This is a genomic window from Janthinobacterium sp. (assembly GCF_009923995.1).
Taxonomy (GTDB): domain Bacteria; phylum Pseudomonadota; class Gammaproteobacteria; order Burkholderiales; family Burkholderiaceae_D; genus Janthinobacterium.
The window spans coordinates 1-57,259 of the sequence record NZ_RFSK01000004.1 but is presented as its reverse complement, the minus strand read 5'-3'; the positions used below and the strand labels follow the sequence as shown (position 1 = coordinate 57,259).

Sequence of the window (57,259 nt, the reverse complement as noted above, 5' to 3'; positions counted from 1 at the left end):
CGCGCGAAAACATGATCAGCACCTACACCCCGGCCCGGCCCGGCGGCGACGCCTTTGCCATTGTCAGTCCGCCCATCTACATCAACCTGCACCTGATGTTCATGGCAAATTTTTCCGAGAGAAACTATGCGGAAGGCCTGGCCGCCATCTCGGTCCTGATCTCGTTTTTCCAGCAGCGTCCCTGTTTCACGCCGTCCGACACGCCGGAGCTCAAGCCGGGCATCGACAAGCTGACGCTGGAGATGGAGAACCTGACGCCCGTCGACGTCAACTACGTCATGGGCATCCTGGGCACCAAGTACCTGCCCAGCGCCTTTTACAAGCTGCGGCTCTTGCCATTCGACTCCAACGCCATGCGGGCCAGGACATATGGCGCCATGGGCCTGGGCACGGCGCAAGCCCCGCAAGCCTGAGCCGCCATGGGACTCCAGCGCAACTACCTGTCGATGGGCATGACGTTCTCGCCCGACGGCGGCGATACGCTGCTGGTGAAACTGTTCAGCGTGACGGTGCGGCATACCTATTACAGCCTGTCGCGGGGCTTTTGCCCGGACCTGCGCATCGCCCCCACGCCTGCGAGTGAGGAGCTGATGGGCAATTTCGGCATGGCACTCAGGCAGGAGCGCTTCGGCTTCAGCATCTTCATCCAGCGGGGCCGGCTCAAGGACCTGCAGGCCTACCTGTTCGCCAAGGCCCTGCCCGGCCCCGGCGGCACGCTGGAATTCTGGGAACGCCTGACTTTTTCCATGCAGCTGCAAAATCCCGCCTTCATCGACATCACCCAGCTGCCGCTGACCACCAAGATCAATGAGCGCAATTTATATGCCAGCAATTGCCAGGCGCACCTGGAAGACGGCCTGGCGCTGCTGTCTCCCGGCCCCTTCCTGGACGGGGCCGCCTTTTACGACGTCGTCGGCCGCGACGTCACACTGCGCCTGCCCGCCGGCGCGCAGCGCGTCGTCGTCACCGACATCGCCGGGCGCGTGGTGCTGCCGCCGCCGGGCACGGAGCCGATCCCGATCTTTCCCGCCGGCAGCGGTGCCGGCGCCCCGCAATGGAGCTGGGCGCAGATCGACATGAGCGCGCTGCCGTTCGACCTGTACACCATGCGCGTACAGGATGCGCACGGGGACGATATTACTACGGGGAAATATCCGTGGAGCGTGCTGTACAGCCAGCCCCAGGCCGATGCCCTGCTGCTGCTGGACATGCTGCTGACGCAGCCCACCCCGGACAGTGCCGGCGTGTATCCGCTGCCGCCCCTGTTCGGCATGCCGCCCGCGCCACCGGCCGCCAGCGGCACGCCGTACGTGCTGCCCTTCGATGCACGGCATACCTATTGGCAATATTACATCGTCTCGCAAGGCCCCAGGGGCGTCTTGCGGGACCTGCGGATCAGCGGCCAGGGCGCCGACTTCGTTTGCCAGCCGGACCCGGTGCTGCTGCCGAACGGGGACCTGGCCACGGTGTTCATGGCGCAGCAGCCATTGCCCTTGAGCCAGCACGCCACGCAAGTCTTCCAGCTGACGGGCCGGCGCAGCGATGCCAAGGGCCACGAAAACGCGATCAGGATTTCCCGGCTACCGGTGGCGGCCGCCACGCCGGTGTGGCCGAGTCTCACTCAGCGGTTCCAGTCCGGGATTTCTGAGATTTATGTGTATGTTTGATCCGGCAATTCTGCCATGTTGCAGGTCTTTAACTACAAGGAAAAAAGTCCATGTCGACGAGTACAACCCTAGCGAAGAATCGGAAAACGCCCGGCGTTTATATCACCGAGTTCCCCTCGTTTCCGCCGTCCATCGTCGGCATGCCGACGGCGGTGCCCATTTTCATCGGTTATACGGAGACGGCCGTCGATCCGTCGAGCGGCCAGCAGATGTACCTGACGGCCGTGCAACTGAGTTCCCTGTCCGACTACAACAATTACTTCGGCGGCGACTTCGACGCCAAGGGGGTGGTCGAGTTCGTCGATAACAGCACCTTCGACGCCAAGTACGATTTCCAGGCGATCGTCAAGGTCCTGTCGGGCACGGACCCGAAGGCGCTGGCCGACCAAACGGACTATTTTTCCATCGGCACCTCGCTTGCACCGGATGCGGCGCTGCAACAGGCGACGGAAATGGCGGAAGAAGGCAAGAGCAAGATCAAGACCATCGCCCAGTTCAACCTGTATTCGGCGATGCAGATGTTCTTCAAGAATGGCGGCGGCAATTGCTACGTTGTTTCCGTGAGTAACTACTGGGGCAAGCAGAGCGTGCTGCCGACGCCGGAAGCCGATCCCGTCAAGATCAGCGCCACCGAACTGCAGAAGGGCCTGGACGTGTCGGCCGTGACGCGCGGGCCGACGATGCTGCTGGTGCCGGACGCCTGCCTGTTTCCCAAGGAGGAAGGCAAGGATGGCCAACCGGACAGCTATCCCGGCTATTCAGACATCGCCGTGGAGATGCTCAGGCAGTCGAAGAAGCTGCAGGACCGGGTCGCCATCCTCGACTTGCCCGGCGCCCTCGACGCGGAGAACTGGAGCGCCACGGGCATGGCCAAGCAGGCGAAGATCTTCTATACGGCGATCAGCGCCGCCGCCGAAGCGTTCAGCTATGGCGCCGCGTATGGCCCGGCGCTGCAATCGTCCCTGATGACGTCCGCCGACATTCTCTACAACAACCTGTCGGGCAGCGCGGAAAGCACCGTGTGGATGAACAGCCTGCTCACCTCGCAGGCGTACACGCTCTACCCGCCCGGCAAGGATGGCAAGCTGTCGGAAAAGTTCCAGGACGTGGCGGAACATATCGCCGCCGCCTTTCCCGTGGCCAAGACGGAGACGACGGACTTTGGCGACCCGGGGTCCATCATCGCCACCATGACCGCGGCGCCCAAGCAGCTGGTCTCGCTGGCGCCGGCCAAGCCGAATCCCGCCCTGAACGACACGCCGGCGGCCAGGGTGGCGCTGGACCAGTACCTGGAAAATGCCACTCCCCTGCTGAGCAAAATCGAACAGATCCTCGCCACCCAGCTCAATGTCGTGCCGCCAAGCGGCGCGCTGGCGGGCATCTGGACGCTGAACGACAACAACCGCGGCGTGTGGAACGCGCCGGCGAACATGACGCTGAACAACGTCATCTACCCGATGGTCGACCTGACCGACGCGGAACAGGGCGATTTCAACGTGCCCCTGAGCGGCAATGCCATCGACATCCTGCGCTCCATGGTCAACCGCGGCACCGTCGTCTGGGGCGCACGCACCCTCGATGGCAACAGCCTCGACTACCGCTATATCCAGGTGCGCCGCACCCTGAACTATATCGAGCAATCGATCAAGCAGGCGCTGCAGCAATACGTCTTCGCCGCCAACGACGGTGGCACCTGGACCACCGTGACGGCCGCCATCTCCAACTTCCTGACCCAGCTGTGGCAGTCCGGCGGCCTGATGGGCGACAAGGCCAGCGACGCGTTTACCGTCAATTGCGGCGTGCCCACCACCATGAGCGGACTCGACGTGCTCAATGGCTACATGATCGTCAACGTCACGGTGCAGCTGATTCATCCGGCTGAATTCATCGAGCTGACCTTCATGCAGACCATGCAGGGCGTGTAATTGATCTTCGATAATTCAATAACAATCCGATCACTTTTTAGCAGGAGTTCATGATGGCTGGTGAAATTCAATCCCCCAATGTTTGGCCGTTGCCAAAGTTCTATTTTTCCGTCACAGGTTTGCCGACCGGCACCGTCAGTTTCCAGGAAGTGACGGGCCTGTCCACCGAGGTGACACCGATCGAGTACCGCCACGGCGACAGCCCCAGTTTTTACCCGATCAAGATGCCGGGCCTGGGCAAGGTGGGCAATGTCTCCATGCGCAAGGGCATTTTCGTCAACGATACGACCTTGTGGACGTGGTTCGACCAGATCAGGCTCAATACCATCGCGCGCCTGACCGTGGTGGTCAGCCTGCTCGACGAGACGGCCACGCCGAAGATGGTGTGGACCCTCAACAATGCCTTCCCGATCAAGGTCACGGGCACCGAGCTGAAATCGGAAGGCAATGAAGTGGCCGTGGAAAGCGTCGATATCGCCTTCGAGACGATGGTCATCTCGGCGCCGTGACGATGTTTGCACCCTATTGCCCGCCGCCAGCGTTCTACTTTACCGTCATGGTGGCGGGCACGGGCACGGCCCTGCAGCTGAGCAGCATGGCCGACGCCGGCTTCCAGGAGGCGTCGGGCCTGGAAGCGAAGATCGAAACGGAGGCGCTGAAGGAAGGCGGCGAGAACCGCTATGTCCACCAGCTGCCTGGCGCCACCTCGTCGCCCAACCTGGTGCTGCGGCGCGGCTACGTGACGCGGCCATCCTTCCTGTCCGAATGGGCGGCGCAGACGGTCGGCTCCACGCTGGCCCAGCCGATCCTGACGCAGACGCTGGTGGTCATGCTGCTGGGCGCCGACCATATTCCCCTGGTGGCGTGGAACATCGCGCGGGCGTGGCCCGTGCGCTGGATGACGGGCCCGTTCGATTCGCAGAAAAACGAAGTATTGACGGAAGTCATGGAATTTGCCTACGCCACGGTGACGCGCATGCCGCTCACCGAAGCGGCCGCCATGGTGCCGGCGGTCTCGGCCCTGATACGCCCCTAGAGGAGAACGGACATGCCCCTGCATATAGGTGAAATCGGCGTGCGCGTGGCAGTGCGCGACCCCAGTGAGAAACCGGCCGCGCCCGCGGCAGGCGGCTGCGGCGGCGGTGGCCAGGCGCTGGCCGCCACGCAGCAGGACCAGATCGTCGCCGAATGCGTGCGCCTGGTGCTGCAGACCCTGCGCATGAACGAGGCGCGCTGACATGACGGGCAGCCTCGAACACATGATCATCCAGGCCTACGCCGATGAGGAATTCAACCAGCAGGTGGGCCAGTTCACCGTGTGGATCAACCCCGCCACCTATACGCACGAGTACGGCATCTCGCACAGCGACCGCCAGGCGCCGGGCAGCAATGGCGCGTCGCCCGAATTTAACAAGGTGTGCCAGGAAACGGTGGCCTTCGAGCTGGTATTCGACGCCACCGGCGTGGTGCCGCCGCCCATCCCCGGCACGCCCATCCCGAAAAAGGGCGTGACGGCGCCGATCGACGAATTCCGCCAGCTGGCCGTGACGGTCAACAGCGACACGCACCGGCCCAATTTCCTGCGCCTGATCTGGGCGCAGCTGCAGTTCGATTGCGTGTTGAGCAAGCTGAGCATCAGCTACACCCTGTTCCGCCCGGACGGCACGCCCCTGCGCGCCAGGCTGGCCGTGTCCTTCACTTCGTTCAGCAGCGAAGTGGAGCTGGCGCAGGAAGCGAACCTGCACTCGCCCGACATGACGCACCTGGTGACGGTGCTGGCCGGCGACACCCTGCCCGCCCTGTGCTTCCGCATCTATGGCAGCAGCCAGTACTACCTGGGCGTGGCCGCCTTCAACCGGCTGCCGGACTTCCGCCGCCTGCGCCCGGGCGCGCAGCTGGTGTTTCCGCCCCTGTCGGGAGCGGCGGCATGAGCGCGCCTTCCCCCGCCCTGCTGGCCGGCTCGATCGTCAACGTCGCCATCACGGCCGACGGCAAGCCCCTGAACTCCACCTACCAGGTGCTGGCCGTGGATATCTGGACCGGCGTCAACAAGCTGCCGCGCGCGCGGCTGGTCATCGCCGACGGCAGCCCGAACACGGCCACCTTTCCCATCAGCGAAACGACGGCCCTGATTCCCGGCGCCAGCCTGGAGATCGCGCTGGGCTACGACGGCGGACAACACACGGTATTTTCCGGCCTGGTGTGCCAGCAGGGCATCAGCATCAGCGGCAACGGGCCGTCGCAGCTGATCGTCGAGGCGACCGACAAGGCCGCGGTGATGACGCTGGCGCGCAAGAACGCCATCTTCGAGAAGACCAGCGACAGCAAGGTGATCGAAAAACTCATCAGCCAGGCCGGCCTGGGCGCGGACGTCAAGGCCACGACGGAAGTGCTGCCCGCCGTGGTGCAGTTCTACTGCTCCGACTGGGACCTGATGCTGGTGCGCGCGCAGCTCAACGGCATGGTGGTGGTGACGTCGGCAGGCAAGGTCAAGGTGGCGCCGCCCGACACGGCCGCCCCGCCCGTGCTGACGCTGACGTACGGCCAGTCCATCCTCGATTTCCGCGCCGGCATGGATGCCACCGAGCAGTACAAGGCCAGCGCCATCCAGAGCCAGGCCTGGGATCCGGCCACGCAGAAGGTGGCCGTCTCGGGCCAGGCCAGCACCAGCGTGAAGGCGCCCGGCAACCTGTCCTCGGAACAGCTGGCCGGCGTCTTCGACGTCAAGCAGTACCTGCAGCAGACGGCAGGCACCCTGGCGCCGGCCGAACTGACCGCCTGGTCCTCGGCCGAACTGCTCAAGACGCGCCTGGCGAAGATCCGCGGCGAAGTTCAGTTCCAGGGCAGCGCCCTGGCCGAGGTGGGCGCCATGGTGACCCTGGCGGGCCTGGGCGACCGCTTCAACGGCGCGGCCTACGTCTCCGGCGTGCACCACCGCGTGGCGCAGGGGCTGTGGCTCACGAGCGCCACGATCGGCCTGTCGCCGGACTGGTTCGCGGCCACGGCGCCGCAGATGGTGGCGCCGGGCGCCTCGGGCCAGCTGCCGGCCGCGGCCAGCCTGCAGACGGGCGTGGTGCTCAAGACGGACCAGGACCCGGACGGCGAATACCGCGTGCAGGTGTCGCTGCCGCTGCTGCAGGCGGGCACCCTGGGGCTGTGGGCCAGGCTGGGCGGTTTTTACGCCTCGAACGGCTTCGGCGCCGAGTTCTACCCCGAAGCGGGCGACGAAGTGGTGGTGGCCTTCATGAATGGCGATCCCCGCTTCCCCGTCATCCTCGGTGCGCTGTACAGCAAGAAAAACCCGCCGCCCGTGCCGCCCGACGGGGAAAACAGCCAGAAGACCATCGTCACGCGCGCCGGCATGCGCATCGATTTCTTCGACAAGGAGACGGCGCTCGAGATCTCGACGAAGAAAAAGCACAGCATCCGCCTCGACGACAAGGATGGCAAGCTGACGATCAAGGACAGCAACGGCAACACCGTCGTCCTGGCCGACAGCGGCATCAGCGTCGACAGCGCGGCGAAGATCACGCTGACGGCGAAGGGCGACATCAGCCTGGCCGCGCAGGGCAAGCTGGTGCTCAAGGGCCAGGCCGGGGTGGACATCGCGGGTGCCACCATCAGCGCCAAGGCCGACACCAGCTTCGCGGCGCAGGGCTCGGCCGAAGCCAAGCTGACCTCGGGCGGCATCGTCACCGTCCAGGGCGGCATCGTCAAGATCAACTGATCCCCACCATCGACCACAGGAGCCAGCCCATGCCCCCAGCCGCCCGACAGACCGACCTGCACCTGTGCCCCATGGTCACGCCCGGCGTGCCGCCCATCCCCCACGTGGGCGGCCCCATCACGGGGCCGGGCGTGCCCGTGGTGCTGATCGGCGGCCTGCCGGCCGCCTGCGTGGGCGACATGTGCGTCTGCGTGGGGCCGCCCGACTCCATCGTCAAGGGCTCGGCCACCGTCACCATCGGCGGCCGCCCCGCTGCCAGGATGGGCGACTCCACGGCCCATGGCGGCAGCATCGTCCTCGGCATGCCCACCGTGCTGATCGGAGGCTGAGGCATGGCCGACGACCTTGCGTCCCGCTTCCTGGGCACGGGCTGGACCTTCCCTCCCACCTTCAGCCGCGTCCTGGCGTCGGTGGAGATGTCCAGCGACGACGCGAACATCCAGCAGTGCCTGCGGGTGCTGTTCGGCACGGCCATCGCGGAACGCCTCATGCTCGCCTCGTATGGCACGAATCTGCGCCTGCGCGTGTTCGACGCCCTGACCGCCACGCTGGAAAATGAAATCCGCACGGCCGTGCAGAAGGCGATACTCAACTGGGAGCCGCGCATCGACGTCATCAGCATCGACATCACGCAACAATCGCCGCTGGACGGGCGGCTCGACATCAGCATCGATTACCTGGTGCGCAAGACGAATGCGCGCAGCAACCTCGTGTACCCCTACTATCTGTCCGAAGCGACCACGGCCCTGCCGCCGACATGAGAAAGCCTGCGCAATGAGCCTGTCCCCCGCTTCCGGCGCCCTGAACCAGGCGATGAGCCAGCTCGACCGGCTGGCCCATGCCCCGGACCCCGGGCACGCGCCCGTGGATGGCCGCAGCCTGGCCAGCCTGCTCGCCTTTGCGGCCGAATACGGCAAGCTGATCCAGTTCTACGACCTGGCCGACGCGCCCGATGGCGACTGGTCCGCCTTTTTCCGCGGCGACCAGAGCGTCGCCCTGGCCTTGCTGGCCGCGCTCGACCTGGCCGACATCGAGCGGCAGATCGACCTGCTGCTCGACGCCCTGCGCCACGTGATCGGCGTGGAACAGCGGCTGCGGCTGTGGCAGGACCTGAGCGGCAGCACGACGCGCCTGCTGGCCATCGCGCGCCGCGCCGGCGTGCCCCATGGGGGACTGCTGCCGGCGCTGGCCGAGGTCCCCGCGTGGCGCTCGCCCGGGCCGCTGCTGGAACCGGCCGCGCGCCTGGCCCGGCATTTCGGCGGCGAGACGGCCGAGGCGCGGCTGCAGCGCGAACCCCACGGCGGCGGCTGGCTGCAGGAATTGCTGGCACTGCTGGAAGAATTCCTCGCCAGCCTGCTGCTGGCCCTGCAGCAGGAGCGCGATGCCGCCGTCGCGGCCCTGCCGGCCTCCCTGCTCGACAAGCGGCACGCGCCCCAGTCGGGGCTGTGGGATGCCTTTGCCCAGCTGTTCCGCCACGCCCAGCACAGCGTCAACCGCTTTCCCCGCCGCCTGCTCGACTTTTACCAGGAACAGGTGCTGCGCCAGCGGACGCGGGCGGAAACGCCCGACCAGCTGGTCCTCGCCTTCACCCCCGCCGACGGCGTCAGCCAGACCAGCCTGGCCAAGGGCACGCCCTTTCTTGCCGGCACTGACAACGATGGCCTGCCCATCCTGTACGGACTCGATGCGGCCCTGACGGTGAGTGCCGCCAGCGTGACGGCGCTGCGCACCGTGACCCTGGCGCCGTGCGGCGACCCGGCCGCGCCGGCCGGCCGGCTGGTGCTGGGCGGCGAGGTGGCCCTGTCGGACACGCCGCCGGCCATCCCTGCGGCCTTTCCCCTGTTCGGCGCGGACCAGCCGGGGCTGCATGGCGCCCTGCTCAGCCAGGAAGCCAGCCTCGGCTTTGCCATCGCCAGCGACTGCCTGCTGCTGGCGGGCGGCTTGCGCGAGATCAAGCTTGAACTGTACCTGCAGCCGACGGCGGCGCAAGCTCCCGCCAGCCTGCCGCCCGCCGACCTGGCGCGGCTGCTGGGCATCGCCTTCGCGCTGCGCTATACGACGCCGGATGGCTGGGCCGATATCCACGGCTACCGCGTGGCGCCGCCGACGCAGCCGGACGGGCCCTACCTGCTGTCGTTCCAGCTCGACGCGGATGCCGCGCCCTGGGCGGCGGACCCGGCTCAGGCGGCGCTGCCGTGGGGCGGCCTGCCCACGCTGTCGGCGCGGCTGCTGCAGTCGCCGCCGCCGGCCCCGGGCGAGGCACGCGCGTATCCGTACGCGGCGCTGTCCGCGCTGAGCCTGTCGGCGCTGGCGCTGCGGGTGGCCGTCAGCGGCCTGGAACAGCTGCAGATCAGCGGCCCGGGCGGCCCGCTGGACGCGGGCGCGCCGTTCGCCCTGTTCGGCTCGCCGCCCGTGCAGCATGCGGCCCTGAGCATCAGCGCGCCCGAACTGTTCGTCAAGCGGCTGGACTGTTTCAGCGTCACCATCACCTGGTTCGGCCTGCCCGTCGCCAGCTCCGGCTTCAAGGGCTATTACGAAGGCTACGTGATTGACGCCGATGGCAACACCTGCGCGCCCGGCCTGCTGTTCAACAACCGCATCTTTACGGCGGGCCTCGAGGTGGTCAATCCGGGCAGCTGGACCTTGCGCAGCGGCCCGCCGTTCCAGCGCCTGTTCCAGCTGGGCGTGGCACAGATCGAGCCGGCGCCGCTGCTGCCGCGCACGGCCCTGCGCGAGCCGGTCATCGCCAGGTCCGCCGAGCGCTACTACGACCCGCAGCTGAGCGCCGTGCGCCTGCGCCTGGAAGACCCCAGCTATGCATTCGGCGACGTGCTGTACGCGCCCAACGTGATGGCCGCGTCGCTGCAGCTGACGGCCATCGCCGCGTCCTGCGCGGGCCTATGCACGCCGCCGCCCGTCGGCGATGGCGACGCGCCGCTGGAGCCGGTGCTGCGCGCCTGCCAGGAAGGCGACGACGCCAGCTTCCCCGCACGGGTCAGTGTTGCCGTTCAGCAATCCCTGGGCAGCCTGGACGGACAGGCGCTGGCCGCGCTCGACGCCGCCATCGGCCAGGCCGTCGCCATCGCGGAACAGCCGGCATGGCGCGACGGCCTGCGCGCGGCGCTGCGCCACCAGGCGGCGGGCGCATCGCTGCTGCAGCGCCTGCGCCGGCTGCGCGCGCCGGCGCAGGACGGCCCCGCCGTGCACGCCGGCCTGCGGCAGTGGCTGGCCGCACATGGCGCGGCCCTGCAGGCGGGCGGCGCCACGGCACGGGTGGCGCAGGCGCACGCCGCGCTGGCGGCCGGCGATGCCCTGCTGTCCGCCTGGCAAGCCAGCATCGGCACCCCGACGCCCGTGGCGCGGCCGGAACTGGCCGGCAGCATGCGCCAGCTGCAGGACAGCCTGCGCGCCGTGCCCGCCGACACGGACCCGGACTGCATCCGGAAATGCATGCACGATGCCGTCAAGCCCGCCTTTCCCAACCAGCCATGGCTGCCGATGGCGCAAGGCATCCAGGTCAGCTACGGCGCAGCCGCCGCGCAGCCGCCCGTCGCCGGCCAGGCGGGCGCCACCGCCCTGCATTTTTTCCATCTGTGCCCGTTTGACCGGATCGAGGCGGCCGGCTGGCAGGACGGCCAGGCGGTGCCCCTGCTGGCGCCCCTGGCCGGCGCCGGCACGCTGGACCTCACCCTGTCGGCCCCCGCCACGGAGCTCAGCCTGCTGTTCCAGATGGCGCCGCCGCCTGGCGGCTGGCCCATGGACACGGCGATGCCGTACTGGCAGCAGGGCGACGGCACGGCCTGGCAAGCCCTGACGCCGCAAAGCGACACGACCAACGGCCTGCGCCAGTCCGGCATCGTGCGCTTCGCGCTGGCGCCCTGGCCCGTCGGCGCGCCCCTGCGCCTGCGCGCCGCGTACGCCGCGGGCGATGCCGCCCGCTATCCCCTGCTGGCTGGCCTGCTGGGCAATGCCGCCAGCGCCACCTGGCTGGGCCCGGGCGGCGCCGGCACGCTGGGCACGCCGCTGCCGGCCGGCAGCATCAGCGCGCCCGCGGCACCGCTGCCGGAGATCGGCAGCATCGTGCAGCCGGAAGCGTCGTTCGGCGGACGCGCCCGGGCCAGCGGTGCCGCCTTCGACCTGTGGCTGGCCGAACGCCTGCGCCACAAGGACTACGGCATCCAGGCCTGGGACTACGCCAGCCTGGTGCTGGCGGCCTTTCCCTCGCTGTGGCAGGCGGGCGTGGTGGCGGCCAGCAATGGCGCCCCCGGCTGCGCGCCGGGCCAGGTGTGGCTCGTGGCCGTGCCCGGTCCCGCCACCCCGGCCATCGACGACCCCACCGTGCCGGGCTGCACGGCGCAGGCGCTGAGCCAGATCGCCGCCTACCTGGCGCCGCGCATCAGCCCCTTCATCGAGTTGCACGTGAGCAACCCGCCATACGTGCGCCTGTGCGTGCACGCCAACCTGCGCTTTGCCGACGACGACAAGACGGCCTGCCTGCGCCGCCTGAACGAGGAACTGGTCGCCTACCTGTCGCCATGGCCCACGCCCGCGCTGGGAGCGCGCGCCGCCAACTACTACACCTGGCAGGAAGTGGCCCGCTTCATCCGCCAGCGCCCCTACGTCAAGGCCATCCTCGCGCTGCAGCTGTCACCGGACCCCGGACGCGCGGGCGCGCCGCCCGCCTACTACACCTCGGCCCTGTCCCACGCGCTGGTGGCCGACGCCCCGCACGGCTGCGAACTGCTGCGCCAGCCGGCCATCGCGCCGCCGCAGGAGGCCGCATGAGCGCAGGGGACGACTTGCCGGCGGACAACGCCACCATCGCCCGCGCGCCGCCCGCGCACGCGGGCCTGAACTACCAGGTCCTGGTGGAGGAAGGCACGCGCCTGGTGCAGCAGCTGTCGGGCGAGCTGTGGACCAATTTTAACTATTCCGATCCCGGCGTCACCATCCTCGAGCAGCTGTGCTATGCCCTCACCGAGCTGTCCTACCGCGCCGGTTTCCCCGTGCCCGACCTGCTGGGCGCGCCGGGCAGCGGCGCCATCGCCCTGCCGCACCAGGGCCTGCGCGCGGCATGGGACATCCTGCCCGTCAGCGCCGTCACCGCCGACGACCTGCGCCGCCTGCTGCTCGACCGCGTGCCGGAGGCAGCGAATGTCTGGCTGACGCCGCTGGCGGCGCGCGACGCGGGCGGCGTGGACGGCCTGTACCGGCTCGACGTGCTGCCGCGCCGCGCCGACTGCAGCTGCGATGCGCCGGCCGAGGCTGTCTTGCCCGCGCGCCTGCTCGATCACTACGCCAGCCAGCGGGCCCTGTGCGAAGACGTGGCGGCCTGCGTCGTGCTGGCCCCGCTCGCCACCCGCCTGCAGGCCACGGTGCTGCTGAACCAGTTCAGCGATCCCGACGCCGTGCTGGCCCAGCTGCTGTTCGCCGTCGGCATGGTGCTGGCGCCGGAGCCGCGCCGCACTTCGCTGGCCGAGCAGCGCCAGGCCGGCCGCACGAGCGCGGAAATCTTCCACGGTCCCTCGCTGCTGCAGGGCTTTGTCCGCGCCGACCAGCTCACGCCGCTGCCCCGCTGCGTGCGCGTGGGCGCCGTGCTGGAAGCCATGGCCAGCGTGCCAGGCGTGCTGGCCGTCGATGCGCTGACGGTGTACGTCCAGGGCCATGCGCGCGGCTATGGCGTGGAGGACTGCATCGACGCGGGCGATGGCAACATCCTGCAGCTGGACACGGCCTGGCGCGACGATGGGCTGATATTGCTGTGTGATAACGCCGTCTGCACGCCCAGCCCGGCCAAGGTGCGCCGCCTGCTGGACCGGGCCTGGGCCCTGCAGCGCCGCCGCTATCCGCTGTGGGACGAATATGACGCGCTGTATCCGCCGCCGGCCGGCACGGGCCAGCCGCTGTCAGGCTACACGTCGGTGCAGGAACAGTTTCCCGCCGTCTACGGCATCGGCGCCTATGGCCTGCCGTCCGGCGCGGGCGCGGCGCGCCAGGCCCAGGCCAGGCAGCTGAAGGGCTACCTGATGGCCTTCGACCAGCTGATGGCCGATTACTTCAGCCAGCTGGCCTTCGTGCGCGAGCTGTTTTCCGTGACGGCCGGCGGCGAGCGCACCTATGCCTGGCAATCGCTGCGCGCCTGCGTGCCGGGCGCCGACGCGCTGCTGATGGCGGGCTATGAGCGCGGCATGCACGAACTGACTGCGCGCAACGACCCCGTGCTCGCGCGCCAGGGCGCCGTGCTGGGCTTCCTGCTGTCGCTGTACGCCTCGCCCCTGAACGCGGCGGCGCCCGTCTCCGGCTTGCCCGGTGCGGCTGCCGCCCGGCAGGCGGCGCTGGTGCGGGCCCGGCAGGAGTTGCTCAGGCGCATAGTGGAAGCGACGCGCGACCGGGGCCGCGGCATCGACTACCGGCAGGCCGACCGCCAGCACCCCATGGCGGGCCTGGAAGTGCGCTGCCGCATCGAGCTGGGACTGCTCGATCCCGCGCGCGGCGGCGCCGGCGATGGCGCGCCGGCGCCTTTCGGCCGCAAGCTGGCGCCGGAGGAAGGCGCGCGGGTCGAGACCGCGTTCCTGCCCGTTGACCATGGCGGCGACGACGACCTGGCGGGCGACGCCATGGCGGATGCGCCCCTGGCGGGCCGCGCCGTGGAGCCGGCGCTGCTGGCGGCCCTGGCCGACCCCTTGCGCTACCGCCTCGGCGCGCTGCAGGCGGGCGGGCCCCTGATCCTCGCCTGCCAGGACATGGACGGACACTGGTGGCAGCTGGCGCCCTGCCGCGACGCCGTGCATGCCGTGATGCTGACGGCCGCCCTGCTGCGCGCCGCGGGCGGCCACGAACGGCTGTACATCGTCGAATGGGTGCTGCTGCGCGACGCCCTGGCGGGGTCGTCCGGCGCCGACGGGCAGGCGGCGGCCCCATTCAACTTCCGCATCAGCGCCGTCATGCCGGCGCCGCGCGGCAACGACGGCGAGGAGACGGACGACGACGGCTGGCGCAGCCAGGCGCGCGCCATCCTGCGCGACAACACGCCCGCGCACATCGTCGTCGACGACCTGGTCCTGGGCCACCGGCGCATGCGGCGCTTCCTGCGGCTGTACGGCGAATGGCGCCACGTGCTGCGGCACGGTTCGCCGGCGCGGCGCAGCGAAGTGTGCCGGCGCATGGCCCATTTCCTGCACGAGGCGCGCCGGCCGGACGCAGCGCCGCTGCAGGCGCAGCCGGCGCGCGCGCATGACGGCACCGGCACCGGCGCCCCGCCTGTCGCGCCGCCACCACCGGGTCCCGTGCCTGCCGCCAGGCCGTGGCGCCGCCTGCTGCGCGGCGCGGCCCTCCCCGCGCCGGCCGGGTCCGCCGCGCCCGTGGCGGAGCACCTGGCCGGACTGGCGGCGGGCGCGCGCCCGGGCGCCTGCGGCGCCTACGCCGATAGCAAGCTCGACCGCACCTCGGCGGCGGCCCTTGCCCGCCAGGGCTACGCCTTCGTGCTGCGCGACCTGAGCTGGAGCGATCCCGCGCCCGCCGACGCCTTCAGTATTGCCGAGGCGAACGATATCCTGGCGGCGGGCCTGGCCCTGATGCCGGTGCAGCGCACGCCGCCCGAAGCGTGGCTGCCGCCCGGCGAGGCGGGCGCGGAACTGGGCGCGCGCGACGGCAAGCGTGCCGCGGCACTGGCGCGCTGGATCGGTTTTCCGTCCGGCGTCAGCGTCTGGCTGCACCTGGAGCAGCGCGGCACGCCGGCCACGCCGCAGGGCGTGCTGGCCTACTGCAACGCCTGGCATGATGCGGTGGCCAGGGCCGGCTACCTGCCCGGGCTGGGGCTGGACGATGGCGGCTTGCCCGGCAGCGAGGTCGAGTATGCGCCCTTGCGCTTCCAGCAATACTGGGGTGGCGGCAGCTGCCTGCGGGGCGGACCGCGCTCGGGCGCCTGCCTCGTGCCGGCCACGGACGGCGCCGGCGCACAGGACGGCGTCGCCTACCGCTGGCAATTCATCGAAGCCGACCGCAACGGCGATACGCCCGTCTGGCTGGCGCCGTCCGCATGAGCACGCTGCCACAGGGCGACCACAACGTCGGGCGCATCCGCCTCGACATCGATACGGCCTCGTTCGACGCGGCCCTGCAGCTGCGCACGCGGGCCGAGGAACTGGCCTGGCAGCGCCTGCCCGGCCTGCTCGCCCCCCTGTTCGATGCCCTGTGCCCGGACGGCGTGCAGCTGCGCATCGAGCGCATCGAGCTGGACCTGGGCGACATCGCGGCCCATGCACTGGAACAAGATTTTGCGCCGCGCCTGGAGCGCGCGCTGCGCGCCGCCCTCGCGCAAGCCATCGGCGCGGCCATGCACGCTCCCGGTCCGCAGGCGCGGGCGCTCGCCCTGCCGGCCGCCCGGCTGGACGAGTTCGAGACGTACCTGGCCGGCGGCACGCTGCCCGCGCGCGGCGCCAGCCACGCCTATGATCCGGCGCGCATCCTGCTGCAGCTGTGCCGCGAACAGCCGGCGGCCCTGCTCGCCATGCTGCGCCGGCGCGGTCACGAACGCAGCCTCGTGGAAAGGCTGGTGCTGCAGGCCGGCGCGCAAGGCTGGTCCGCCCTGCTGCGGGCGCTGGCGCCGGCCGACGCGGCGCTGATCCTCGATTACCTGGCCGGGCTGCGCCTGCTGCAGCCGCGGGTGCCCGCGCTGCGCCTGGCGCAGCCGGCACTGGAGCGGGCCCTGTCCGTGCTGACGCTGACCTACCTGCTGCACGATCCCGGCAGCCAGTTCAACCGCCGCACCTACCTCGCCTTCCTGCTCGACGGCGTGGCGCGGGCCGAAGGGATCGCCTACGCTACCCTGCTAGGCCTGCTGCACGCGGCGGCCGAGCGCACGCGGGCCAGCCAGCCCCTGGCCGGCTCCCTGCTGGGCACGCTCGACGAATTGCTGGCCGCGCTCGCCGTGGCGCCGCCCGCGGCAGGGACGCCCGCGCCCGGCCCCGCCGGCGATGCCCTGTCGCGCGCGCAGCAGGGCGAACTGGCGCCCCTGCTGCAGCTGCTGCACGCGGCCGACCCCGCCGCCCTGGCGCAGCTCGTCGGTGCCATGCCGGCGCCCGTCTTCGCCGCCGTGGTGCGGCAGCTGCAGCCCCTGCACGCGGCGCTGATCCTCGCCCACGTCGAACACCTGGCGCTGCTGCACCGGCAGCGCCCCCGCCTGAACCTCAGCCAGGAGGGCTTCGAACTCCAGGTGCGCCTGATGGCGCTGCGCTACCTGCTGCTGGAAGCGGGCTCGCAATTCAACCGCATCAGCTGGCTGCGCCGCACCATGCTTGGCCTGGCCGAGGCGGCCGGCGTCAGCTACCGCTTCCTGCTCGACAGCTTTGCCGCCGCCCTGGACGAGTTGCGCGCCCGCGTCCCCCTGTCCAGCTCCCTGCCCGAGGGCCTGGCCCAGCTGGTCGACGAGCTGGGGCCGCCAGGCGCGGAGGCGTCCGGGCACGCCGGGCCGGCGCACGCCTTGCTGGCGCGCCTGCGCGCCCACGGCGCCGACAGCGCCCGGGCCATCGCCCTCATCGGCTGCTGCACCCCGGCCCAGCTTGCCGACCTGGCCGCCGCCATCGACGCGCGGCACGCGGCAGCGGTGCTGGACGACATCGCCGCCCTGGTACAGCTGGCACGGGGCTGGCAGACGGACGCGGCAGGAGGAGGCGCGGCGCTGGCCGGGCGCATCCCCGCCCTGGCCCTGCACGCCCTGCTGGCCCTGGATGCGGCCGGGCAGGCCTACGACCGCCGCCTGTGGCTGCGGCACGTCCTGCAGGCGCTGGCCGGGGCAACAAGACTGTCCCTGGCCGGGCTGGGCGAGCTGCTGCGCCCTGGCGCGGCCGTCACGCCGCCGGCGCCCCATGCCGCCCTGCGCGAGGTGCTGGCCACGCTGGCCGGCGAGGCCGCGCCGTCCCCGCTGCCGGCCGGCGCGGCCGCCGTCACGCCGGAAGCGGCACTGGCGCTGGCCGAGCGCTACCTGCGCAGCGGCCAGCCGCAGCAGGGGGGCGCCGGCCTGTGCGCGCTGGCCGCCGCCCACCCGCAGGGCTTTGCGGCGCTGCTGCGGCGGCTGCTGGTGGCCGAATCGGGCGATACCGATGCCCTGACCCAGCGCCTGCTCGACTGGATGCTGCCGGAAGAAGTGGTGCACAGCCTGCTGCCGGGCCAGGCCCCGCACGCGGCGCGCTGGGCCGAGGCCCTGTCCGAATTGCCCGGTGCCAGCATGGCCTCGGCCTGGCGCCAGGTGCTGGCCGCCGCCTGGCGCGGCGAGGCGCTGGACGCCGGCGGGGCCGCCGCCTGGCCCGCGCAGCGCCTGGACCAGCCCGCCCTGCTGCGGCACTGGCTGGACCACGGCGTGCTGCCCTGGTGGGCCGCCGACGGCACGCGGGCCGACACCCTGCTGGCCGGCTTGCGCAGCTGGCCCCTGGCGGAATTGCACGCTCTGCTGGAACATGGCGATGGGCCGGCGGAGCTGGGCGCGTGGCGCCTGCGCCGCCTGTACCACCAGCTGGAAGCCGATGCCGCGCTGGAGCTGCTGGGCCGCCTGGCGCCCTGGGTGCTGACGCCCGGCGGCCCGCTGGCGGGCCTGGCCGCGGGATGCGACGCCGGGGAACTGGCCGAGCTGCGCATCCGCGCGGCGGCGGCCGCCATGCTGGGGGCGCCGCTGGACCTGGCGCGCCTGGCCATGCCTGCCCCCGCGCCGGCGCCCCCGGCCGCCACGGCGCCGCCGCCGGCCCCGTCCGGCGCTGACGCGACGCAAGCGCTGCTGGCCTGGCTGGCGGGCGCCGCGCCCGCGGACACGGTGCCGCCGCACCCGCGCGCCCTGCGCGACCTGGCCGGCCTGCTGGCGCAGGACAGCGCCCCGCTGCGCGCCGCCCTGCTCGCCGGCCTGACCCGGCCGGCCGTGCGGCAGCGCTGGATCGCCGCCCTGCCCGAGGAAATCCTCGCGCGCCTGCTGTACCGGCTGGCCCCGTCGCTGGCGCGCTTCATGCTGGACCTGAAAACCGTGCTGCTGGCCGCCTGGCGGCAGACGGCGCCGCCCGCGTCGGCCCGCCATCCCGCGACGCAACTGTGGACGGCCATGCTGGACGCGCTGGCCCAGGGCACGCCGCCCGCGCAGCGCGCCATCGCGGCGCGCCTGCTGGAGCGGCTGGCGCCGGCCCCTGGCCAGGAAGGCCGCCTGCGGCAGCAGGCGCAATGGCTGGCCAGCCAGGGCGGCTATGCCCACCTGGGCGCCGCCCTGCGCGGGCAGCCGGAGCAAGCCAGGCAAGCGGCCGCCCCGCCTGCCGCCGCCGCGCGCCAGGCACCGGTGTGGCCGCCCGCCCGTTCCGCCGCGCCGGCCGGGGCGCAGGATGGCGAGCGCATCTACGTGGCGAATGCCGGCCTGGTGCTGCTGCACCCCTTCCTGCCGCAACTGTTCCGCCTGCTGGGCCTGCTGAGCACGGATGGCGACGGCGCCGCGCGCATCCGCGGCACGGACGACGCCACGTGCGCCGTGCACCTGCTGGAATACCTGGCCACGGGCAATTACGATGCGCCGGAACCGGCGCTGGCGCTGAACAAGCTGTTGTGCGGGCTGGAGCTGGACACGCCGGTGGCGCGCGGCTGGGTGCCGCAGGCGGAGCAGCTGGAACAGTGCCACCAGCTGCTCGCCGCCGTCAAGGGCAACTGGTCCAGCATCGGCAACACCTCGGTGGCGGGCCTGCGCGAAACCTTCCTGCAGCGCGACGGACGCCTCGAACGGCGCGACGGCAAGTGGACCCTGACGGTCTCGCGCAAGACGGTAGACGTGCTGGTCGACCAGATTCCCTGGGGCTTTGCCGTCATCTTTCACCCATGGATGCCCAGGGAGCTCGCCGTCACATGGTAGACAAGTCCATCCCCGGCGCCCGCCTGGCCGGCCACGCGGGCGTGCTGGAACGCGAACTGGCCTGGCTGCGCGAAGTCATCGAACGGCAGTTCTCCCTGCGCTATGCGCCCGGAGCGCCCGCCGCCGCACCCCGGCCGCCGCCTGTCGCCGATGCGCCCGGCCCCTACGCGCGGCTGCTGCGGCGCCTGGGCCTCGATCCCGATGCGCGGCTGCTGCTGATGCTGGCCATGGCGCCGCATCTGGCGCCGGAACTGCTCGACAGCTTCCAGCTGCAGAACCAGGCGACGGGGCGGCGCTTCAGCGAATTTGGCGGCGTCACCGCGCAGGTGCACACGGGCTTCCTGCCGACGCTGGAAACGGCCATGTTCCTGCTGGCGGGCACCAGCCTGGCCCGGCGGCTGGAGCTGCAAGCCCTGTTCGGGCCGCGCCACGCGCTGCGCACGGCGCGCGTGCTGGAATTCGATGCGCCGCCCGCCGGCGAGCCGTCCACGGCCGCCGCGCTGCGCCTGTCGCGGGAATACCAGGCCATCCTGCTGCACGGTGCCGACGCCGACGGCGCGGCGCCCGACGATTTTTCCGCCGAGCGCATCGCCACGCCGCTGGAGTGGGACGACCTGGTGCTCGACGCCGTCACGCGCGAGCAGATCGAGATGATCAACGCCTGGATGTGCCATGGCCGCACCCTGCTGGAAGACTGGGGGCTGTCGCGGCGCCTCAAGCCCGGCTACCGCTGCCTGTTCCACGGCTTGCCGGGCACGGGCAAGACCCTGACGGCCAGCCTGCTGGGCAAGCACCACGGCGTGCCCGTGTACCGGGTCGACCTGTCGCGCATCGTCTCGAAGTGGATAGGCGAGACGGAAAAGAACCTTGCAAGCCTGTTCGACCGGGCGCAGGACCAGAACTGGATCCTCTTCTTTGACGAGGCCGAGGCCCTGTTCGGGCGCCGCACGGAAGCGCATACCTCGAACGACCGCTCGGCCAACCAGCAGATCGCCTACCTGCTGCAGCGCCTGGAAGACTTTCCCGGCATGGTGATCCTGTCGACCAACCAGCATGGCCACATGGACGACGCCTTCGCGCGCCGCTTCCAGAGCACCGTGCTGTTCCCCATGCCCGACGCCGGCGCGCGCCTGAGCCTGTGGCAAAAGCTGTTCCATGGCGTGGCCGTGGCGCCGGAAGTGGATTTCCACGCGCTGGCCGGGCAATATGCGCTGGCGGGCGGCGCCATCATCAACGTCCTGCGCCACGCCTGCCTGCGCGCCCTGCTGCGGGGCGAACCGGCCATCGTGGGCCTGGCCGACATCATGACGGGGGTCAAGCACGAACTGCAGAAGGATGGCCACTATATGCACCGCTGAGAGCGGCATGCGCTGGCGCACTGCCTGGCGGCCAGCTGCAGCATGCCCTCTTACCAGTAGCCCAGCACCTTCCACCACGTCGTGCCGACGACGGCAAAGATCAGCAGTTCCACCACGCACATGATGAAGCCGACCCGCCACCAGTTGCCCATGGTGACGAAACCGCTGCCGAAGATGATGGGCGAGGTACCCGTCGCGTAATGGGTCAGGGTCATCATGATGGCCGAGCCGGCCGTCATCATCAGCATGAAGGGCACGTGGTAGGCGGCGGGGATCAGGTGCAGGCCGACGGTCAGGAAGGCCAGCAGCATGGCGCTGATGTGGGCCGTCGTGCTGGCAAAAAAGTAATGTGAAAAGACAAACACCAGCACCAGGACGCCGGCGATCGGCAGCCAGTCCATGCCGCTGGCGACGATGGCGCCCTTCATGCCGGCCGAGAACCAGGCGATCACGCCCGTCTTGTTCAGCTGCTCGGCCATCATCACGAGGGCGCCGAACCACACGAGGGTGTCCCAGGCGCTTTTTTCCGACAGCACGTCGTCCCAGTCGATGGTGCCGGTGATGATCAGCACGAACAAGCCGACGAAGGCGACCACCGTCGCATCGAGGGAAAACGCGGGACCGAACAGCATGGCCGGCACGTTGGCCCACAGCAATAACAGCAGGGCGAACGTGCCCAGCATGACTTTTTCCGACGGCGACAGCGGGCCCATGCCTTTCAGCTCCGCCTTGGCGTAGGTGACGGCGTCCGGCGTGGCCTTGAGCTGCGGCGGCGACAGCCAGTAGATAATCAGGGGCATCACCAGCAGGCAGACGAGGCCCGGCAGCAGCATGCACAGGGCCCAGGTGGTCCACGTCAGGTGGAAACTCTGGCCGCTGGCCTTGGCCACGAAGTCGACCACCAGCGGGTTGGGCGCCGTGGCCGTGAGGAACATGGCCGAGGTGATCGGGTTGGCATGGTAGTTGACGAGGGCCAGATAGGTGCCCACCTTGCCTTCCGTGCCCTTGGCCGGGTCCGAATCGAAGGCGTTGGCGATGGATTTCATGACGGGGTGGACGATGCCGCCGCCCCGTGCCGTGTTACTCGGCGTAAATGGCGCCAGCACCAGTTCGCAGATGGCCAGGCCGTAGCCGATGCCCATGGTGCGTTTGCCCAGCAGCGAGATGAACAGCAGGCCGATGCGGCTGCCCAGCCCCGTCTTCTTCAGGCCGCGCGAGATCAGGATGGCCACGACGATGAGCCAGATCAGGGGATTCGAAAAACTGCTGAGCGCATCCGTGATGGCGCCCTTGGACGAGGTGGACGTCACCTGCGACAGCGAGACGATGACGATGGCCATCATGGCCATCACGCCGATGGGCATGACCTTCAAAATGATCGCCAGGATGGTGGTGAGGAAGATCGCCACCAGGCCCCAGGCCTTGGGCGTCAGGCCGTCCGGCGCGGGCAGCAAGAGCATGCTGACCAGCAAGACCGTGCAGATGAGGGCCGGCACGAGCCGGAAGGGGACGGCTTCCTTGAAATGCAGGAACATGTCGCGCACTGTCTTATACATCGTCATTACCTTTCACTGTGGGCCGGGCATCGTGACAACACGCAATCGTGCACGCAGAGCCGTGGGGCCGGCAGGCCCCAAAATGGGCCCGCAAGATGACAGATGCCCAACAATTCTGTTCGGCAATATCATACACGCAAGCCTTCCCGCCCCCGTTCCATTACGGTATCGCGCGTCCCTTATCTTCAAAATCATTGACCTGTGCGCGACATCCGTCGCATAATTGCCCCATCAGTCGCCAACATCAGGAATCGCATTGAATACCCGGAACCGCCATATCGACGCCCTGCGTGGCGCCGCCATCCTGGGCGTGCTGCTGCTGCACTTCGCCCTCGCCTACGGCCTGAAGAACAGCCCGCTTGAAGTCCTGCCCGCCTGGCTGCTGCGGGCCGCCTACCAGGGCAATTACGGCGTGACCATGTTTTTCGTCATTTCCGGCTACCTGATCACGTCGACCTCGCTGCAGCGCTGGGGCGACCTGGCGCGCATCGACCTGGCCGCGTTCTATGTTTACCGCATCGCCCGCCTGCTGCCTGCGCTGCTGCTGGCCCTGTCCATCATCGTGCTGCTGGGCGTGCTCGACGTGCCCTTCTTTAGCAATGGCGATGGCGGCAAGGACTTGCCCGCCAGCTATTTCATCATCGCCGTCGCTTCCGTGCTGACCTTCTGGCACAACGTGCTGATGCAGAGCGCCGGCTATTTCAATTACTGCCTCAATGTGTACTGGTCGCTGTCCGTCGAGGAAATGTTCTATCTGCTGCTGCCCCTGTCGTGCCGGCTGCTGCGCCGGCGGCAGGCGTTCATGCTGCTGTGCGGCGCCGCCATCGTGGCCGGGCCCGTCTACCGCAACCTCCACGCGGACAACGAGATAGCCTTCATGTACGGCTACCTTGCCTGCTTCGACGCCATCGCCATCGGCTGCCTGACCGCCCTGCTGACGCGGCATTGGCAGCCGGGCGCGCGCGCCGGCCAGGGCTTGCGCGGGGCGGCGGGCCTGGCCCTGGCCTGCCTGTACGTGCGCGGCATCGGCGGCCACGAGGTCTTCGGCTTTACGTGGATCGCCCTGGCCAGCGCCGCCTTCATCGTCGGCGCCACGGCGGCGCCGGCGGCCGGCCAGGGCCGGTCCGGTCCGCTGCAATGGCTGGGCCGCCACAGCTACGAACTGTATTTGTTCCACATCATCGTGCTGGCCGCCATGCGCAACGTGGTCGACAAGGCGGGCCTGGGCTACGGGGAACGCCTGCCGTGGCTGGCGCTCTTCCTGGCCGCGACGGCGCTGGCGGCGGCGCTCGTGGCCCGCCGGGTCTCCGGGCCGGCCAACGCCGCGATCCGCCGCCGCTTCCGGCGCCGCGCCGCGGCAGCGCCCGTCCCGGTACAATAGGCGATGCCTGCGATCAACCTCCCCCTTCCGGCCCGCCACTGCCCCCTGTGCGGCGGCCCGAACGGCTGCGCGCCGGCACTGTCGGGCAGCTTCGCCACGCCATGCTGGTGCCGGGTGCAGCCCATCGATGCGGCCGCCCGCGCCCGCGTGCCGGCGGCGCTGCGGGGAAAAGCCTGCCTCTGCCAGCGCTGCGGCACGGCAAGCCCTGCAGCCGAAAAAGAGTAGCGCATTTCCTTGTGGCAATGGCAAACTATGCGTTTCCGCCACTCTCCCACGACGCCATGACGCTTGCCCAGACAGCACGTGCCGATGCCTATTTCCAGGCGCACACAGGTTTTTCCTTCGATCAGCTCCTCGCGCCCATCGCCGCCGACGCGCCCGCAGGCGGGTCCTTGCGCGGCTCCCCCTTCTATGCCGGCATACGGCAAGCGCGCGCCGGGGAAGACGCCAGTTTGCCGCTGGGCAGCTGGGAGCGCGAGCTCAAGCGAGCGGACTGGTCCCGCGTCACGGCGATGGCGGCGTCAGCCCTGGCGCTGCACAGCAAGGATCTGCAGCTGGCCGTCTGGCTGCTGCAGGCGCAATTGCAGCGCACGGGACTCGATGCCCTCGCCCCCGGCTGTTGCCTGCTGCAGCAACTGTGCGCCCGATACTGGGAAACGCTGTATCCGCCAGCACCGGCCGGCGACACCGAGGCCCGGGCGAACATATTCCACTGGCTGAATGAAAAACTGCTGCGCGACGTGCGCCTGCTGCCCCTGGCCCGCGACGAGCACGGCGGCGAATTCGGCTGGGCTGACTGGGAACAGGCGCAGCGCAATGCCACGCTGCAGCTCCACCCCGCCGAGCAGGACGGTCCTTCCACTGCCGCCTTCCTGGCCGCGCTGCGCGCCACGCCGGCAGCCAGCCACGCGGCCATGCTGGCGGACCTGGCCGCCGGCCGCGACAGCCTGGAGGCGCTGGCCGCCAGCCTGCCGCAGCACTTCGGCGACGCCGCGCCCGGCCTCGGTGCGCTGGGCGCGCTCTTGCAGAAAATGCATGCCATGCTGGCGGCGGAGCTGAAAGCGCGCGGCGTCGCCGAAAAGTGAGCCAGGTCAAGAGATGGCATGCCGGCCGGGCGCCGGATGCCGTGTTTTCAGCCCGATCCTGCCAGCCGCACTATAATGTCGGCACCGCGTGCGGCAGCAATGGCGGCGATAGACGGTAACAATTTCGTGTGGAGGCCAGTACAATAGCGTCTGGGCCTACACAGGGTTTCACTTTTGCCAGCAGTTGCCAGCAACTAACCATTTTTTTGACCAGCCAACAAACACTATGAGTTCGATGAATGAAGAGCGCGTATTAAGCGTGCACCACTGGACGGATACCCTGTTCTCCTTTACCACCACGCGCGACCCGTCGCTGCGTTTCTCGAATGGCCACTTCACCATGATCGGCCTGCGCGTCGATGGCAAGCCCCTGCTGCGCGCCTACAGCATCGCCAGCGCCAATTACGAAGACCACCTGGAATTTTTCAGCATCAAGGTGCCGGGCGGTCCATTGACGTCGCGCCTGCAGCACTTGCAGGTGGGCGACACCGTCATCGTCGGCCGCAAGCCGACGGGTACGCTGGTGTCCGACTACCTGCTGCCAGGCAAGCGCCTGTACATGCTGTCGACGGGCACGGGCCTGGCGCCTTTCCTCAGCATCGTGCGCGATCCGGACATCTACGAGCGCTTCGACCAGCTGATCCTCGTGCACGGCGTGCGCCAGGTCGACGAGCTGGCCTACCGTGAATTGCTGGAAGAGCACCTGCCGCAGCACGAATTCCTCGGTGAAATGGTCAGCGACAAGCTGCGCTACTACCCGACCGTGACGCGCGAAGACTTCCGCAACATGGGCCGCATCACGGCACTGATCGAGAACGGCAAGCTGGCCGAAGACCTGGGCTTGCCGGAACTGAACCCGGCCGAAGACCGCGTGATGATCTGCGGCAGCTCGGACATGCTGCGCGACCTGAAGGAAATGCTGGAAGCGCGCGGCTTCAAGGAAGGCAACACCTCCACGCCTGGCGACTTCGTTGTCGAGCGCGCGTTTGCCGAGAAGTAATCCGCACGCCATTGCCTAGTCTGTCCCGGGGCCCGGCCCCGTCGCTTCCTGCGGCGGCGCCGGGCCTTTTTCATGCCCGCGCCGGATTCAGCGGGCCAGCGGCGCGCCGCGCTGGTACTGCAAGCCGTTCATGAAGCGCTGCACGGGCGTAAAGGCGCTGCTGAGGATATCGTCGTGGGCCGCGTAGTAGCGCGTCTCGATCTTCAGCAGGCCCAGCACCGTCGCGTCGAGCTTGTCCGTCTGGTAGGGCCGGCTTTCCAGCGCGGCGCGGGCGGCCGCCGAGGGCCGCGGCTGCTGGTTGTCCCAGATCAACATGGGGATTTCATAGCCGCTCTTGTCTGACGCGGAATGGCCCGCGTGGTTGCGGCTGTAGCCCACTTCCTGCCCGTGGTCGGACACATACAGCAGCGCGGCGGCACGGCCGGACTTGGCCTGCTCCGCCATGGCGATCAGGTTGCCCAGCACATAGTCGCCGTAGCGGATGGCGTTGTCGTACTCGTCGCGCTGGTTGCGTATCCAGCTGGACCGGCCCTGGCTGGCCATCTGCGCGCTGACGGCGTCGTCGGCCTCGTCGAAATGCGCAAAGGGGCTGGGGTAGCGCATGTCGTAGCTGGGATGGGCGCCCAGCAGGTGCACGACGATCAGCTTTTTCGGCGCCGTGTCGCGCAGCGCGTGCGCAAACGGCGCGAACAGGTTGGCGTCGAAATTGTTTTCGCCCCGTCCCGTGCCGTAGTTGATGAAGTCGCTTTCATCGGCCTCGCCCGCCAGCATGCCGATCCAGCCGTCGTTGCGCGTCTGGTTCGACACCCAGAAGGTCTTGTAGCCGGCCGCCTCGGCCAGCATCAGCAGGTTCGGCTTGGCCATCCACGCATCGGGGTTGCCGATGTCGGCCGGCGTGAGCATGGTCATCATCGATTCCACCGTGCTGGCGGCGGGCGAGATCACGTCGTTGAACACCAGCAGCTTGGCGCGCATGGCGTCGAGCCGGGGCGTGGTGGCGCGCGCATAGCCGTACAGCGACATCGAGGCGCGGTTGGTGCTCTCGCCGATCACGAGGATGACGGTGCGGGCATCCTCGCCCGCGTAGCGCACGTTCCAGTCGCGCGGCGCCGCCATGGCCGTCGCCAGCGCCTGCTGCATCGATTGCATGGCGGCCAGCTGGGCGCTGTACTGCTGGTAGCGCAGGGGCCAGAACAGGGCCGGATTTTCGCGCCGCATGGTGGTGTTGAGGTGCAACATCACGAGAAATACGGCCAGGCAGGCGGCCAGGCCTTTCTGCGCCAGGCCCGGCGCGGCGGCGCGGGCCGGCTGCCAGCGCTGCAGCCGGCGGTCGGCCAGCAGCACGGCCGCCGTCACCAGCACGAACCAGCCGGCCGCCTGCGCCAGGGCCACGCCGTTGTGAGCGAAAAACTCGGCCGTTTCCGCTTGATCCGTCGCAAACATGGCCTGTAAAACGGCATTCGGATTGGGCCGCATGCCAAAATAGCCACGCAGGAAGCCCTTGACGGCGGCATCGAGGTAAAACACGGGCACGACGATGCGCACCAGCACGGTGATGGCGGCCGGGCGGCAGCGCCAGGCGTGCAGCACGCCGCCGATGCCCAGCAAGAACGCCGCCAGCAAGACGCCCAATTTCAGGCATTCGTTGGCACTTAACTGGTCGAAGAGAAAGAAAAGGAGCAGGCCGGCAATGCTTAACAGGACGCGGCAAAACAGTATCAGCATGAAAACAATAAACAGTCAGAATCGGCGTTGAATGGAACTGCGTGGCCCTGCCCGTGTCGACGGGCCAGCGATTGTAGCGCAGTCCCTTGCAACCGGTATCACCATTTTTGCACGACATGAAGTAGGAAAGGCCAGGCACGCTCCTGACAGAAACTGTCAGTGCCGCCGCTTATGCTGTCGCCATTGCGGAACAGCAACTCCGCCCCTACCCTCCCATCACCACAGGACCTTGCCATGACACGCGCCATCACCATCCTTACCGAAAACTTTGCCGACTGGGAAACCGCCCTGTTCAATTCCACGGCGCGCCTGTACTACGGCTTCTACACGCAGTTTGCCACGCCGGGCGGCCTGCCCGTGACCTCGTCCGGCGGCATGCTCGTCACGCCGCAGCTGGCGCTGGAAGACATTTCGCTCGATGAACTGGACCTGCTGATGGTGTGCGGCGGCAGCATCTGGCAAAGCGGCAAAGCCCCCGACCCGGGCGCCCTGCTGCGCGCCGCGCGGGACCAGGGCGTGGTGCTGGCCGGCATCTGCGACGGCACCCGCGTGCTGGCCCAGGCCGGCGTGCTCGACAAGGTGCGCCACACGTCGAATGGCGCCGCGAACCTGCGGGAAACGGGCTACGCGGGCGCCGCCCTGTACCAGGACGTGCCGTGGGCCGTGGCCGACGACGGCATCGTCACGGCGCCGGGCACGGCCCCCGTCAGCTTCACGCGGGAAGTCCTGCGCAGCCTGGGCATCGACGATGACAACCTGGCCAGCTACCTGGCCATGCACGGGGCAGAACATGGACAGGCAAGCCGGGCGCCCCTGGTCGCCTGATTCTGCTTTCTGGCGGCCAATTTCGACGGCGCGTCGCAGATGACTGGCGCCGCGCGCCGCACTTAATTAAAGTGCATCCTTCACCGCGACCCGGAAAGGATGCCATGAAACACCTGAAATACCTGTCAGCCTGCCTGATCCTGGCATGCTGCGCACCCGTGGCGCTGGCCCAGGCCATGCCCCTGCTGACGCCGGAACAGCTGCGCGCCGACTTGCGTTTTATCCAGGAGACGATCGCTGCCACGCACCCGGAGCCGGGCTTTTCCGCCGATCCCGCCGCCGTGGACCACGCCTACGCCGCCATCGGGGAACAGCTGCAGGCGCCGATGTCGTCCGACCAGGCCTGGCGCGTGCTGGCCACCCTCAATCCCCTGTATGCCGATGGCCACCTGGCCATCACGCCGGCCGCGCCGCAGGCGCAAAGCCAGGCCTTCCTCGACGGGGGCGGGCGTTTTTTCCCCTATGAAGTGACGCTCGATGGCGATGGCGGCCTGTACATCCGTGCCCTGCTGGGCGGCGCGCCGACGCCGCTGCAAGGCGCGCGCATCACGCGCATCAACGGCGTGCCGGCCAGCGCCATCGTCGCCGACCTGCTGGCCCGCTGCCACGGCGACACGGCCGCGTTTCGCGCCAGCCTGCTGTCGCTGCGCTGGCCCTTCCTGTACTGGAAGGTGCTGGGCGCGCCGGCCAGCCATGTCTTGCAGCTGGACGACGGCCGGGAATTGACGGTGCCCGGCGCCGCCGCCCTGCCCGCCTATCTGGCCGGCGATGGCAGCTTCGCGCAGCAATTCCGCTTCGAACTGCTGCCCGGCAAGGCGGCCCTGCTGACCCTGGACACCTTTGCCTGGCCTGACAAGGCGCAATTCACGGCGTTCACGGCCGAGGCTTTCCGCCAGATGCGCGCGGCGGATGTACGCACCCTGCTCATCGACGTGCGGGCGAACGGCGGCGGCAACGATGACATGTGGATCGATGGCGTGCTGCGCTATATCGCGGACAAGCCCTACCGCTGGGCCTCGACCTACCGCAAGAAGGTGATACGGGGACGCGACAGCGCGCGCGAAAAGCTGGGCGACGTCATCGATGGTGAGATCACCTCCTGGCAGCAGCCGCGGCTGGACGATCCCCTGCATTTTTCGGGCACCACCTATCTGCTGGTGGGCGGGCGCACGTATTCCTCCTCCATCCTGTTGAGCAATGTCATGCAGGACTTCGGCTTTGGCAAGGTGGTGGGCGCGGCGGGCCAGGCGCGCACGCGCCAGAGCGGCGGCACGCAGAATTTCGTGCTGCCCAACAGCGGCCTGGTGCTGGGCGTGCCCCGCCTCCTGTTCCAGCGCCCGTCGGGCGCGGCCACGCCCGTGCTGCTGCAGCCCGACATCGTGCTGCCGGACAACCCCTACGATGCGCGCGTGCTGGTCGATGCCGTGCTGAAGCTGGACAACTGACGAGCTTAACGGGCGGCCAGGCTGCGCAGGCGCTCCGCCGCGTGCGTATTGCCCGGGTCCAGCTCCAGCGAACGGCGGTAGTGGGCGACGGCCAGCGCCGTGGCGCCGTCCGCCTCATGCGCTTCGGCCAGGCTGTCGTGGCCATTCGCGCTGCCGGGCGCCAGCTGCACGGCCAGCTGCAGCACGGCGACGGCCTGTTTCGTCCGCTGCTGCGCCAGCAGGCGGTAGCCCCAGGCATTCAGGTCGCCTTCGTCCGGGCCGGGCAACCCGTGCCGCTGCCGGATGGCGGCCAGCTTGGCGTCCAGTCCCTCGTAGCCCGTGCTGGCCAGTTCCTGCCGCAGCAATTGCATGGCGTAGGCCCCGCCCCGCTGCTGGCGCAGGGCTGGCAGGTAGAAGCTGGCGACCGTGTCGATCAGCTGTTCCGGCTGGCCGCCGGCCAGGTTGCTGAGGATAATGACGGCCAGGTCATCGTCGGGATACACGTAGAAGGCGGAACGTCCGCCGCCGATGCCGGCCACGGCGCGGTGGGCGGCGCGGCCGATGGCGGGCCAGCCCAGCGCCCACGGCGCCGGCTTGCCATTGTTCAGGCTGCTGGCCTGCCATAGCCGCTGCACGCTGGCGGGGGCCAGCAGGCGCCCCGATTGCAGCGCGACGAGCCAGCCGGCCAGCTCGCCCGCATTGCTGTTGATGCCGGCCCCGGCCCGCATGAAGAGGGGAAAGTCCTCGATGACGTTGCGGTAGCCCTTGCCGCCGGCGCCCAGCACGTAGGAACTGGCCTTGTTGATGACCACGTCCTTCGCATCGCCAAAGCCGCTGTGCGCCATGCCGGCCGCATCGAACTGCCCCCGCTGGATGAAGTCGACGTAGGACTGGCCGCTCTGGCGCTCGATCAGTTGCGCCAGCAGGACGTAATTGCTCTGGTTATAGCGGTAGCGCTGGCCGGGCGGCGCTTCCACGGGCAGGGCCTGCACGGCTTGCCAGGCGGCCACGGGGTCGTCCGGCTGCGGCCCCACCAGCTTGCCGCTGCGCTGGTCCAGCACGTCGGGCAGGCCGGAAGTATGGCTGAGCAGCTGCGTCACCGTCACGGCTTGCCAGGCCGGCGGCAAGCCCGTCAGGTACTGGCCGATCGGCGCCCCCAGGTCCACCTTGCCCTGTTGCACCAACTGCATCACGGCCACGCCCGTAAACGCCTTGGTGGCCGAATTGATGGAAAACAGGCTGGCCTGCGTCACGGGCACGCCATATTGCAGGCTGGCCACGCCGAAATTGCGCGCCAACACGACCTTGCCCTGCCGGATCACCGCCACCTGCATGCCCGGTATCTGCCGCTCGCGCATCTCGTCCTGCAGGAAGTCGACAAGCTGCTGGCTGGCCTCGGCGGCAAGGCCGGCCGGCGTGGCGCTGGCGGCGGGCTGTGCCGCCGCGGCTGGCCCGGCCAGCACTGCGGCAAGCAAGAAAACGCGCAGGACCGGCGGCGTGCGGAATGGCATGGCAAAGCTCCTTTTCATGTGCAAAAAGCAAGCTTACCCTATACGCGCGTTGCCGCAATGCATTTTCCTCGCCGGCCGCCCGCCGCCTGGCGACGCTGGCGTGGCGACGGTCCCCCGGCATGTTGATCCAGATCGAATCCCGGCACGCGCGCGCGCGCATCCGGGGCGCGGGCGGCTACACTGAAATCCTGGCTGGCGCGCAGAGTGGCGCACAGTGGCGGCGGGAGAACACATCATGGCCGATCTGGTTTCTGGCAACAATGCCCATGTCTTTGGCCTGGCGCGGCCCCATGCAACGGGGCAGGCGTCGCTGCACCAGGCGCCGCCCCGCAATACGGCATTCCGCGACCTGCCACCGCCGACGGGCAGCGCGCCGTTCCGCCTCGACTTGCGCGACATCGTGGCGCCGGCCGTGTATGACGCCATCGTCCGGAACAGGAAGCTCGTCTTCCACCTCAATGGCGACATGGGCGGCATCCAGTACGCCGTGCCGCAGGAGCTGGTGGCGAAGGGCATGGAAGACGATTTCCAGGCCGATGCCAGCGCGCTGCCGGCCTTTCTGTACATCACGGGCGACTGCGTGTATTTCAACGGCCAGGTCAGCGAATACTACAAGCAGTTCTACCAGCCGTATGAATTCTACCTGGCCCCCGTGTTCGCCGTGCCGGGCAACCACGATGGCGAAAACCTGCCGGACGACGAGACCCTGGATGGCTTCGTGCGCAATTTTTGCGCGCCCCAGCCCGTCAAGATGCCGGAATCGGGCGATTCCCACCGCACGGCCATGGTGCAGCCGAACGTGTACTGGACCCTGCTCACGCCGCAGGCCAGCATCATCGGGCTGTACAGCAATGTGCCCGCCGGCGGCGAGGTCCGCACGCCCCAGAAGGAATGGCTGGCGTCGGAACTGGCCACCCTGCCCCGCGACCTGCCTCTGCTGCTGGCGCTGCACCATCCGATCTACTCGGCGGACGACCACCATTCCGGCAGCACCTACATGAAGGACCTCGTCGCCGAGGCATCCGCCGCGGCGGGACGCCACCCGGACGCCATCCTTGCCGGCCACGTCCACAACTACCAGCGCCTGACGCGCGACAATGGAGACGGCGGCAAGACCCTGTTCCTCGTCACGGGCGCGGGCGGCTACCATAACCTGCACCAGATCATGAAGGTCAACGGCCAGCGCCTGATACCGCCCGCCGTCTTCCACGACGATGCGGGAGACGCCGTCACGCTGGAAAACTACTCGGACGACCACCACGGCTACCTGCGCGTCGAACTGTCCGACGGCGTCATGCAGGGCAAATACTACGAAGTGCCCCGGCCGCAGGAGCCGTTCAGCAAGGGCAGCCATTTGCTCGACTATTTCCGCTTCGACCTGCGGCAGAAGGCCTACCTGCCCAATACCCTGTCATGAGCCGCAGCAAGCCGGCATGGCGCGGCGCGCCTAGCCTTCGCGCCACACATCTTCGTAGCCGGCGCGGTCGAGGATGAATTTGGTCCCGCTGGGCAAGGCCAGGTAGGCGAGCACCTGCGGCAGCAGTTCGGTCAGGTGGGCCGCATGCAGGGGCTGGTAAAAATCGGACGCGTCGCTGTGCGCGCCGCAATGGATGAACCAGCTGATGGTGCCGTTCTCGGGCAGGTCGATGCGCGTGCCATAGATGGGTGACTGGTCCAGGCTGCCGATGGCCAGGGCCACCATGTCCTCGGGCGCCTGCGCGGGCAAGCCGTATTTGTCGCAGATGCGGCGCTGGTTTTCGTGGATCTGCGCACTGCTCTGGTCCTTGCTCTGGTCCTTGCTCTGTTCGTTGATCAATTCCTTGCTCTGGTCCTTGCTCTGTGCGTCGATCACTTCCTTGTCCTGTTCCTTGCTCTGTGCGTCGATCATTTCCTTGTCCTGTTCCTTGCGCTGTGCGTTGAGTACTTCCTTGTCCTGTTCGTTCATCGGCTCGTTCATCGGCTTGTCAAGATGCAAGGTAGCGGTAGGACAGCCGCATGGCGTCATCGTGGCCGGCGACTTCCAGGTGCAGGATCGCTTCGCCCGGCTTGCCGTCCGCCAGCAACTGGCATTCCATGCCCAGCGGGCCGGCGTCGGTGGCGTACACATCGACGGCAGGCCGCCCGCCCTTGCCCGGCGCGAAGGCAAGGGCCAGCGGCGCCAGCGCCAGGCGCTGCTGCGGGGCAAAATAACCGTCCAGCATGTCGACGATCTCGTCGGCCAGCGCGGGGGCCACGGCCCAGTCGCGTTGCAGCGCAACAGGATCGCGCTCGTCGAGCGTGCGCACGAATGCGTCCGCCAGCGCATACGCTTGCCGCCGCTGCCTGTCCGTGACCGCCATGTCCATATGGTAATTCCTTAAGTTTCAGCAAGCGCCATTATAGTGCGCCGCCGCGCCGGCGCGCCACGCATTTGCCTGGATAAGCATCGCCATCTCACCACGATAGTGCAGTGCAATAATATTGCACCAATATCGACATTTAAATCAAGCAACGATAATTTATTGAAAGACAATAATAAGGTATTGCCGCGTGATATTTGGTGAGTATCTCTGAATTATATTCCGCCGCGCACGAATCAATTACACGTTGACGCATATTTAATCCGGCGCTAATATCGAATGGCCATACACCATGGCATACAGCACAGGCAGTACTTAACCACCACAAGAGGATAGTACAATGCAAAGACTCAAGCAAAGCAAATTGTTCGCGTTCAAACTGGCTGAAAAACAGGTAAACACCCAGACAGCAAGCCCGGCGGTCCCGCCCCGGCCCTGGAAGGTACGCAGCGGCATAGCCGTTGCCGGCTGCAGCGAATTCATCGCCGGCAGCGGAAATTATCGCTACGAATCGCGCCTCCAGCCGAATGACAGCGGCCAGTATTGCTGATCACGGCAGCGCGGCATCAACGCGCCGCCGGCGGCGTTCATTCCATTCCGTTTTGATTCCCTTTTGAATCCATCTGCCTGGCGTGCAGGCCATTTCCGCCTGCGCAAAATGCAGCGGCATTCCATCCGGGCCGTACGCAATTTCCCTGTCCCGGACCTGACACTTGCGGCACGGCCCCACCACACGAGGATCACACCATGCAGAACCAGGCAAAATCATTCGCTTTCAAGCTTGCAGAGAAACAGGAATCGCCCCAGGCAACAACCCCGTCTCAAGCGTCTGTCGCATGGAAAGTACGCGACGGCGTCGCCGTGGCCGGTTGCAGCGAGGTCGAGCGTTTCCAGTATCGCTATACCTCCACGGTCAATTCCCGCGACACCGGGCAATTCTGCTGAACGCGGCATAGCCATACACCTCGCCCTAGCGGGGTTTTATTTATACTGCAATATGAATACCGTGCACCGGCAGCCGTGCGGATTATTCCTGCCCGACATATTAATACCAGGTCATTTTAAATATATATCATTCATTGATTGACTGAATATTTTTTTGAACTTAATATTTAAATGCCGAATCACGGCAAACGGGCAAATCAGTACTTAACCATTACAAGAGGATAGTACAATGCAAAATCAAACCAAATTATTCGCTTTCAAACTGGCTGAAAAAGAAGAGAAAAAAGAAGTCCAGCAGCCATGGCAGGTGCGCGACGGCGTCGCCACGGCAGGCTGCACGTATTACGGCAATCCTGACGATTACAATCTGCGCGACAACTCGCGCCTGAATCCGAACGATACCGGCATCTATTGCTGATCTCCGCCGCACCATCAATCCCGCGCCGCGCGCGGTTTTCAGACACTTCCACCTATTCATGCGCATACCGGCGCCAATCGCGGCAGGGCTTTTCCATCCGCGGGAAATGAATATGCGGGATATTGACCATCAGAGGAACCCAAAACATGCAAAAGCAGAATCAGACAAAATTGTTCGCATTTAAACTGGCGGAGAAAAAGGACGAGAAAAAACCGGCCCTTCCTGCCCCCTGGAAGGTACGCGACGGCGTCGCCGTGGCCGGCTGCACGGCCGTCGACAGCGAGGAGCAATACCGCTATTCGCGCGTTGGCTCGAGTGACGGCGGAGAGTTTTGCTGATACACCGCCCGCGGAAAGCCTTGCCACGGCAAGGCTTTTTCACTGTCTTTTGTCACTGGGACCTGCATGCATAAAAAGGTTTTGATCATCAGCCATGGCGGCGATCTGCATGCCGACCTGGTCGCCGCCATCCTGGCCGAACGCGGCCACGCCCCCTTCCGCATCAATCTCGACGCCTTTCCCCGCGACTACCAGCTGTGCCAGCGCCTGCACGATGGCCATGCCGGCGCGCGCCTGCGCCTGCTGCCCGATGGCGAGTGGCTGGATCTGCGGCACGTGGGCGCCGTGTGGCTGCGCAAGCCTGCCGAGTACGCCTATGCCAGCGCCGACCTGGCGCCGCAGGAGCGCGCCTATGCCAAGCTGGAAACGGAACAAGCCATTTTCAGCGTGCTGCACGCGCTCGATTGCTACTGGATCAGTCATCCGCTGGCGCTGCGCGGCGCCAAATGGAAGGGCGAACAGCTGGCGCGGGCGGCACGCATGGGCTTTCGCGTGCCCGCCACCGTGATCACCAACGTGCCCGACGACGTGCGCGCCCTGCGCGCCGCCGTTGGCGGCCCCATCATTTTCAAGGCGATGTCCACGCCCACCCTGGCCGCCGACGCGGTGGACGGCGCCGACCGCGTCAGCCACGGCATCGGCACCACCGTGCTCGACGACGCCATGCTGGACAGCCTGGATGCCGTCAGCGAACTGAGCTGCCAGTTCCAGGAATATATCGCCAAACAATATGAACTGCGGGTCACCGTGATCGGCAAGCAACTGTTTGCCGCCCGCCTGTATTCCCAGGACGATGCCCGCACGGCCATCGATTCGCGCGACATGTCGGCCCCCATCCGCTACGAGGCGGCGACCTTGCCGGACGAGGTGCGCCAGCGCTGCCTCGCCTTCGTGCACAGCTATGGCCTGGAATACGGCGCGCTGGACCTGATCGTCACGCCCGAGGGCGAGTACGTTTTCCTGGAAAACAATCCTGTCGGCCAATTTTTGTACGTACAGCAACTGGTGCCTACCCTGCCATTGCTGGAAACCATGGCGGACGCGCTGATCGAAGGAGCTGTATGCCACAGCCAGACCTGAACCTGCTTCCCCGCCAGCTGCGCGAACTGGAACAGGTGCGCGACAGCCGCACCATCGTGCTGGCCGCGTCGCACCTGGACATGGAACTGCTGCCCGCCGTCTACGAACTGTGCCGCCAGACGGGCCCCGTGGCGCGCCTCGACGTGGTGCTGCACGGCCGCGGCGGCATCGTCAACGCGGCGCGCCGCATCGCCCTCGTGCTGCGCCAGCATGCGCGCCACCTGAGCTTTATCGTGCCCTTCCACTGCCAGTCGGCCGCCACCCTGCTGGCCCTGGGCGCCGACGAGATCATCGCGGGCGACCTGGCCCTGTTCTCGCCCATCGACCCGCAGCTCGACGGCGCCGAAGGCGGTTCCCTGTCCAGCCTGGACATCAAGCTGTTTGGCGACATGGCCCGGCAATGGTTCGGCGTCGACGAGCACGCGGCCCGCCAGCAAGCCCTGTCCCTGCTGTGCGGCAACATCTTCCCCCCTTCCCTGACGGCGTTTTACCGCACCACCATGGAAGTGGCGCAGATCGGCGAAGAGTTGCTGGCATGGCAATTGCCCGATGCCACGCCGGAAGCGCGCCGCGCCATCGTCGCGCAGCTGGCTGGCGGCTATCACTCCCATAACTATGCGCTGACACGGGAAGAGCTGGCCCGCCTGGGCCTGAACATGGCGCGCGATGCGCATGCCGAGCGCCTGGGCTGGGACATCTCGGTCCAGCTGCAAGCGAGCATAGGGGGCGCCCTGCGCAGCACGCCCGACGAGCCGTGGACGGATGCGCTGCTGGCCTCGCGCGACGGGGTGCAGCTGCGGCGCCAGCGTCCGGGCGGCTTCGCGCCCCTGTGGAGCGCGGAAGCGCAGCCAACATGCTGACGCTGCTGCTGGCCGATACGGCCCGCTGCTGCATCGCCCTGCTGCTGCTGGCGGCCAGCGTGGGCAAGCTGCGCGGCTATGGTGCCTTCCGCGACAACCTGTCCGCCTCGTTCGGCCTGGCGCCCGCCATCGCCGCCTGGGCCGCGCCCGGCCTCGTGGCGGCGGAACTGCTGCTGGCCGCGTGGATACTGGGCGGCGGCACGCGCCTGCCCATGTTGCTGGCCTTATTGCTGCTCGGCACGCTCACGGCCATCCTCGCCTACCGCTACTTCACGCACAGCGTCGTGCGCTGCAGCTGCTTCGGCGAAGCGGCGCGCCCCGTCTCGCACTACGACCTGCTGCGCAACGGGCTGTTCGTCGGCATCAATGCCGCCTACTTCGCCCTGGCCCGGGAGGCGACCCTGCCCGCGGCGTCCGCCGTGCTGGCCGCCGGCCTGGCATCCATCGTCTGCGTGGCCGCCATTTCCCTGCATGACATCGCCACCCTGGCAAAGGCGGACTGATGGATGACACGACCCTGCAACTGGTGCTGGCGGCGCTGGCGTTCGCCATCGCGGGCAATATATGGCTGAGCCTAGCCGTGCTGCGCGCCAGCCGCCGCGAACGGCAGCCGGCGGCCGCCCTCGTGGCGGGCGAGCCCCTGCCCGCCGTCCACGCCCGCCCGATGGCTGGCGGCGCCCGCTTCCAGCCCGGCGCCCCGGGGCAAGCCACGGTGCTGCTGTTCCTCGCCAGCCGCTGCCCGAAATGCCGCGACAAGCTGGCCGGCATCGACGGCTTGCTGCCGCAGGCCCGCGCGGCAGGCCTGGCCGTTTGGCTGCTCAGCGAGGAACCGGTCCGCCGCCTGCGCGCCTTTCTGCCGAGCAACACCTTGCGGGCGGCGGCGGCGCGCCTGCGCCTGCGCGACTACCGCCGCCTGAATCCATTGATGAGTTCGCCATCCTATGTCTTCGTCAGCCATGCTGGAACCGTCGAGGCCGCGGGCCTCGTCGGCGACGACGACTGGCTGGCCCTCGTCGACCAACTGAACTGCGACATTGCCGAGGAGCGCGCCGCATGAATGTCCATCCCCACCTGGAGCGCCTGCGCCTGCTGTACCCCGTGCGCTGGCGCATCGCCGCCGGCCTGCTGTGCATGGTCCTGACGGTGGCGGCGCAGCTGGGCTTTCCGCAAGCCATCGCCTACTTCATCGACCACGTGGCCGAACTGACGGCGCGCGGCGTGACGCCCGCCATGGTGGCCGCCATGTTCGTCTTCAGCGTGCTGTACGCGCTGGCCTCCACCGCCCGCTTCTATCTGCTGCAGTCGAGCGGCCACATGATCGTCATGGATGTGCGGCGCCGCCTGTTCGACGTGGTGATCAACCAGCCCATCGCCTTCTTCGACAAGCACCACGGGGGAGAACTCAACAGCCGCTTGACGTCGGACGTGTCGGCCCTGCATGAAAGCCTGACCATCGGCGCGGCCAATGCCCTGCGCTCGCTGTGCGTGTTCGTCGGCGGCATCGCCATGCTGCTGCAGCTGTCGCCCATGCTGAGCCTGCCCCTGGCCCTGTTCATCCCCATCAGCCTGTATTTCGGAAAAATAACAGGAAGCAATTACCGCCAGCGTTCGCGCGCCATTGCCGCCAGCCTGGCCGCCAGCGGCAAGGTGGCGCAGGAGTATTTTGCCCATGCCCGCCTGGTGCAGGCGTTCAACCAGCAGGGCGGCGCCATGGACCGCTACGCGCAAGCCATGCGGCAGCTGCTGGGCGTGTCGCTGGCCGGCACGCGCCTGCTGGCCGTGTTCCAGGGCGCGCAGGGCATGGTCGCCTTCGTGGCCCTGCTGACGACGCTGTGCTTCGGCGCCCACCTGATCGGCCAGGGCCGGCTGACGGTGGGCGAGCTGACGGCCTTCGTCATCTATGCCAGCATGGTGACGGACACGGCCGGTTCCATCAGCGAGTTCTGGAACACGTGGATGCGCACCATGGGCTCGACCGACCGCATCTTCGAGATCCTGCGCAGCCACCGCCCCGTGCCCGCCGCCGCGCCGCAGCCGCCGCTGGCCGGGCATGTCGCGCTGCGCGAGGTGCGCTTTTCCTATCCGGAGCGCACGCAGGCGACGGCCCTCGACGGCGTCAGCCTGACCATCCGGGCGGGCGAAAAGATCGCCCTCGTGGGCGCCTCGGGCGCGGGCAAGTCCACCATCGCCAGCCTCGTGCTGGGGCATTACCAGCCCGGCGCGGGCAGCCTGCAGTTCGACGGCATCGACGCGCGCCTCTTCGGCGTGGCGCAGCTGCGGCGCCAGATGGCCGTGGTGGAGCAGGAGCCGGCCCTGTTTTCCGGCAGCATCGCGGACAATATCGCCTTCGCCGTGCCCGGGCGCGAGGTGGGGCGCGGGGAAATGCAGGCGGCCGCGCGCCTGGCGCACGCCCATGATTTCATCACGGCCTTCCCGGACGGCTACGACACCCTCGTGGGCGAACGGGGCGTGCAACTGTCGGGCGGACAGAAGCAGCGCATCGCCATCGCCCGCGCCATCCTGCGCGCGCCGAAGATCCTCATCCTCGACGAAGCCACCAGCGCCCTGGACGCCGCCAGCGAACAGCTGGTGCAGCAAGCGCTCGATACCCTGATGCAAGGCCGCACCACCATCATCATCGCCCACCGCTTTTCCACCATCGTCAAGGCGGACCGCATCATCGTCATGGAAGATGGCCGCATCTGCCAGCAAGGCACGCATGCCGAGCTGCTGCGCGCGGGCGGCCAGTATGCGCGGCTGATGCAGCAGCAGCTGGCGCAGTTCCAGCAGTTGCATGACAGTGCGGCCACCGTGTAGAGCAGGCCACGATGAAAACTACCTACCATGGCAGCTGCCACTGCGGCGCCGTGCGCTTTGCGGCCGAGATCGACCTGGCGGCCCCCAGCCTGCGCTGCAACTGTTCGTTCTGCCTCAAGGTCCGCTGCTGGGCCAGCCTGGTGCCGCCCGACGCCTTCCGCCTGCTGGCCGGCGAGGCGGACTTGAGCGAATACCGCTTCGGCGCGGGCCGCGAGACCCATTATTTTTGCCGCCACTGCGGCGTGCGCCCGTTCGGCCGCGGCGACTCGCCCCGCAGCGGCCCGTTTGTCGGCATCAGCGTCAACTGCCTCGACGATGCCGCCGCCGCGCAACTGGCGCACATGCCCGTCACATTTGTCAACGGCCGGCATGACATATGGGACGCGCCGCCGCAGGAGACGCGGCATCTGTAAATAGTGCGGAGTAGAAATGGTTGCCAGTCACCACGGAGTTTTCCTACGTGGCGACAAGTAGTGTCCCTATGGTGAGGCCCCCTTCGGGCAGGGAGAATGGCCTCGGCGGTGCAAGCGAGCGCCGTATGCCAGGCAGGCGCATTCCATCCGCGACGGCATGCGCTTCCCTACCGTATCAACCACAGAGGAAACCACCATGACTTCGAACAGCAATGACAAAACCGGCGGCCAGTCGGGCAGGCAGCCATCGGGCAGCCAGCAGTCGGACAAGCAGTCCGGCAGCCGCCAGTCGTCCGGCGGCACCCAGGGCGGCACGCACGAGCAGCACGTGGAAGCGGGCCGCCAGAGCCACAAGAATGATGCCGACAAGCAATCTGGCTCGCAACAGTCCGGCCAGCAATCGGGCCAGGGCAAGGGCGGCGCCGGCAGCCAGCAGTCGGGCACAGGCATGCGGGGCGGCACGCCTGAGCAGCGCGGGGAAGCGGGCCGTCAAAGCCACAAGAATGACGACAAATCCTGAGCCCCACGCCGTGTGACGGCCCGGGGCCGGAGCAACGCGGCAAGGCGGGCCGGCACGCCAGCCTCGCCTGCCGCCTTGCCCCCGGCCAAGACGCCTGCATGCCGGGCCGTGCAATTAGCCGGCATACCCCGTTGTCTGGATCGGCATTCTGGGCGATAATTACGCCCATGAACGATACCACCACCTTACCCCCATTGCCCGATCGCCTGTCGATCGACCCGAGCAGCCCTTACCACGTTGCCGCCGTGTTCGAGAACGACGTCGGCATCCGCTTCAACGACAAGGAACGCCTTGACGTGGAAGAATATTGCATCAGCGAACGCTGGATCAAGGTCGCATCCACCAAGTCCCTCGACCGCCGCGGCCGTCCATTGCAAATCAAATTGAAAGGCAAGGTCGAAGCGTTCTACCGCTAAGACGTGCCGTCCTGGCCAGGCGCCCTGCGCCCTGGCCGGCGTTTCCCGCCCCGCTTTCCCTGTCTTTCTTCCCCCCTGCAGCTCCTGCCTGCGCCTGCTTATCCTCCGCTTTGCCCAGCGCGCCCGCCGCCCTCACCCTGGCCCTTTTCACCGCGCTGCAACTTTTTCGCAACTTTTTTCATTTAGCCAAACAAGTTGTTTGACATCTGATATCTTACTCTGCAATACTTGCTTCATCGGTTCAGTCATTCGGAACCGCAACAGCCCAGCCGAGAACATTCACGATGCTTCAGCCAGACGCTACAACGATGACCGCGCCGTTCGACCTGCAGTTCGACACCAGCTGGCCCGCCTTCCCCGTGGCCCTGCGCGACGCGGCCGGCGCCGCGCTGGACGGCCAGCTGTATGCGGGCCTGGGCAGCGCGGGTGTCGCCTGGTACCGTCTCGACACGGCCCGGCGCGCTCACGGCTGGCAGCGCATGGCGGACTTTCCAGGCACGGCTCCGGCTGGCGCCGCCTGCGCCGCCAGCGGCCAGTTCCTCTATGTGTTCGGCGGCGCCATCACGCCTGCGGGCCACAGCGCCCGCCAGTCCGACGCCGTCTGGCGCTACGACACCACGCTTGATGCCTGGCAGCAACTGGACCTGCAACTGCCGCTGGGCTTGCTGGGCGCCTCGGCCCTGGCCCAGGCGGATGGCAGCATCGTGCTCTTCGGCGGCTACCACCGCGCCCAGTTCGACGACTTTTGCACGGCCCATGCGGCCGCCGGCGAGCTTGAGCGGCCCGCCATCCTGCGCGCCTACATGGCCCGCCCCGTCGCCGCCTTCGAATGGAACCGCCATCAATGGCGCTTCGCCCCGCGCACTGCCACCCTGCAGGATGACGGCGTGCTGCCGTTTGCCGGCACCTGCGGCGCCGTCGCCATCGCTGCCGCAGACGGTCCCATCGTGTCCAGCGGCGAAATCAAGCCGGGCCTGCGCACGCCGCTGGCCTGGCATGCGCGGCCAGACGCCGGCGGCTGGGAGCGGCGCGCCTTGCCGGACACGGCACCCGGCGTGCCGCAGGAAGGCGTGGCGGCCGCGTTTGGCGGCCTGTGCGGCGGCATGCCCGTCCTCGCCGGCGGCACGCACTTCATCGGCGCCAGCGCCAACTATGCACAGCAGCAACTGCACGCCCATGCGGGCCTGGCCAAGTCCTGGCGCCGCGAGCTGTACGGCTTTGCCGGCGGGCAATGGCGCCTGCTGGGCTTGCTGCCGGCGCCCCGCGCGCATGGCCTGTCCTTCCAGGTGGGCAACAGCCTGCTGCTGGTGGGCGGCGATACCGATGGGGGCGCTGCCACCCTGGAAACCTTGGCAATAACGTTATCGAATGGCCCCGGCCATGATACCGTGTCGTACCCTGCTTAATTAGTGAGAAAACAATGGTCACAAAGATACCGGCTTACCGCCACGCGCAAGTCAAAATCAAGGAATTCATCGAGCAGAACAACCTGAAGGCGAACGATGCCCTGCCGCCCGAGGCGCGCATGGCCGAGGAGCTCAACATGAGCCGCCCCAGCCTGCGCGAAGCCGTCAAGGCCCTCGAATCGCTGGGCGTGATCGAGTCGCGCCACGGCGAAGGCATCTTCGTGAAAGCCTTTTCCTTCGATTCCATCCTCGACAACCTGCCGTATTCCATGGTCGCCAACGACGACCAGATCACGGACCTGCTGTACGTGCGCACCTACCTGGAAATCGGCGCGATTCCTTCCGTGGTGAAAAACATCACGCCGAAGCACATCGCCGTGCTGCGCGACCTGGCCGACACGATGCTGGAAAAGGCGCTGCGGCAGGAAACCTTCCCCGCCGAAGACCGCGCTTTCCATGCCGAAATGTACTCGTGCCTGAACAACCGCTTCCTGCTGGCCTTGATCGACCTGTTCTGGAACGTCTTCAACAATATGCACAAGGCGTCCACGGCCGCCCAGCTCGACCCCTGGGCCATGGAAGCGACGGCGCGCGACCATATCGCCATCGTGGAAATGCTGGAAAACAAGGATGAAGCGGGCCTGATGCGGGCCTACACCGAGCATTTCGATTCCATCTTCAAGCGTTACCCGAAAGACACCGCCTAGCCAGCAACACGCGGCGTCACCTTTTTTTGTTCATCACATAGAGGTTAGAAATCCATGTTTGCGTCCCGTCCCTCCGTCAAATTTCTGCTCCCCGCGGCCTTCGCCGCCCTTGCCTGCCTGTCGGGAGCCGCCCAGGCGGCCGACCAGGTCTTCGTCGGCGCCTTCGACGTGGGTCCGTCCGGCAATGCGCAGAAATTCAATCCGCTGACGGCGGCCGCGGGCTTCAGCTTCTACAACAAGTATTTCTCCACCCTCACGCTGTACGACGTCAGCCTGCAAAAGATCTCGGGCGACCTGGCCGAAGGCTGGACCTATGCCAAGGATGGCAAGACGCTGACCCTGAAGCTGCGCAAGGACGTCAAGTGGCACGACGGCAAGCCGTTCACATCGGCCGACGTGAAGTTCACCCTGGAGCTGATCCGCAGCCCCGAGCTGGCCAGCGTGTTCGCCCCGCGCCTGGCGGACGTCAGCGCCGTCAGGACGCCGGACGCCAGCACCGTCGTCATCGAACTGGCGCGCCCCGACGTGACCCTGCCCGACGCCTTCACCAGCATCATGATCGTGCCCCGGCATCTGCTGATGAGCGTGCCCATCACGGAATTGCGCAACGCCGCCTGGTGGAAGACGCCCGTGGGCACGGGCCCGTTCAAATGGAGCAAATACCTGCCCGACCAGTATGTGGAGCTGACGGCGAATGCCGATTACTACCGTGGCAAGCCGAAACTGGACAAGCTGATCAACCGCTACTTCAAGGATGCCAGCGCGGCCGCCCTGGCCCTGGCCTCGAATGAAATCCAGTTTACCTACCTGACCATGGACCAGGTCAAGGAAAACCAGGCCAGCAAGGCGTTCAACGTGATTTCCGGCCCGTCCCACGTGCTCAACTACCTGGGCGTGAACCACACGGACCCGCGCTTCCAGGACGTGCGCGTGCGCCAGGCGATCCTGTACGCCATCGACCGGCCCGCCATCGTCAAGAGCATCTACAACAACAGCGCCACCCTCGCCCACTGCGCGCTGACCCTGCCGAAGTTCCAGCCTGCCAAGCTGGACAAGTATGAAACGAATGTCGCCAAGGCGAAAACCCTGCTGGCGGCCGCCAACTGGGAACAGCTGAGCAAGGGCCAGCCCGTGGAACTGCTCACGTATTACAACGACCAGGTATCGAAGGACGTCATCGCCAGCCTGCAGTCGATGCTGGCGCAGGTGGGCGTCAACCTCAAGCCCCGCTTCGTCGACAGCCCCACGTATGGCCAGCTGGTCGATGCCAACCGCTTCAGCATGGTCTTCGCGGGCGGCGGCGTGGGTCCCGATCCCAGCGCCCTGACGCCCATGCTGCACTCGGCGTATGCGCCGCCCAAGGGCGTCAACCGCATGCGCGTCAAGCTACCGCAGCTCGATGGCCTGCTCGACGCGGGCCAGCTGGAAACGGACGACGCCAAGCGCACGGCCCTGTACCGCGACGCCTGCGGCATCACGAATGCGCAGCTGCCCTGGATCCCCCTGTGGAGCGCCAACCGCTTCGGCGGCTTCGCCAGGAATGTCGAGAACATGATCTGGACCCCGGCCCCGGCCGGCGGACGCTACCAGGACAAGCCGGAGCTGTGGCAGCTGCGCTGAGCGGCGTCCCCCCTCACCGTCACACGTCATCCCGTTGGCGGGCCACGGCCCGCCGGTTTTTGCATAGCTGAGAAGGCAGGGGGCCATGCCGCCTGGAAGAAACATGTTCAAGTACCTCGTGAATCGCCTGCTGGTCAACATCCCCACCCTGCTGGCCATCCTGGCCACCGTCTTCGTGCTGGTCAACATGGCGCCCGGCGACCCCGTCGACGCCTTCGTGCCGCCCAGCCAGGCCCTGACGGACGTGCAGAAGGAGCAACTGCGCCACACCCTGGGCCTGGACCGTTCCGTGCCCGTGCGCTTCGTGCTGTGGCTCAAGCAGACGGCCAGCGGCGACCTGGGCTACCGCTACAAGGACGGCGCCCGCGTCATCGATGAAATCGCCAGCCGGGTGGCGCCTACCTTGCTGCTGGCTCTGTCCGGCCTGGCGCTCGGTTCCGTGCTGGGCATTATTTTCGGCGTGATCTCGGCGCGCCGGGCGAATGGCAAGCTGGACCACGTGCTGTCGCTGTTCGCCTATGTGGCCATCAGCAGCCCCGCCTTTTTGGTGGGCATCGTCGGCATGTATGTGTTTTCGCTGCAGCTGGGCTGGTTTCCCAGCGGCGGCTACAGCACGCCGGGCAAGGAGGGCATGGGCGACATCCTGTATCACCTGGCCTTGCCGGCGGCCGTGCTGTCGGTGCAGTTCATCGCCATCACCATGCGCTACACGCGGGCCGGCCTGCTCGACACCCTGAACCAGGACTACATCCGCACGGCCATCGCCAAGGGCGTCAGCCCGAACCGCGTCATGCTGCGCCATGCGCTGCCCAACACCCTGGTGCCCATCGTCACCGTGATCGGCGCCAGCTTTGGCGGCCTGATCGGCGGCGCCGTGTTCGTCGAGACGGTGTTTTCCTGGCCCGGCATGGGCATGCTGTTCCTCGACGCCATCGAAAGCCGCGACTATCCGCTGATCATGGGCATCGCCCTGTTCGTCTCGCTGGCCATTCTCGCCGTCAACATGCTGACGGACCTCGTGTATTCCTGGATCGACCCGCGCATCACCCTGAAGTAGCCGCATAGCACATTTGACAGGCATTGCCCCCTGGCGACAGGCGGGGCCGGGACCCGTGCGTCCCGCCGCGCCAGGAAAGTTATAAAAAAACAAGAGATAACCAAGAGGATATTTATGACGCAAGCTCCCCTCCCGCCCTCGCGCTGGAAGCAATTTCGCTCCAGCAAGGTGGCCTTTGCCGGCCTGTGCCTGTTCGTGCTGATCGCCGTGCTGTGCGCCGCCTCCGGCCTGCTGTTTTCCTACGACCCGAACGCCATCGACCTGGGCGCCGCCCTGCAGGCGCCGTCGCGCCAGCACTGGTTGGGCACGGACCAGACGGGGCGCGACATGCTGGCCCGCACCCTGGCGGCCGGCCGTATCTCGCTGGCCGTGGGCGTGTCCAGCGTGGCGCTGGCCCTCGTCATCGGCACCTTCCTGGGCGCCATGGCCGGCTACTTCGGCGGCTGGATCGACAATCTGACCATGCGCTTCGTCGACATGGTGATGACCTTCCCGCCCGTCATCGTGCTGATGACCCTGGCCGCCGTGCTCGGTTCCGGCACGGGCAAGACGGTGATCGTCATCGGCCTGCTGTCGTGGCCGCTGGCCTGCCGCCTGGTGCGGGCCCGCATCATGAGCATCCGCGAAATGGAATTCGTCGCTGCCGCGCGCACCCTGGGCGCCGGCCACGCCTACCTGATTTTCAAGCACTGCCTGCCCAACACGATCGATGTGCTGGCGGTGTTCGCTTCCCTTGGTTTCGTCTCGGCCATCATGGCCGAAGCGGGACTGAGTTTTCTCGGCCTGGGCGTGCAATTGCCGGACGCCAGCTGGGGCAGCCTGATCAGTATTGCGCGGGAGGCTTCCGTCCTCAAGCAATACCCGTGGATCTGGCTCCCCTCTGGCGTGCTGATCGTTGTTACCGCCCTGGCCGCCAACTTTATCGGCGATGGCTTGCGCCAGGCCTTTGACCCTAAACATAGCAAGGAATAATCATGGCAGCATTGAAATTACACGGCATCATCCCTCCCGTCGTCACGCCGCTGGACCAACAGGGCAAGATCGACGAAGCGTCGCTGCGGCGCGTGATCCGCCACCTGATCGATGGCGGCGTGCACGGCCTGTTCCTGATGGGTTCGACGAGCGAAGTGATTTTCCTCAATGGCGCCGAGCGCGCCGAAGCCATCCGCATCGCCGTCGATGAAGCGGCCGGCGCCGTGCCCCTCGTGGCCGGCGTGATCGACCCCACCACCGAGCGCTGCATCGAACACGCGAAGCAGGCCAAGGAACTGGGCGTGCAAGGCCTGGTCGTCACGGCGCCGTTCTACACGCGCACCAGCCCGGCGGAAACCATCGACCATTTCCGCTACATCCAGCAAGCCGTCGACCTGCCCATCATCGCCTATGACATTCCCGTCTGCGTGCACAGCAAACTGAGCCGCGAGACCTTGCGCGCCATGTACGACGAAGGCTTGATCTGCGCCGTCAAGGACAGCAGCGGCGACGACGGCAACATGCGCATGCTGATGCGCGACTTTGCCGACGCGCCCGACTTCGCCATCCTCACGGGGTCCGAAACGACGGTCGACTACGCCCTGCTGGGCGGCGCCCACGGCTGCGTACCCGGCCTGGGCAACGTCGACCCGGCCGGCTACGTGCGCCTGTACGAGCTGGCCCGCGCCGGCGACTGGGAAGGCGCGCGCGCCGAGCAGGAACGCCTGATCGCCCTGTTCGACATCGTCTTCCACGGCGTGCCCTACACCAGCCCCAACGCCTCCGGCGTGGGCGGCTTCAAGACAGCCATGCAGCTGATGGGCATCATCGACCACCGTTTGATGAGCAAGCCGAACCGTTTGTTGCCGGACGCGGCCGTCGAGCGCGTGCGCACCATCGTGGCCGCCGCCGGCCTGCTCTGATTCCAATATAGCAAGGAGATGTGATGACCGATGCTGAAGTATTGCTCGATGTACAAGGGCTGACGACATCGTTCCCGACGCCCGCGGGCGTCGTCAAGGCCGTCAACGGCCTGTCGTTCTCGCTGCGGCGCGGCGAAACGCTGGCCATCGTGGGCGAATCGGGCTGTGGCAAATCGGTCACCTCGTTCTCGCTGATGGGGCTGCTGTCCAGCCGCGCCACCATCGCAGGCCAGGCGTGGCTGACGGCGGCCGACGGCAGCCGCTTCGACGTGCTGGGCCTGGCGCCGCAGGCGCGCCAGGCCGTGCGCGGCAACCAGATGGGCATGATTTTCCAGGAGCCGATGACCTCGCTCAATCCCCTGCAGCAGGTGGGCCGGCAGATCGCCGAAGCCATGACGGTGCACGGCGTGTGCGGCAGGAAGGCGGCGCAGGAACGCGCCGTCGAGCTGCTGCGCCTCGTGGGCATTTCCGCGCCCGAGGTGCGGGCGCGCCAGTATCCCCATCAATTGTCCGGCGGCATGCGCCAGCGCGTGATGATCGCCATGGCCCTGGCGTGCAAGCCGCAGGTGCTGATCGCCGACGAACCGACGACGGCGCTGGACGTGACGATCCAGGCACAGATCTTGCGCCTGCTCAAGCAGCTGCAGCAGGAAGTGGGCATGGGCGTGCTCTTCATTACGCACGACATGGGCGTCGTGGCGCAGGTGGCGGACCGCGTGGCCGTCATGTATGGCGGGCAGCTGATGGAAACGGCGGCCACGGCCGACCTGTTCCGCCAGCCCGCCCACCCGTACACGCAGGGCTTGCTGGCCGCCGTGCCCCGCCCCGGCCAGGGCGGCAGGCTGTCCGGCATCCCGGGCCAGGTGGAGACCGTGTACGGCGAGCCGGCCGGCTGCCGTTTCGCCGGCCGCTGCCCCATGGCGCAAGCGCGCTGCACCAGCGAGGTGCCCGCCCTGCGCACCCTGGCGCCGGGGCAGCAGGTGCGCTGCCATTTTGCAACGATTACAACAGGGAGCGCGCATGAAGCCGCCATCGCATAAAGTAGGCAAGGAGATTCTGTCCTTCGAGCACGTGGGCGTAGCCTTCCACAGCCGCGCGGGACTGCTGGGCAAGCGCCAGTCCGTGAAGGCCGTGCAGGAGGTCAGCTTCGGCCTGCGGCGCGGCGAAGTGCTGGGCATCGTGGGTGAATCGGGCAGCGGCAAGTCGACCCTGGCCAAGCTGGCCATGCAGCTGCTGCGCCCGGACAGCGGCGAGATCCGCTACGAAGGCCAGCCGCTGGCCAGCTACCGGGGCGAGGCGCTGCGGCGCCTGCGCGGCGAAGTGCAGATGGTGTTCCAGGACCCGAACGCCAGCCTGAACCCCCGCCTGACCATCGAACAGTGCCTGCGCGAACCGTTCATCTTGCACCGGCGCGGCAGCAAGGACGAGCAGCTGGCCGAAATCACCCGCCTGCTGGGCGTGGTGGGCTTGCCCGCGACGGCCCTGCGCCGCTATCCGCATGAACTGTCGGGCGGCCAGAAGCAGCGCGTGGTGATCGCCCGCGCCCTGGCCCTGCAGCCGAAGGTGTTGATCGCCGACGAAGCCGTGGCCGCGCTGGACGCTTCCGTCAAGGCGCAGATCATCAATCTGCTGCTGGACTTACAGCAACAGTTTGGCCTGTCCATCATTTTCATTTCGCACGACCTGCCCATGGTGCAAGCCATGTGCGACCGCGTGCTGGTGCTGTACCTGGGCCGCCTGATGGAAGCGGCGCCGCGCGCGGCCATCGCCACGGGCGGCGCGCATCCGTACACGCGGGCCCTGTGGAAAAGCTCGCCCGCCGCCGACCCGGCCCGCCGCATGGCGCCCGAGGACGTGCTGGGCGGAGAGATTCCCAGCCCGCTGGCGCCGCCGCCGGGCTGCGTCTTCCACACGCGCTGCCCGCAGGCCCAGCCGGCTTGCCGGCAGCAGGTGCCGGCCCTGCGCACGATCGAACCCAACCACGACGCCGCCTGCCTGCTGCTGGCGCCGTCCCCTGTCCACGCTTGAACGAACCGACCCATGACCGATCTGCATCCCACCTCTCTATTGACCCGCCTGCAAGGCGGCCTCGTCGTATCGTGCCAGCCGCTCGACGACAGCCCCATGGACAGCCCCGCCATCATCGTTGCCATGGCGCGCGCCGCCATGGACGGCGGCGCCACGGCCCTGCGCATCGAAGGCGCGGACCACGTGCGCGCCGTGGCGCAAGCCTTGCCGCACGCCATACTCATCGGCATCGTCAAGCGCGACCTGGCCGACAGCCCCGTGCGCATCACGCCCTACATCGAGGACGTGCATGCCCTGGCCGACGCGGGTGCCGCCATCATCGCCTTCGACGGCACGGACCGCCCCCGCCCCGTGCGGGTCGCCACCCTGCTGGCGGCCGTGCGCGCGGCCGGCAAGGCGGCCATGGCCGACTGTTCCACGCTGGAAGACGGCCTGGCCTGTCATGCGCTGGACTGCGACCTGGTGGGCACGACCCTGTCCGGCTACACGCAGGACACGGCCTACCTGCCGGAAGACCGGCCCAACACGGTGCTGATCGGCCAGCTGGCGGCGCGCGGCGTGCGCGTGATGGCCGAAGGGCGCATCCGCACGCCGCAGGACGCCGCCGACTGCCTGCGCGCGGGCGCCTGCTGCGTCACGGTGGGTTCCGCCATCACGCGCATCGAGCACATCACGCAGTGGTTCGCCGCCGCCTTGCATGGCGCGCCGCCGGCGGGCGAGGCCTGAGATGCTGCTGGCGATCGATATCGGCGGCACCAAGCTGGCCGCCGCCCTCGTGCGCGAGGGCGCGATAAGCGCGCGGCGGCAAGTGCCCATGGCCGTGGACGCGGCAGGATTTGCCGCCGCCATCGACGCGCTGGTGGAGGGCTGGCCCGCGCCGGAGCGCATCAGCGTGGCCACCACCGGCTACGTCGATGGCGGCAAGGTGTATCCCGTGAACCGCAGCATCATTTCTTTCTGGAATGGTTTTCCATTGGAACAACTGTTGCGCGCACGCTTCGCCTGTCCCGTGACCCTGTTCAACGACGCCCAGGCGGCCGCGTGGGGAGAATACTGCGCCCGGCGCGACATGGGCGAGGCAGGCTACCCCGCCAACCTGCTGTTCATCACCCTGTCGACGGGGGTGGGCGGCGGCCTCGTACTGGACCACCGCCTGCGCGCGGGGCCGCACGGCCTAGCCGGCCACGTGGGCCACGCGCCCAGCCGGCTGGCGCCCGCCGACGGTGTCAGCCTGTGCGGCTGCGGCCGGCCGGGTTGCCTGGAAATGCTGGCGTCGGGCACGGCCCTGGCGCGCCAGGCCAGCGCCGTCTTCGGACGGCCGCTGGACAGCGCGGCCCTGTTCGCCCTGGCGGCGACGGAACCGCGCGCGGCCGCCATCCTCGACCACGCAGCCCTGGGCGTGGCCGAAGCCATCGCCGGCCTGCACATGAGCGTGGACCTCGACGCCGTCGTCATCGGCGGCAGCGTGGGGCTGGCGGCGGGCATGCTGGGACGCATCGCCAGCGCCCTGGCGGGGCTGTCCCTGCCCTGCCCGCCATCGCTGGGGGCGGCCCGGCTCGGCGCGGATGCGGGCTTGCTGGGTGCGGCCGCCTGCCCCGCCTGACCCCGTCCGCCAGGCTGCAAAGGCCCGCGCCATGCGGGCTGCAGCCGTTCGTCCCTGCCCCGTAAACACCCTGATCGAACAAAAAAGCAACAAGCTTATAAGTTGTTTGACATTAGATATCATATATCTTTACACTGATTTTCGAGCCAAGCAGCACCCCACCCAAATGCTCATGTATTGAAATTCTTTCCAACAAAAACAAGTAACAAACAACTGGAGAAGTCAATGAAAGTTAAGCGCACCCTGCTCATCGCTGTCCCACTGGCGGCCTGCACCATTTCCGCCTCGGCGCAGGTGACACTGCCGCCCATTAACATCAGTGGTCAGTTCGAGTATTCGATCAGCGATCGCCAGGGTTTGACGGAGCAAGGCGACAACGAGCACCGCCAGCGCAGCCATCCCGGCGTGCTGCTGGCCTTCGGCAGCGTGTTGCCGCTGGATAATTCGGGCCTCAGCGCCGAACTGTTCGTCTCGACCAAGCTGGTCACGGGCGATGCGACACCCGCGTGGACGAATTCCTTCGGCAACCGCGAAGCGTGGGGCGGCATCAACAGCCCCTACGGCGCCGTGCGCTTCGGCCGCCAATGGCTCGACAGCTATATCAACGTGCTCGACCCGTATGCATCGGGCGGCAACATCGGCGAGATGAGCGAACTGGGCACGGGCGCCGGCAAGGGCTATCCGGCCGGCCTGACGCGCATCTCGAACGCCATCTGGGCCGACAATTCGCTTACCTACACGAGCCCGAAAGTGGCCGGCGTGGCGACCCTGCGCGCGCAGTTCTACTGGAATGGCAGCAGTTTCACGGATGACAAGCTGGTGTCGGCCACTGCGCCCAACATCGCCCCCAACACCACGGCGGCCAACGGCTACATCCTGGGCGCGCGCCTCGACTACCCGGCCGCGCGCATCGACCTGAACTACGGCTCGCAGAAGCAGAACCTGAAGAACGCCCTGGCCACCAGCGACAACAGCCCCCTGGCCGACGGCGTGTACGACACAAAGCAGATCATGGTGGGCGGCATGTTGCCCATCGGCACGCACTCCGTGCGCGCGCTGCTGGTGCAGGACAAGACCCAGCGCCCGAACGGCAGCAGCATCAAGGATAATGAGCTGATCCTGGGCGGCCAGTACAGCGTCACGCCGAACTTCCACCTGCGCCCCGTGTTCATGATCCACAAGGTCGACACGGTGCCGAACGACGCCAACGACTACAAGCAGTTGCGCGTGGAGCTGGCCTACAAGATGAACCTGGGCCTGGCGCGCGGCTCGACCTCGTTCTGGTTCCGCCCCACCTACCGCAAGTGGGATACGAGCGGCAACAAATTCACGGAACTGCGCGCCGGCTTCACGACGAATTTCTAAGCGCTGGCCACTTTCCTCCACCTTACCTACTCTCCATCATGAAAAAACTGAGCTGTGCATTGCTGCTGTGCTGCGCGTTTTCCTCCGTCCAGGCCGCTGACGCCGCCCCCCGCTGGCCCGACTTCCCCGCCCCCATCAAGAATGGCGCCGGCGCGCGCATCGGCGCCACCGTCTACGCGGGCCTCGGTTCGGCCGGCAAGGCCTGGTATGCGCTCGACACGGGTACGCCGGGCGCATCCTGGGTGGCGCTGGCGCCGTTTCCCGACGCGGCCCGCGACGCAGCCAATGCCGTCGCCATCAACGGCCTGGTCTACCTGTTCGGCGGCTCGGGCAAGAACGCGCCCGAGGACAAGGCCCTGACGGTCTTCGACACGGCCTATGTGTACGATCCGGCCGCCAACAGCTGGCGCCAGCTGCCCACGCGGGCGCCGCTGGGCATCTTCACGGCCAGCGTAGTTTCCGTCGACCAGCGCAACATTGTCTTCTTCGGCGGCGTCAACAAGGCCATCTTCGACGGCTATTTCCAGGACTACGCCGTGGGCGCGGCCGACAACAAGGAACGCCAGGCCGCCGTCGCCGGCCACTACTTCGACCAGCGCCCGCAGGACTATCTGTGGACGGCGCAAGTGATGAGCTACAACCCGCAGACGAACCAGTGGCGCAACCTAGGCACGGACCCGCAGCTGCCCACCGTGGGCGCGGGCGTTGCCGTGCACGGCAACGTGCTCACCATGGTGAATGGCGAGATCAAGCCGGGCCTGCGTTCGCCGCAGGTCAAGGAAGTCGCCATCGACGGCGACAAGCTGACGTGGAAGCAAGGCGGCAAGCTGCCCGCGCCGCCGGGCGCCGCGCGCCAGGAAGGCGTGGCGGGTGCGTTCGCCGGCTACAGCGGCAAGGTGCTGCTGGTGGCGGGCGGCGCCAACTTTCCCGGCGCCTGGCAGCAGTTCGACGGGGGCCAGAACTATGCGCACAAGGGCTTGAAGAAGACCTGGCGCGATGACATCTATGCGCGCCGCGACGGCAAATGGTCGCACGCGGGCAAGCTGCCGGCGGGCCTGGGCTACGGTACGGGCATCCAGCTGGATGACGGCGTGCTGGTCATCGGCGGCGAGCTCGACGGTGGCGCCGCCAGCAAGGACGTGTTCCTGCTGCAATGGGATGGCAAGGCCGTGCAGATCCTGCACTGACATTGCCCGTGGCGCCTGGCCCGGGCCGCAAGGCCTGCGCCAGGCGCGTTTCCCCGTATTCATTGAGAAAAATCATGACTGAAGCTTACCGGCAACATCACGGCCGCATCCTGTGCGATGCGCACTGGCTGGACGGCACCCTGACGGTGGCGCCGGACGGGCGCATCGCCGCCATCGAGGAGCGCGCCGGCGCGCCCGGCCCTGGCCCCGCCGCCACCCTGCTGCCGGGCTTCATCGACCTGCACGTGCATGGCGGCGGCGGCGCCGACATCATGCAGGGCGGCGACGCGGCCGCCCGCATCGCCGCCGCCCACGTGCGCCACGGCACGACCTCGCTGCTGGCCACCACCATGACGGCGCCCATGGCCGAACTGGAAGCCGTGCTGGCGGGACTGGGGCAGGCCTGCGGCGCGCGCCGGCCGGGCGCCGCCCGCGTGCTGGGCGTGCACCTGGAAGGCCCTTTCATCAACCAGGAAAAGCTGGGCGCCCAGCCCGACCATGCCTGCGTGGCCGTGATCGACAGCCTGCGCCGCCTGCGCAGCCTGGCGCCCATCCGCGTCATCACCATCGCGCCGGAAATCGCCGGCCACCTGGCCATCATCCGCGAACTGAGCGCCGACGGCGTGCGCATGCAGATCGGCCACACGAGCGGCAGCTACGACGATGGCGTGGCGGGCCTGCGCCACGGCGCCACCAGCTTCGCCCACCTGTTCAACGCCATGACGGGCTTGCACCACCGCCAGCCCGGCATCGTCGGCGCCGCCCTGGCCCATGCGCGCTACGCGGAAATCATCCCCGACCTGCTGCACGTGCACCCGGGCGCCCTGCTGGCGGCCCTGCGCGCCATTCCCCACCTGTACTGCGTCACCGATTCCACCTCCGCCACCGGCATGGCGGACGGCGATTACCGCCTCGGCTCCCACACGGTGCATAAATGCCAGGGCGGCGTGCGCCTGGCCGACGGCACCCTGGCCGGTTCCTGTCTGACCATGGACCAGGCCTTGCGCAACCTCGTCTCCGTGGGGCTGGACCTGGCCGACGCCTCGCGCCGCCTGTCCGCCTATCCGGCCGATTACCTGGGCGTGACGGATCGGGGCCGCCTGCGGGCGGGCGCCTGGGCCGACATCGCCATTTTCGATGAGCAACTGGCCCTGCGCGGCGTGGTGGCCGAGGGAGAACGCATTGAACTGGCCCACGCGTAGGGGCGCCGCGCCGGCGCTGGCCCTGGTCCTGGCCGCCTGCGGCGGCGACGCCGTCCCGCCTGCCGCCGCGCCGCGCGCCGCCGTGCGTCCGCCCGTGGCGGCAGCGGTCGTCACCGCCGAAGCGGCCAGGGCGGTGCGCAGCCCCTTGAGCATCGGCTATGTGGAATACCCGGCCGCCGACGGCTTGCATGCCTACGCGGCCGTGCCCGTCGTGCTGGAACTGGAGCAGGCGGACGTGAAGCATCCCGCGCTGGAGGTGCAGGCGGCGGGCAGGACCCTGGGGCGCGTGGCCCTGGCCCGCCCCGCGGCGACGGGCGCGCACTACGGCAGCCGCCACTGGAGCGCGACCATCCCCGCCGCCTGGGCCATCCGCGGCGCCAGCTGGCGCGCCGTCGCCGACGGCCACGAGGCCAGTGCGCCGCGCGCGCTGCCGCTGGCCGACTAGGCAGGCAAGGACACGGGACGCGCGCCTGCCACCCGTCAGGCGCGCGGGACTTCCCCAGTACGGGATGGTTTGGGACCGCGCGACACGCCCGGTCCCGGGAAAGGAATCACCGCAATGTCAACTGTCTTGCCGATTCAATCACTGCACCGCCTGGCCGCCGCCTGCGTCCTTGGCCTCGGTCTTGGCCTGGGCGCCGCGCCCGTGGCCCAGGCGGCCATTTCCGCCAGCACGCCGTTTCCCGCATCCGATGCCAGCTATGGCTGCTACCGCATCCCCGCCGTCGTGACATTGCAGAACGGCACCATCCTCGTCTTCGCGGAAGGCCGGCCGTCGGGCTGCGCCGACTTCGGCAATATCCAGGTGGTCATGAAGAAAAGCCTCGATGGGGGCGCGACGTGGTCGGCCCTGTCCGTGGTGGCATCGAATGGCACCCTGCAGGCGGGCAACCCGGTGCCCGTGCTCGACACCATGGACCCCGCGTATCCGGGCGGCCGCCTGTTCCTGTTCTATAACACGGGCAATGCCAGCGAAAGCACCATCCGCAACGGCGGCGCCGGCGTGCGCGAGCAGTGGGTGGTGACGTCGACGGATGGCGGCGCGACGTGGGGCAGCCCGTCGAACATCACGGCGCAGACGGCGAAGATCGGCGCGGCACCGTACAACAACGGGGCCGGCTGGCGCACCCTGGCCATGGGTCCGGGCCACGGCGTGCAGATGCGCTCCGGGCGCCTCGTCGTGCCGGGCAATTTCACGGCGGGGCCGCCGCAGACGGGCTATGCGGATGGCCGCGCCTATGTATTCTATTCGGACGACCATGGCGCCACTTACCAGATCGGCAATGACACGGGCTACCCGTCGGCCAACGAGTCGACGGCGGCCGAACTGAGCACGAGCCAGCTGATGATCAACAGCCGCGATCAGAGCGGGCTGACGAAAAAACGCATCGTCTCCGTCAGTTCCGACGGCGGCGCCAATTTCAGCGCCGGCTTCGCCAACGCCACCCTGATCGATCCCGTGTGCGAAGGCAGCCTGCTGAACCTGGGCTGGAATGGCAAGCAATACCTGTTCCACGCCAATCCCGCCTCCACCAGCAGCCGCAACAACCTCACCGTGCGCGCCAGCAAGGACGATGGCCAGAGCTGGCCGTTTTCCCTGCTGATCACGGCGGGCGCCTCCGCCTACAGCGACCTGACGCAAGTGGATGCCGGCAACCTCGGCATCCTGTACGAAAACGGCAGCAACGGCATCCGCTTCATGAAGATACCGCTCAGTACCGTGATCACGGCACCCTGAGCCGTCCCCGTCCTTCGCTGTTGTTCCCTGTTGTTTCCTGTTACCCCCCTCTTTCCCGCCCTGCCGCGCAGCGGCGGGTTTTTTTTCGGCTATGTCACCATCAAGTGTGGGAACGCTCCCAACGTTGCCTTCAATAAGGTTTCTGGCGAGCGGATGCGCCCGGCGTCGAGTATCCAGCGCCATCCCAGGTAGTTCGGCAGGTAGCGCGTGGCCACCCCGTGAAACGGCCGCAGCCATTCCCGCAGGCGG

At 68.0% G+C, this 57,259-nt stretch carries 53 protein-coding genes and 1 pseudogene (1 of these 54 cut by a window edge); 48 read left to right on the top strand and 6 right to left on the bottom strand.

The window, feature by feature from the left end:
* The 14 genes from EBS11_RS03125 to EBS11_RS03060 form a co-directional block, all read left to right on the top strand.
* A protein-coding gene (locus EBS11_RS03125) for a DUF4255 domain-containing protein (RefSeq protein ID WP_290600482.1) crosses the window boundary here: on the top strand, positions 1-413 show its 3' portion. It extends 172 nt beyond the left edge of the window; the window shows 413 of its 585 coding nt (coding positions 173-585); the start codon falls outside the window, past its left edge; it ends in the stop codon at positions 411-413.
* Positions 414-419: 6 nt separating this feature from the next.
* On the top strand, positions 420-1,667 hold the full coding sequence (locus EBS11_RS03120) for a hypothetical protein (RefSeq protein WP_290600480.1): 1,248 nt from the start codon (positions 420-422) through the stop codon (positions 1,665-1,667).
* A 50-nt stretch (positions 1,668-1,717) separates the two neighbouring features.
* Positions 1,718-3,592: a phage tail sheath C-terminal domain-containing protein gene (locus tag EBS11_RS03115; protein ID WP_290600479.1), complete on the top strand. Its 1,875-nt coding sequence runs from the start codon at positions 1,718-1,720 to the stop codon at positions 3,590-3,592.
* Between the two features lie 89 nt (positions 3,593-3,681).
* The gene (locus EBS11_RS03110; protein WP_290600478.1) at positions 3,682-4,101 is read left to right on the top strand and encodes a phage tail protein; all 420 of its coding nucleotides are present in this window, start codon (positions 3,682-3,684) and stop codon (positions 4,099-4,101) included.
* 2 nt (positions 4,102-4,103) lie between these two features.
* Positions 4,104-4,628, top strand: coding sequence for a phage tail protein (locus tag EBS11_RS03105; protein WP_290600477.1), 525 nt, complete (start codon positions 4,104-4,106; stop codon positions 4,626-4,628).
* A 12-nt stretch (positions 4,629-4,640) separates the two neighbouring features.
* Positions 4,641-4,829, top strand: a complete 189-nt coding sequence (locus tag EBS11_RS03100) for a DUF5908 family protein (protein WP_290600475.1) — start codon at positions 4,641-4,643, stop codon at positions 4,827-4,829.
* Between the two features lies 1 nt (position 4,830).
* The gene (locus EBS11_RS03095; protein WP_290600474.1) at positions 4,831-5,523 is read left to right on the top strand and encodes a peptidoglycan-binding protein; all 693 of its coding nucleotides are present in this window, start codon (positions 4,831-4,833) and stop codon (positions 5,521-5,523) included.
* Positions 5,520-7,319 (top strand): type VI secretion system tip protein VgrG, encoded by a 1,800-nt coding sequence (gene vgrG / locus EBS11_RS03090; RefSeq protein WP_290600473.1) that lies wholly within the window; start codon positions 5,520-5,522, stop codon positions 7,317-7,319. The genes EBS11_RS03095 and vgrG overlap by 4 nt, the downstream gene beginning before the upstream one ends.
* A gap of 29 nt (positions 7,320-7,348) precedes the next feature.
* Complete coding sequence (locus EBS11_RS03085; RefSeq protein WP_290600472.1) at positions 7,349-7,648, top strand: PAAR domain-containing protein; 300 nt, start codon at positions 7,349-7,351, stop codon at positions 7,646-7,648.
* A 3-nt stretch (positions 7,649-7,651) separates the two neighbouring features.
* Entirely contained in the window at positions 7,652-8,080 is a 429-nt protein-coding gene (locus tag EBS11_RS03080) for a GPW/gp25 family protein (protein WP_290600471.1), read from the top strand.
* 13 nt (positions 8,081-8,093) lie between these two features.
* Positions 8,094-12,104, top strand: coding sequence for a hypothetical protein (locus tag EBS11_RS03075; protein WP_290600469.1), 4,011 nt, complete (start codon positions 8,094-8,096; stop codon positions 12,102-12,104).
* Entirely contained in the window at positions 12,101-15,361 is a 3,261-nt protein-coding gene (locus EBS11_RS03070; RefSeq protein ID WP_290600467.1) for a glycoside hydrolase domain-containing protein, read from the top strand. The genes EBS11_RS03075 and EBS11_RS03070 overlap by 4 nt, the downstream gene beginning before the upstream one ends.
* Positions 15,358-19,191 (top strand): contractile injection system tape measure protein, encoded by a 3,834-nt coding sequence (locus EBS11_RS03065; protein WP_290600465.1) that lies wholly within the window; start codon positions 15,358-15,360, stop codon positions 19,189-19,191. The genes EBS11_RS03070 and EBS11_RS03065 overlap by 4 nt, the downstream gene beginning before the upstream one ends.
* Positions 19,185-20,549 (top strand): ATP-binding protein, encoded by a 1,365-nt coding sequence (locus EBS11_RS03060; RefSeq protein WP_290600463.1) that lies wholly within the window; start codon positions 19,185-19,187, stop codon positions 20,547-20,549. The genes EBS11_RS03065 and EBS11_RS03060 overlap by 7 nt, the downstream gene beginning before the upstream one ends.
* A gap of 50 nt (positions 20,550-20,599) precedes the next feature.
* Here the strand turns inward: EBS11_RS03060 and EBS11_RS03055 are convergent, their stop codons facing one another.
* Positions 20,600-22,105, bottom strand: a complete 1,506-nt coding sequence (locus tag EBS11_RS03055; protein WP_290600461.1) for an anion permease — start codon at positions 22,103-22,105, stop codon at positions 20,600-20,602.
* Between the two features lie 256 nt (positions 22,106-22,361).
* On the opposite strand from EBS11_RS03055, the gene EBS11_RS03050 reads away from it, so the two are divergent.
* The 4 genes from EBS11_RS03050 to EBS11_RS03035 all read left to right on the top strand — a co-directional run bounded on the left by EBS11_RS03050 (position 22,362) and on the right by EBS11_RS03035 (position 25,571).
* Positions 22,362-23,486 (top strand): acyltransferase, encoded by a 1,125-nt coding sequence (locus tag EBS11_RS03050; RefSeq protein ID WP_290600460.1) that lies wholly within the window; start codon positions 22,362-22,364, stop codon positions 23,484-23,486.
* 3 nt (positions 23,487-23,489) lie between these two features.
* Positions 23,490-23,711: a cysteine-rich CWC family protein gene (locus tag EBS11_RS03045; protein WP_290600459.1), complete on the top strand. Its 222-nt coding sequence runs from the start codon at positions 23,490-23,492 to the stop codon at positions 23,709-23,711.
* 56 nt (positions 23,712-23,767) lie between these two features.
* Positions 23,768-24,571 (top strand): type VI secretion system protein TssA, encoded by an 804-nt coding sequence (gene tssA / locus EBS11_RS03040; RefSeq protein WP_290600458.1) that lies wholly within the window; start codon positions 23,768-23,770, stop codon positions 24,569-24,571.
* 226 nt (positions 24,572-24,797) lie between these two features.
* The gene (locus EBS11_RS03035) at positions 24,798-25,571 is read left to right on the top strand and encodes a ferredoxin--NADP reductase (RefSeq protein WP_152280938.1); all 774 of its coding nucleotides are present in this window, start codon (positions 24,798-24,800) and stop codon (positions 25,569-25,571) included.
* 87 nt (positions 25,572-25,658) lie between these two features.
* Here the strand turns inward: EBS11_RS03035 and EBS11_RS03030 are convergent, their stop codons facing one another.
* Entirely contained in the window at positions 25,659-27,296 is a 1,638-nt protein-coding gene (locus EBS11_RS03030) for a phosphoethanolamine transferase (protein ID WP_290600455.1), read from the bottom strand.
* A 234-nt stretch (positions 27,297-27,530) separates the two neighbouring features.
* On the opposite strand from EBS11_RS03030, the gene EBS11_RS03025 reads away from it, so the two are divergent.
* Complete coding sequence (locus tag EBS11_RS03025) at positions 27,531-28,121, top strand: type 1 glutamine amidotransferase family protein (protein WP_290600454.1); 591 nt, start codon at positions 27,531-27,533, stop codon at positions 28,119-28,121.
* 104 nt (positions 28,122-28,225) lie between these two features.
* Positions 28,226-29,566, top strand: coding sequence for a S41 family peptidase (locus tag EBS11_RS03020; protein WP_290600453.1), 1,341 nt, complete (start codon positions 28,226-28,228; stop codon positions 29,564-29,566).
* Between the two features lie 5 nt (positions 29,567-29,571).
* On the opposite strand, the gene EBS11_RS03015 is transcribed toward EBS11_RS03020, so the two are convergent.
* Complete coding sequence (locus tag EBS11_RS03015) at positions 29,572-31,056, bottom strand: serine hydrolase (RefSeq protein ID WP_290600451.1); 1,485 nt, start codon at positions 31,054-31,056, stop codon at positions 29,572-29,574.
* Positions 31,057-31,291: 235 nt separating this feature from the next.
* On the opposite strand from EBS11_RS03015, the gene EBS11_RS03010 reads away from it, so the two are divergent.
* Positions 31,292-32,473 carry a metallophosphoesterase gene (locus tag EBS11_RS03010; RefSeq protein ID WP_290600449.1) on the top strand — a complete coding sequence of 394 codons (1,182 nt, stop codon included), beginning with the start codon at positions 31,292-31,294 and terminating at the stop codon, positions 32,471-32,473.
* 30 nt (positions 32,474-32,503) lie between these two features.
* Here EBS11_RS03010 and EBS11_RS03005 read toward each other — a convergent pair whose 3' ends face one another.
* Entirely contained in the window at positions 32,504-33,013 is a 510-nt protein-coding gene (locus EBS11_RS03005) for a hypothetical protein (RefSeq protein ID WP_290600448.1), read from the bottom strand.
* A gap of 7 nt (positions 33,014-33,020) precedes the next feature.
* Positions 33,021-33,401 carry a hypothetical protein gene (locus tag EBS11_RS03000; RefSeq protein ID WP_290600446.1) on the bottom strand — a complete coding sequence of 127 codons (381 nt, stop codon included), beginning with the start codon at positions 33,399-33,401 and terminating at the stop codon, positions 33,021-33,023.
* A gap of 334 nt (positions 33,402-33,735) precedes the next feature.
* Here EBS11_RS03000 and EBS11_RS02995 point away from each other — a divergent pair, with 334 nt between their 5' ends.
* The 27 genes from EBS11_RS02995 (at position 33,736) to EBS11_RS02865 (ending at position 57,010) form a co-directional block, all read left to right on the top strand.
* Positions 33,736-33,945 carry a hypothetical protein gene (locus EBS11_RS02995; protein ID WP_290600444.1) on the top strand — a complete coding sequence of 70 codons (210 nt, stop codon included), beginning with the start codon at positions 33,736-33,738 and terminating at the stop codon, positions 33,943-33,945.
* A gap of 197 nt (positions 33,946-34,142) precedes the next feature.
* Positions 34,143-34,340, top strand: coding sequence for a hypothetical protein (locus tag EBS11_RS02990; protein WP_290600442.1), 198 nt, complete (start codon positions 34,143-34,145; stop codon positions 34,338-34,340).
* 229 nt (positions 34,341-34,569) lie between these two features.
* Positions 34,570-34,758 (top strand): hypothetical protein, encoded by a 189-nt coding sequence (locus EBS11_RS02985; protein WP_290600440.1) that lies wholly within the window; start codon positions 34,570-34,572, stop codon positions 34,756-34,758.
* Between the two features lie 146 nt (positions 34,759-34,904).
* Entirely contained in the window at positions 34,905-35,096 is a 192-nt protein-coding gene (locus tag EBS11_RS02980) for a hypothetical protein (protein WP_290600438.1), read from the top strand.
* A gap of 66 nt (positions 35,097-35,162) precedes the next feature.
* Complete coding sequence (locus tag EBS11_RS02975) at positions 35,163-36,176, top strand: MvdC/MvdD family ATP grasp protein (RefSeq protein WP_290600437.1); 1,014 nt, start codon at positions 35,163-35,165, stop codon at positions 36,174-36,176.
* Positions 36,158-37,036 carry a hypothetical protein gene (locus tag EBS11_RS02970; protein WP_290600436.1) on the top strand — a complete coding sequence of 293 codons (879 nt, stop codon included), beginning with the start codon at positions 36,158-36,160 and terminating at the stop codon, positions 37,034-37,036. The genes EBS11_RS02975 and EBS11_RS02970 overlap by 19 nt, the downstream gene beginning before the upstream one ends.
* Positions 37,030-37,539, top strand: coding sequence for a MauE/DoxX family redox-associated membrane protein (locus EBS11_RS02965; protein ID WP_290600435.1), 510 nt, complete (start codon positions 37,030-37,032; stop codon positions 37,537-37,539). Before EBS11_RS02970 ends, EBS11_RS02965 begins: the two co-directional genes overlap by 7 nt.
* Complete coding sequence (locus tag EBS11_RS02960; protein WP_290600433.1) at positions 37,539-38,093, top strand: redoxin domain-containing protein; 555 nt, start codon at positions 37,539-37,541, stop codon at positions 38,091-38,093. Before EBS11_RS02965 ends, EBS11_RS02960 begins: the two co-directional genes overlap by 1 nt.
* Entirely contained in the window at positions 38,090-39,853 is a 1,764-nt protein-coding gene (locus EBS11_RS02955; RefSeq protein WP_290600432.1) for an ABC transporter transmembrane domain-containing protein, read from the top strand. Before EBS11_RS02960 ends, EBS11_RS02955 begins: the two co-directional genes overlap by 4 nt.
* Positions 39,854-39,864: 11 nt before the next feature.
* Entirely contained in the window at positions 39,865-40,266 is a 402-nt protein-coding gene (locus tag EBS11_RS02950; RefSeq protein ID WP_290600431.1) for a GFA family protein, read from the top strand.
* Between the two features lie 196 nt (positions 40,267-40,462).
* Positions 40,463-40,786: a hypothetical protein gene (locus EBS11_RS02945; protein WP_290600429.1), complete on the top strand. Its 324-nt coding sequence runs from the start codon at positions 40,463-40,465 to the stop codon at positions 40,784-40,786.
* A gap of 167 nt (positions 40,787-40,953) precedes the next feature.
* Positions 40,954-41,202, top strand: coding sequence for a DUF3297 family protein (locus EBS11_RS02940; RefSeq protein WP_010398340.1), 249 nt, complete (start codon positions 40,954-40,956; stop codon positions 41,200-41,202).
* 308 nt (positions 41,203-41,510) lie between these two features.
* The gene (locus tag EBS11_RS02935) at positions 41,511-42,608 is read left to right on the top strand and encodes a YjhT family mutarotase (RefSeq protein WP_290600416.1); all 1,098 of its coding nucleotides are present in this window, start codon (positions 41,511-41,513) and stop codon (positions 42,606-42,608) included.
* A 14-nt stretch (positions 42,609-42,622) separates the two neighbouring features.
* Positions 42,623-43,315 (top strand): FadR/GntR family transcriptional regulator, encoded by a 693-nt coding sequence (locus EBS11_RS02930; protein ID WP_290600415.1) that lies wholly within the window; start codon positions 42,623-42,625, stop codon positions 43,313-43,315.
* Between the two features lie 54 nt (positions 43,316-43,369).
* Positions 43,370-44,935, top strand: coding sequence for an ABC transporter substrate-binding protein (locus tag EBS11_RS02925; RefSeq protein WP_290600414.1), 1,566 nt, complete (start codon positions 43,370-43,372; stop codon positions 44,933-44,935).
* Between the two features lie 103 nt (positions 44,936-45,038).
* Positions 45,039-45,992, top strand: a complete 954-nt coding sequence (locus EBS11_RS02920) for an ABC transporter permease (RefSeq protein WP_290600413.1) — start codon at positions 45,039-45,041, stop codon at positions 45,990-45,992.
* A gap of 114 nt (positions 45,993-46,106) precedes the next feature.
* Positions 46,107-46,964 (top strand): ABC transporter permease, encoded by an 858-nt coding sequence (locus tag EBS11_RS02915; RefSeq protein ID WP_131369282.1) that lies wholly within the window; start codon positions 46,107-46,109, stop codon positions 46,962-46,964.
* A 2-nt stretch (positions 46,965-46,966) separates the two neighbouring features.
* Entirely contained in the window at positions 46,967-47,887 is a 921-nt protein-coding gene (locus tag EBS11_RS02910) for a dihydrodipicolinate synthase family protein (RefSeq protein ID WP_290600412.1), read from the top strand.
* 23 nt (positions 47,888-47,910) lie between these two features.
* Positions 47,911-48,927 (top strand): ABC transporter ATP-binding protein, encoded by a 1,017-nt coding sequence (locus EBS11_RS02905; RefSeq protein ID WP_290600410.1) that lies wholly within the window; start codon positions 47,911-47,913, stop codon positions 48,925-48,927.
* The gene (locus tag EBS11_RS02900; protein WP_290600409.1) at positions 48,908-49,915 is read left to right on the top strand and encodes an ABC transporter ATP-binding protein; all 1,008 of its coding nucleotides are present in this window, start codon (positions 48,908-48,910) and stop codon (positions 49,913-49,915) included. The genes EBS11_RS02905 and EBS11_RS02900 overlap by 20 nt, the downstream gene beginning before the upstream one ends.
* Positions 49,916-49,927: 12 nt before the next feature.
* Positions 49,928-50,641: an N-acetylmannosamine-6-phosphate 2-epimerase gene (locus tag EBS11_RS02895; RefSeq protein ID WP_290600408.1), complete on the top strand. Its 714-nt coding sequence runs from the start codon at positions 49,928-49,930 to the stop codon at positions 50,639-50,641.
* Position 50,642: 1 nt separating this feature from the next.
* Positions 50,643-51,518, top strand: coding sequence for an ROK family protein (locus EBS11_RS02890; RefSeq protein ID WP_290600406.1), 876 nt, complete (start codon positions 50,643-50,645; stop codon positions 51,516-51,518).
* Between the two features lie 225 nt (positions 51,519-51,743).
* Positions 51,744-52,883 (top strand): porin, encoded by a 1,140-nt coding sequence (locus tag EBS11_RS02885; RefSeq protein ID WP_290600404.1) that lies wholly within the window; start codon positions 51,744-51,746, stop codon positions 52,881-52,883.
* 38 nt (positions 52,884-52,921) lie between these two features.
* Positions 52,922-54,070, top strand: a complete 1,149-nt coding sequence (locus tag EBS11_RS02880; RefSeq protein WP_290600402.1) for an N-acetylneuraminate epimerase — start codon at positions 52,922-52,924, stop codon at positions 54,068-54,070.
* Positions 54,071-54,144: 74 nt separating this feature from the next.
* Positions 54,145-55,272, top strand: a complete 1,128-nt coding sequence (nagA, locus tag EBS11_RS02875; protein WP_290600401.1) for an N-acetylglucosamine-6-phosphate deacetylase — start codon at positions 54,145-54,147, stop codon at positions 55,270-55,272.
* Positions 55,253-55,717: a hypothetical protein gene (locus EBS11_RS02870; protein WP_290600400.1), complete on the top strand. Its 465-nt coding sequence runs from the start codon at positions 55,253-55,255 to the stop codon at positions 55,715-55,717. Before nagA ends, EBS11_RS02870 begins: the two co-directional genes overlap by 20 nt.
* A gap of 114 nt (positions 55,718-55,831) precedes the next feature.
* Entirely contained in the window at positions 55,832-57,010 is a 1,179-nt protein-coding gene (locus EBS11_RS02865) for a sialidase family protein (protein WP_290600399.1), read from the top strand.
* Positions 57,011-57,099: 89 nt separating this feature from the next.
* Here the strand turns inward: EBS11_RS02865 and EBS11_RS02860 are convergent.
* Positions 57,100-57,259, bottom strand: a pseudogene (locus EBS11_RS02860) (IS1595 family transposase); the annotation flags it as partial.

Bases quoted from the DNA above. Each gene is read 5' to 3' on its own strand.
- EBS11_RS03120 (WP_290600480.1), top strand. From the start codon at position 420: ATGGGACTCCAGCGCAACTACCTGTCGATGGGCATGACGTTCTCGCCC.
- EBS11_RS03115 (WP_290600479.1), top strand. From the start codon at position 1,718: ATGTCGACGAGTACAACCCTAGCGAAGAATCGGAAAACGCCCGGCGTT.
- EBS11_RS03105 (WP_290600477.1), top strand. From the start codon at position 4,104: ATGTTTGCACCCTATTGCCCGCCGCCAGCGTTCTACTTTACCGTCATG.
- EBS11_RS03100 (WP_290600475.1), top strand. From the start codon at position 4,641: ATGCCCCTGCATATAGGTGAAATCGGCGTGCGCGTGGCAGTGCGCGAC.
- EBS11_RS03095 (WP_290600474.1), top strand. From the start codon at position 4,831: ATGACGGGCAGCCTCGAACACATGATCATCCAGGCCTACGCCGATGAG.
- vgrG (WP_290600473.1), top strand. From the start codon at position 5,520: ATGAGCGCGCCTTCCCCCGCCCTGCTGGCCGGCTCGATCGTCAACGTC.
- EBS11_RS03085 (WP_290600472.1), top strand. From the start codon at position 7,349: ATGCCCCCAGCCGCCCGACAGACCGACCTGCACCTGTGCCCCATGGTC.
- EBS11_RS03080 (WP_290600471.1), top strand. From the start codon at position 7,652: ATGGCCGACGACCTTGCGTCCCGCTTCCTGGGCACGGGCTGGACCTTC.
- EBS11_RS03075 (WP_290600469.1), top strand. From the start codon at position 8,094: ATGAGCCTGTCCCCCGCTTCCGGCGCCCTGAACCAGGCGATGAGCCAG.
- EBS11_RS03070 (WP_290600467.1), top strand. From the start codon at position 12,101: ATGAGCGCAGGGGACGACTTGCCGGCGGACAACGCCACCATCGCCCGC.
- EBS11_RS03065 (WP_290600465.1), top strand. From the start codon at position 15,358: ATGAGCACGCTGCCACAGGGCGACCACAACGTCGGGCGCATCCGCCTC.
- EBS11_RS03060 (WP_290600463.1), top strand. From the start codon at position 19,185: ATGGTAGACAAGTCCATCCCCGGCGCCCGCCTGGCCGGCCACGCGGGC.
- EBS11_RS03055 (WP_290600461.1), bottom strand. From the start codon at position 22,105: ATGTATAAGACAGTGCGCGACATGTTCCTGCATTTCAAGGAAGCCGTC.
- EBS11_RS03045 (WP_290600459.1), top strand. From the start codon at position 23,490: ATGCCTGCGATCAACCTCCCCCTTCCGGCCCGCCACTGCCCCCTGTGC.
- tssA (WP_290600458.1), top strand. From the start codon at position 23,768: ATGACGCTTGCCCAGACAGCACGTGCCGATGCCTATTTCCAGGCGCAC.
- EBS11_RS03035 (WP_152280938.1), top strand. From the start codon at position 24,798: ATGAGTTCGATGAATGAAGAGCGCGTATTAAGCGTGCACCACTGGACG.
- EBS11_RS03030 (WP_290600455.1), bottom strand. From the start codon at position 27,296: ATGCTGATACTGTTTTGCCGCGTCCTGTTAAGCATTGCCGGCCTGCTC.
- EBS11_RS03025 (WP_290600454.1), top strand. From the start codon at position 27,531: ATGACACGCGCCATCACCATCCTTACCGAAAACTTTGCCGACTGGGAA.
- EBS11_RS03020 (WP_290600453.1), top strand. From the start codon at position 28,226: ATGAAACACCTGAAATACCTGTCAGCCTGCCTGATCCTGGCATGCTGC.
- EBS11_RS03015 (WP_290600451.1), bottom strand. From the start codon at position 31,056: ATGCCATTCCGCACGCCGCCGGTCCTGCGCGTTTTCTTGCTTGCCGCA.
- EBS11_RS03010 (WP_290600449.1), top strand. From the start codon at position 31,292: ATGGCCGATCTGGTTTCTGGCAACAATGCCCATGTCTTTGGCCTGGCG.
- EBS11_RS03005 (WP_290600448.1), bottom strand. From the start codon at position 33,013: ATGAACGAGCCGATGAACGAACAGGACAAGGAAGTACTCAACGCACAG.
- EBS11_RS03000 (WP_290600446.1), bottom strand. From the start codon at position 33,401: ATGGACATGGCGGTCACGGACAGGCAGCGGCGGCAAGCGTATGCGCTG.
- EBS11_RS02995 (WP_290600444.1), top strand. From the start codon at position 33,736: ATGCAAAGACTCAAGCAAAGCAAATTGTTCGCGTTCAAACTGGCTGAA.
- EBS11_RS02990 (WP_290600442.1), top strand. From the start codon at position 34,143: ATGCAGAACCAGGCAAAATCATTCGCTTTCAAGCTTGCAGAGAAACAG.
- EBS11_RS02985 (WP_290600440.1), top strand. From the start codon at position 34,570: ATGCAAAATCAAACCAAATTATTCGCTTTCAAACTGGCTGAAAAAGAA.
- EBS11_RS02980 (WP_290600438.1), top strand. From the start codon at position 34,905: ATGCAAAAGCAGAATCAGACAAAATTGTTCGCATTTAAACTGGCGGAG.
- EBS11_RS02975 (WP_290600437.1), top strand. From the start codon at position 35,163: ATGCATAAAAAGGTTTTGATCATCAGCCATGGCGGCGATCTGCATGCC.
- EBS11_RS02970 (WP_290600436.1), top strand. From the start codon at position 36,158: ATGCCACAGCCAGACCTGAACCTGCTTCCCCGCCAGCTGCGCGAACTG.
- EBS11_RS02965 (WP_290600435.1), top strand. From the start codon at position 37,030: ATGCTGACGCTGCTGCTGGCCGATACGGCCCGCTGCTGCATCGCCCTG.
- EBS11_RS02960 (WP_290600433.1), top strand. From the start codon at position 37,539: ATGGATGACACGACCCTGCAACTGGTGCTGGCGGCGCTGGCGTTCGCC.
- EBS11_RS02955 (WP_290600432.1), top strand. From the start codon at position 38,090: ATGAATGTCCATCCCCACCTGGAGCGCCTGCGCCTGCTGTACCCCGTG.
- EBS11_RS02950 (WP_290600431.1), top strand. From the start codon at position 39,865: ATGAAAACTACCTACCATGGCAGCTGCCACTGCGGCGCCGTGCGCTTT.
- EBS11_RS02945 (WP_290600429.1), top strand. From the start codon at position 40,463: ATGACTTCGAACAGCAATGACAAAACCGGCGGCCAGTCGGGCAGGCAG.
- EBS11_RS02940 (WP_010398340.1), top strand. From the start codon at position 40,954: ATGAACGATACCACCACCTTACCCCCATTGCCCGATCGCCTGTCGATC.
- EBS11_RS02935 (WP_290600416.1), top strand. From the start codon at position 41,511: ATGACCGCGCCGTTCGACCTGCAGTTCGACACCAGCTGGCCCGCCTTC.
- EBS11_RS02930 (WP_290600415.1), top strand. From the start codon at position 42,623: ATGGTCACAAAGATACCGGCTTACCGCCACGCGCAAGTCAAAATCAAG.
- EBS11_RS02925 (WP_290600414.1), top strand. From the start codon at position 43,370: ATGTTTGCGTCCCGTCCCTCCGTCAAATTTCTGCTCCCCGCGGCCTTC.
- EBS11_RS02920 (WP_290600413.1), top strand. From the start codon at position 45,039: ATGTTCAAGTACCTCGTGAATCGCCTGCTGGTCAACATCCCCACCCTG.
- EBS11_RS02915 (WP_131369282.1), top strand. From the start codon at position 46,107: ATGACGCAAGCTCCCCTCCCGCCCTCGCGCTGGAAGCAATTTCGCTCC.
- EBS11_RS02910 (WP_290600412.1), top strand. From the start codon at position 46,967: ATGGCAGCATTGAAATTACACGGCATCATCCCTCCCGTCGTCACGCCG.
- EBS11_RS02905 (WP_290600410.1), top strand. From the start codon at position 47,911: ATGACCGATGCTGAAGTATTGCTCGATGTACAAGGGCTGACGACATCG.
- EBS11_RS02900 (WP_290600409.1), top strand. From the start codon at position 48,908: ATGAAGCCGCCATCGCATAAAGTAGGCAAGGAGATTCTGTCCTTCGAG.
- EBS11_RS02895 (WP_290600408.1), top strand. From the start codon at position 49,928: ATGACCGATCTGCATCCCACCTCTCTATTGACCCGCCTGCAAGGCGGC.
- EBS11_RS02890 (WP_290600406.1), top strand. From the start codon at position 50,643: ATGCTGCTGGCGATCGATATCGGCGGCACCAAGCTGGCCGCCGCCCTC.
- EBS11_RS02885 (WP_290600404.1), top strand. From the start codon at position 51,744: ATGAAAGTTAAGCGCACCCTGCTCATCGCTGTCCCACTGGCGGCCTGC.
- EBS11_RS02880 (WP_290600402.1), top strand. From the start codon at position 52,922: ATGAAAAAACTGAGCTGTGCATTGCTGCTGTGCTGCGCGTTTTCCTCC.
- nagA (WP_290600401.1), top strand. From the start codon at position 54,145: ATGACTGAAGCTTACCGGCAACATCACGGCCGCATCCTGTGCGATGCG.
- EBS11_RS02865 (WP_290600399.1), top strand. From the start codon at position 55,832: ATGTCAACTGTCTTGCCGATTCAATCACTGCACCGCCTGGCCGCCGCC.